Source organism: uncultured Gulosibacter sp., assembly GCF_963509965.1.
Taxonomy (GTDB): domain Bacteria; phylum Actinomycetota; class Actinomycetes; order Actinomycetales; family Microbacteriaceae; genus Gulosibacter.
The window spans coordinates 1-45,584 of record NZ_CAUPDE010000015.1; the positions used below are offsets into that span (position 1 = coordinate 1).

The following is a 45,584-nucleotide window of genomic DNA, read 5'->3' on the forward strand; positions in this document are numbered from 1 at the left end:
GGGGTGCATGATCCGTTTTGGCGGGTTGTGTGCCCCACCATTTTTTTGTTTCCCACAAACACACCACGGGTGTGACCAGCCACATATCGAGTGGAACGGCAAGGGCGAGCTGTGCCGAACACCGCGGCGTGGTCAGGGCTTACCGAAGGCGTCGCGACTAGACTGATTCCAAACTTCACAGCGCACCGATAGCACGGGAAGGACACTTATGAGCAACCAGCGACACGGCGGTGACCGCGGAGGTAAGCGGTATGGCGGTGGTGGCCGTGACCGCAACAACCACCGGGGTGGTTCGCGGCGCGGTAAGGGTGGGCCTTCGAACCCTGGATATCGTGGCGGTGGCCGCAGCGACAGTTATCGGTCGCGCGAACGGTTCGACGAGCGTTCGAGCGAGGCGCGGGGGAAGGACCACTCTCGCGGCAGCGGGAAGTACCGTGACCGTCGGGAGGATCGCGACTATCGCGACCGATGGGACGACCGCAGTAAGCGCGGTTACCGTGATCGCCGGGATGACCGCGGTAGTCGTGACTACCGCGACCAGCGTGATCAGGGCCGAGACGGACGCAGACGTCGATACGATGACGACCGTCGATACAGCACCGACCGTGATAATCGCCCGAAACGAAACCGTGGCGACTGGCAAGAACGCGACAAGCGAAGCGGTGGGGGCGGAGACTACCGCGGCCGATCAGACCGCCCACGAAATGAGCGTGGCGAGCGCCGCTATAACGACCGAAACTTCGACCGTGACCGAAGCGGTGGACGCAGCCACCGGCCAGAGTCGAAACGCGGTGGAGCCGAGCCGCGACGCGACTTCAGCTCGCGTCCACATGAACTGCGCGCCATCCGCGAAACTCATATCGACCCTGAGCTTCCCGACGAGATCACCGAGCGCGACCTGCCGATGCGGGCACGTGTCGAGCTCAAAACCCTCAGCCACGAAAACTATGTGACCGTCGCCCGCCACCTGGTGATGGCATCAATGCTGATCGATACCGACCCCGAACTCGCGCACGAGCATGCCCTCAGCGCATCCCGTCGAGGCGGACGGGTGGCGATGGTACGTGAGACGCTCGCAATCACGGCCTATCAAATCGGCGACTACGCGCTAGCGCTGCGCGAACTGCGCACCTATCGGCGCATCTCGGGCCGCGACGACGAGATCGCCCTAATGGTCGATTGTGAGCGCGGGCTCGGCCGTCCCGATCGGGCAATCGAACTCGGACAGTCGGTTGACCGCTCGAAACTTGATACCCAGCAGCAGGTGCTGCTGGCGATCGCCATGTCGGGCGCTCGGCTCGACCTGGGTGAAATCGAACTTGCTCGAGCTGAACTCGAAATCCCACAGCTTGATCGCACCCGTGCGTTCAGCTACTCGCCGGCACTTTTCCGCGCGTACGCAACAGTGCTCGACGAGCTCGGCGACAGCGAAGCCACACTGTGGGAATCGGCAGCCGATCGGGCCGAGGCCGCGCTGATAGCTGCCCAACACGATGAGTTTGAGACGGTCACGATCATCACTGAACGTCTCGAAACCGAACCCGACAAAGAGCCGGCGACGCCACTTGCCGAAGAATCGGTCGAATCGCAGATTCGCGCAGAATACGATGAACTCATCGCCGAAGTTGAACGCGCGGCAACCGACGCCGCGGCCAGCAACGATGCTCCAAAAGCTGACGCCGCCGAAACTATATCCGTCGGCAACTCGGCCCAGACGCTGGCGAACTGCGACCGTGAAGTTACTGAAGCGCCAGCACCGGCTGCGGCAGCACAGACCGAATCGGAGTCGGTACCACCTGAACCCAAGCCGTCATCAAACAGCAAATCTGATGACGACCAACCATCGCTTTTCGACCTCTAGGGGGACCTGCTATGCGGTTGTTTGGAACCAAATCAGACGACCTGCCGGCACCGGCTTCGGCCGCTGACGCGCTGCTTGTCGACCTCGACGGCGTCGTCTATCGCGGCGCGAACGCCGTACCGCACGCGGTTCAAGCACTCAACGCGGCGAGTAAACGAGGTATGCGTGTCGGTTACATCACCAACAATGCGTCACGCACCGACGCTGATGTGGCCGAACACCTGCGCACACTCGGTCTGCACACCGAAGCACAGGACGTGGTCACGAGTCCTCAGGCGGCAGTACGACTACTCAGCGAGCAGGTACCCACCGGCTCTCTGGTGCTGGTTGTTGGGGGAGCCGGCCTCGTCGACGAGCTCGTTAAAGCCGGATACAGGGTCACGCGCCAGGCAGCTGACGAACCCGATGCGGTGCTGCAGGGGTTTGCTCCCGAAGTGAACTGGTTGCAGCTCGCCGAAGCCTCATACGCGCTGCAGCGCGATATCCCCTGGATCGCCACCAACCAAGACTGGACCATTCCCCGTGAGCAGGGCATCGCGCCGGGTAACGGCACGCTCGTGTCGGCGGTGCACACCGCCACCCAGAAAATGGCGCAGGTGGCTGGCAAACCCGAAACCGCGCTATTCACCGCAGCTCAGGAACGGTTCGGTGCTGAGCATCCGCTCATGATTGGTGACCGCCTCGACACCGATATTCGGGGCGCAAACCGGGCGGGCATCGCATCCGTTCTCGTGCTCACCGGTATCGACCAGGCCAAGCAACTGTTTGCATCCGGCCCCGAAGATCGACCCGACTACATCATTCGCGACCTGCGCGGTCTCACCGAGACCTACCCGAAGGTGGAATTGTCGGTGCAGCCCGAGCTGGTCGAAGCCTGGGTGCGTAAGTCGCGCGTGGTGCTTGACGGCATCAGCCTGAAGGTGCGCAGTGCCGGCAACAATGAGGTCGATCTCTTGCGAGCGGCCTGTGCGGCAATCTGGAACTCTGACAAAATCATTTACGCGCTCGAAATTCCCCCATCGCTGCTCGAAATGGACTTTTCGGTATGAGTGGCGAAACCTCGGCAAACGCAGGCCACGATTTCACCGCAATTGAGCAGCTGCCGCTGCCAGAACGAGCTGCCGCCTATAGGCAGCAGCTCGAACAGCTATCACGCGCGCTCGACGACGTCGATGAGCCACTCGATTTCGACGAGCTCGAACTCGCAGAGGATGCGCGCGAGCATGCCTGAACGACTCGACCACGCACTCGCCAGCCGCAGCCTGTGTCGTAGCCGCACCGCTGCAGCGCGCAGCATTGCGGCCGGTCAGGTGCGCGTCAACGGACGCCTCGCCACCAAACCAGCAATGCCGGTTGTCGAAACCGACCAGATTGAAGTGGTTGCCGGGCCCGGCTACGTGTCGCGGGCGGCGCAGAAACTGCTTGCCGCTGCCGAAGCGTTCGCGCTCGATATTTCGGGGCGTGCGGTGCTCGACCTGGGAGCATCTACGGGCGGGTTCACACAGGTGCTGCTCGAACGCGGGGCGCGGGAAGTGGTGGCACTGGATGTGGGCCACGGGCAGCTCGATGCGCTGCTGCGGGCTGACACTCGAGTTACCGTGGTTGAGGGTGAGAACGCACGCTATCTCACTGAGCCACGCCTCGCCAGTTGCATCGCCGCAGCGCGGGGCGAACGCGAACCGCTCACCGCGCATGAGCTCACGGCAGTGGTGGGTGACCTCTCATTCATTTCGCTGCGGCATATTCTGCCAGCAGCTCGCGCATCACTACCCGCGCTGAACTGGGCGGTGTTGCTGGTGAAACCGCAGTTTGAGGTGGGGCGCAAGTTTGTTCGCGGCGGTATCGTGACCGATGCTGAAATAGCTGCCGACGCGACAGCCGACGTGGTGCGGGATGCGCTTGAGCTCGGCTTTCGGGTGCGGGGGTTTCAGCCCTCACCGATCACCGGAACACACGGCAACCACGAATACTTGCTGTGGCTGCAGCTGCCGAACGAGGCAGACGCGGCGCAATACCCGGTTCGGGGTGCAGTGGCCAGCTTGGCTGCGAGACAATCGCATGATGAGATCGATATCGCGCAGATTCGCGAAACAGTGGTGAAAGGGAACTCATGACCGCAACAACACCGTCGGCCGACACGATGCGGCGGGTTCTGGTGGTCAGCCACTTTGCGCGCGAAGACGCTATCGAATCGGCATTGAACACCATGGAGATGCTCGCAGCCGCCGGAGTCATCCCAGTGATTGAGCGAGAGACTCCCGAAGTGCTCGGCGTCGAAGAACGGTTGCGGCTGCCGAAGTCGGCGCAGCTGCTTGAAGTCGACTGCTCGATCGAGCAGTGCGAGATCGTGATCGTGCTCGGTGGTGACGGTACGATTCTGCTGGCTGTCGAGCTGGCGCGCGCGGCCGATGTGCCGGTGCTCGGCGTGAACCTGGGGCATGTGGGCTTCCTCGCCGAAAGCGAGAAAGACGTGCTCAGCACGGTTGTTGAACGTGTGATCGACCGTGAATATGACGTTGAAGAGCGGCTGACGGTCGAGTTTGTCGCCGAAACCGAAACCGGTGAACGATTTACCGGCTGGGCGCTCAACGAGGTCAGTGTAGAAAAAGGCAACCGTGAGCGGATGCTTGACGCCGTGATTGAAGTGGACGGTCAACCGCTTTCGAGTTTCGGCTGTGATGGCGTCTTGTTCGCCACCCCGACAGGCTCAACCGCCTACTCGTTCTCATCGGGCGGGCCGGTGGTGTGGCCGCAGGTGGAGGCGCTGCTATTGGTACCGGTATCGGCGCACGCACTGTTTGCGCGGCCGCTGGTTACCGCACCCGACTCGACTCTCGGCGTGGAGGTGTACACGCGCGACGGATCTGATGGGGTCATCTGGTGTGACGGGCGCCGCAGTCACACTGTGCCCTCGGGCACACGGATTACCGTGACGCGTTCAGTGCAGCCGGTGCGATTGGCGCGGTTGCATCAGGTGCCGTTCACCACCCGATTGGTGAAAAAGTTCCAGCTGCCGATCGTGGGTTGGCGAGGTCCACGCTAGTGCTTACTGAACTCGAGATCCGCGGCCTCGGCGTTATCGACAGCGCACAGCTGCCGCTATCGGCAGGTTTTACGGCGATTACCGGTGAGACCGGGGCCGGTAAAACTATGGTGGTGACAGCATTGGGGCTGCTGCTCGGTGGCCGCGGCTCGGCGCAGCTGGTGCGGCAGGGTGCCGACCGGGCACGGGTAGAGGGGCGCGTGCTTGTTGCCGCACACGGCGAAATCGCCGCCCAGGTTGACGAGTCGGGTGGCGAACTGGATATTGCGTCGACAACCGAAGGCGCGCATCCCGAAGCAGAGCTGGTATTGGCTCGCCAGGTGCTCGAGAACGGCCGCTCTCGTGCCTGGCTCGGAGGCCAGAGCGTACCGGCCGGAAAGCTCGGCGAAGTGGGTGCTCAGCTGGTTGCCGTGCACGGGCAGTCGGAACAGTTGCGGCTGGCGCAAGAACCGGTGCAGCGTGCCGCACTCGACGCTTTCGGTGGCAGTGAACTACTGGGCGTGCGGGATGTCGTAGCCGAGCGCTTTGATCGGCTGCAGCAGCTGCGTGGTGAATTGCGCGAACTGCAGGATGCAGCCGAAACCCGAGCCGTGCAGCGTGAACAGCTGCAGCTGCTCATCGATGAGTTTGAGCAGGTAGATCCGCAACCGGACGAAGATCGGCAGTTGCTGGCCCGCATCGAGCGGCTGTCGAACCGTGAAGAGTTGCGCGCACTGATGGGCGAGGCGCACGAACTGCTGGCCGGTGAGGAGCATCCGGGCGGTAGCGTGCGCGAGCTCAGCCGCACCATCACCACCCGCATTGAACGGGCGTACCGTTCGGACGGCTCGCTCGACACCACTGTTGAAGCGGCAAACGACCTGGTTTTTGCGGTTGAAGACCTCGCCACGCGCTTGGCTGGCTACCTCGCTGATCTGGATGTGGAGGGAATCGGCGAACTCGCTTCACTCAACGACCGATTGGCGGCGATAGAGTCGCTGAAAACCCGCCATCGAGTCGGCCTCGAAGAGCTGCTAGAACAATATGCTGCCGCCGGTGCGCGGCTTCTGGAACTCGCCGGTGACGACCAGCGCATCCCACAATTGGTGGCACAGGTGAGCGAGCTTGAAAGCGAACTGGCCGATGCTGCCAGTCGGCTGACCGAATTGCGTCGACAGGCGGGTGATGAGCTTGCCGCGCGGGTCACCGAAGAGCTGCACGCCCTGGCGATGCCAAACGCGAAACTCTCGGTGGCGATCACCACCGAGCAGGAGATTCGTCGGCAGGGGCAAGACCGTGTCTCGCTGCTACTGGCACCGCATCCGGGTGCCGCACCGGCACCGCTAGCCACCAGCGCATCCGGTGGTGAACTCAGCCGTGTGATGCTGGCGCTCGAGGTGGTGCTCTCGGCAGCGAACCCGGTGCCGACGCTCGTGTTCGACGAGATCGATGCCGGCGTGGGTGGGGCCGCGGCGCTTGAAATTGGTGCCCGGCTGCAGCGCCTGGCCGCCACCCGACAGGTGATTGTGGTCACCCACCTCGCGCAGGTGGCGGCGTTTGCCGATCAACATCTGCGAATCGAGAAAACCACCGACGGGCAGGTGACCACCTCGTCGATCCGACCGCTCGACAGCGAGGGAAGGGTGGCTGAGATGACGCGATTGCTCTCGGGGCTGCCCGAGTCTGAATCTGGCCGCGAGCATGCAAAAGAACTGCTTCGCCGCGCCGCCGAGACCGCTGCCGCTGACTGAGACGTGCGATAGTATTAAACCCCGTGAATGACTCAGTTGCAGCCCCCGTCACGGGCCACCAGAACGCTGGCACCGAGGCGCTCGCCCCGGTCAAACAGATCTTCGTCACCGGTGGTGTTGTTTCTTCCCTGGGCAAGGGGCTGACCGCGGCCTCGCTCGGTAATCTGTTGACTGCGCGCGGGCTTCGAGTGGTCATGCAAAAGCTTGACCCCTATCTCAATGTCGACCCGGGCACGATGAACCCGTTTCAGCACGGCGAGGTGTTCGTCACGAACGACGGCGCCGAAACCGACCTCGACATTGGCCACTATGAGCGTTTTCTCGACGTGAACCTGAGCGCCGCCGCGAACGTCACCACCGGGCAGGTGTACTCGACGGTCATCGCCCGTGAGCGCCGCGGCGAGTTCCTTGGCGACACCGTGCAGGTCATCCCGCACATCACCGACGAGATCAAGCGCCGGATGCGGCTGCAGGCCAGCGAAACCCCGCGTCCGGACGTGATCATCACCGAGGTTGGCGGCACGATCGGCGATATCGAGTCGCAGCCGTTTATCGAGTCGGCGCGGCAGATTCGGCACGAACTCGGTCGCAACAATGTGTTCTTCGTGCACGTGTCGCTCGTACCGTTCATGGGTGCCTCGGGTGAGCAGAAAACCAAGCCCACGCAGCATTCGGTGGCGGCACTGCGCTCGGCCGGTATTCAGCCCGACGCGCTGGTGCTGCGAAGCGACCGTCCGGTAACCGAGTCGAACCGCGCCAAGATTGCGCTCATGTGTGACGTCGATGAGGATGCGGTGGTCAACACCCCCGATCTCTCATCGATCTATGACATCCCGGCGACGTTGCGCGAGCAGGGGCTGGATGAGGTGATCATCCGTCAGCTCAACCTCCCGGTGCGTGAGTTTGACTACTCCAGCGGTTGGCAGCAGCTGCTGGATGTGGTGCACAACCCCAAACACACCGTCACGATCGCGCTCGTGGGTAAGTACATTGATCTGCCCGATGCCTATCTCTCGGTTGCCGAGGCGCTGCGTGCCGGTGGGTTCGCCAACCAAGCCAAGATCGACCTGCGCTGGGTGGCGGCCGATGACTGCGCCACACCCGAGGGTGCAGCCGCACAGCTTTCGGACGTGGACGGTGTGTGTGTGCCAGGCGGATTCGGTATCCGCGGTATCGAGGGCAAACTTGGTGCGCTGCGCTACTGCCGCGAAAACAAGATTCCGCTACTGGGGCTGTGCCTCGGGTTGCAGACGATGGTGATCGAGTATGCGCGGAATGTCGCCGGCATCGAAGACGCTTCCTCGACCGAGTTTGACCCCGAAACTCCGTCGCCGGTGGTGGCAACGATGGAAGAACAGATCGCGATTCTCGGCGACGGTGACCTCGGCGGCACTATGCGCCTGGGCACCTATCCCGCGGTGCTCACTGAAGGGTCGGTGGCGGCTGAAACATACGGCAGCACCGAGGTGGAAGAGCGTCACCGTCACCGCTACGAGGTGAACAACGCCTACCGCGAGCAGCTCACCGAAGCTGGACTGCGCTTCTCTGGCACTTCGCCTGACGGCAAACTCGTCGAGTTTGTTGAGTTGCCGGCAAACGTGCATCCCTTCTATGTGGCCACCCAGGCACATCCCGAGCTGAAATCGCGACCCAACCGCGCGCATCCACTCTTTGCCGGGCTCGTGGCGGCAGCGCTTGAGCGTCAGCGCGCCAGCCGACTCGTGGAGATCGACGATACCGATATCGAAGACTAGCCATGCAGATCATCGATTCTGGTGCCGTTGCTGACCAGCCGCAGTCGTATCCGGTCACCGCAACCGGGATGCTCCATCACGGCTGGGTGTGGAACGTGGTGTCAGAAACGTTTCGCTATGGCGATGAAGAACTCACCCGCGAGTTCATCGCGCATACCGGTGCGGTGGCGGTGTTGGCACTCGATGAACACGATCGGGCACTGCTTTTGCAGCAATACCGTCACCCGGCTCGCAGCCGCGACTGGGAACTGCCGGCGGGACTGTTGGATGCACCGGGTGAAGATCCACTGGCTGCGGCGAAGCGGGAGCTGGCTGAAGAGGCCGATCTGCAGGCATCCGAGTGGTATTTGCTACTTGATTTTTGGACCTCACCGGGCGGTTCTAACGAATCGATCCGTATCTATTTGGCGCGCGGGTTGCAACCGGCCGCCGAGGCATTTGATCGGCAGGCAGAGGAAGCCGATATTCGTCTCGCCTGGGTTTCGCTCGACGAGGCCATCGAACGTATCTTTGCGGGCCAGTTGCACAACCCCGCAGCGCTGCAGGCGATCTTCGCCGCCAACGAGTCGCGGCGACAGCACTGGGCGACGCTGCGGCCGGCCGACACCCCTTGGGATACGCGCCCGGAAGCACAGGCGGTGCTGCCTCGTGCGATTGCCGGCGGGCGGCGAGCCTGACCGTGCAGCGGCTGACGCTCGACCGTGAAATCGAACAGTATCTGCGTCATGTCACCATCGAACGTGGGCTGTCAAACAACTCGATTGCCGCCTACCGACGCGACCTCACCCGCTACCGCGATTGGCTTGTCGAGCAGCAGATAACCGCACTGGTAGAGGTTGCCCCGGCGCAGGTGCAGCAGTTTATTGCCTGGTTGCGCACACCGGCCGCTGAGGGCGGGCTGACATTGGCTGCGAGTTCGGTGTCACGTATCGCGTCGAGCGTGCGCGGCCTGCATCGCTTCGCGCTCGACGAACAGCTGGTGCAATACGACGCCACCGCAGATATTGTGACGCCGAAGCTGCCGTCGCGGCTACCCAAAGCGCTCACGATCGCACAGGTAGAGCAGCTGCTCGAAGCGAGCGGTGGCGACGAGCCGGTGCAGCTTCGTAATCGTGCCCTGCTTGAGCTGCTCTACGCCACCGGCGCTCGGATTTCGGAGGCCGTGGCACTAGACGTCGACGATGTTATCGATCAAGATCTGATTCGCGTTCGAGGCAAGGGCGATAAGCAACGGATCGTACCACTGGGAAGCTATGCGCGGCAGGCACTCGACGCCTATCTGGTGCGCGCCAGGCCACAGTTCGCCGCGGTGGGCAGATCGGGTGGGGCGCTCTTTTTGGGAGTTCGTGGTAAACGGCTCAGTCGCACCGGTGCATTCAACATCCTGCAACAGGTGGCGCAGCGGGCGCGGCTGAGCGAACATGTGTCGCCGCATGTGCTGCGGCACTCGTTCGCAACCCACCTGATGCAGGGTGGTGCCGATGTGCGGGTGGTGCAAGAACTACTCGGGCACGCGTCGGTATCAACGACCCAGATCTACACCCGGGTAACGGCAGACGCGCTGCGTGATATGTACCTCAGCAGCCATCCGCGGGCGCGCAGCTAATTCACGGCTGTGGCGGCTCGGGGTCGGGGGTGAACTTCGGAGGCGGTGCCGGCACGATCGATTCTTCAAACAGTGCCTCGCTGCCGGAATCGGTGGCGGTCATACTGAGCGAGAAATGCATCTGCGACCTGGTGGCTTCGCGTAGCGAAGCGACGCGATCGCAGAACTGCAGCCACTCGTCGGTCGTAATCTCTCGCTCGGCGTGTAGCGCAAGTCGAGGCCAGGTGCCGTTGGTGGTTTCGTATTCGAGCTGCCCGATGGTGACCCAATCGGGCAGCGGCTGGTCGTGCAGCTGCTCGTAGGAAGCAATCACATCTTGTGATAGTGAGCTGATCTCAAGCTGAAACTGCGCGATGCTGTCGGGACCGAACTGAGCCAACCGCATGCGGGCATATTCGAGCTGGTCAACGCTGTCGATAAGATCGGCCCACTGCTGCGCATCGCGTTGCGCGTGCACCACATCGATGCTCGAAGTGGCGCTGAACTCGAACCGCACAAGCGCCACATCGCAACCATCACTAAATAGCTTGGTGAGCAACTGTCCGAGCTGGGCAGGAGAGTAGTTGGTGGTGAGCGTCACCACCACATGGGTGCCGAGCACCACGGTCGAGGAAGGATCTTCGTGCAACTGGCTGATCGAATAGCCGGCAACACCGGGCGCACCTGCAAGTTCGTGATCGATCTGCACGCGATGCTGCTGGGCGAGCACCCGATCATCTTCAACCTGGATGATATTTGGCGTCCCGTACGCCACGGCGCCCGTGGCAAGCACCGCGACAACCGCGCTGAGCGCGCGTGGTAACACGGGGAGCGACCGAGGCATGGTGACAGGGTAGTCGTTGAAGGGGAAAGTTTCGAAACTGTGCTATGCGGCGACCCGGTAAATGACTGCATGAGACATCCCTGCCAGGATGGCACCCGACTGCGACAGGTTCAACCACAGCTTGAAGCCCAATCGCCGACACCCCTGGGGTGGCAGGTGCAACGATCGTCGTCGGCGATAGCATGCCAGCAGCACTCGAGAGTTTTGCAAACCTCAAGCAATGCCGACGGGGCGGAGAGATAGTCCGGCGAACCCGAGGAATATACAGGAGGGCACCGATGGTGAAACCAGACGCTGATATGCCCGAGCTGCCGGGGCTGGAAGTGTCAGAAGCACTGCTGACAGCGGGAACCGAACGCATCAACTATGCCGAAGGCAGTGAACCCGGCCAGATCCGCTCAGCTGAATCGGTATCGACACGGCTCTACAACAAGTTTTCCGACCCCGAACCGCTCGAATCGCATGGGCCGGCACGAGTGATTGCCATGTGCAACCAAAAAGGCGGCGTCGGTAAAACCACCACCTCAATCAACCTCGCCGCCTCGCTGGCGGGCTACGGGCGGCGCGTGCTGTGCGTCGACTTTGACCCGCAGGGCGCACTCTCGGCAGGGCTCGGCATTTCGACACACAATGTGTCGACCATCTATGACCTGTTGATCGGTCGCGAAAACGATCCGCACAATGCGATCCAGCCGACCGACTTTGAAGGCCTTGACGTCATTCCCGCAAACATCGACCTGTCGGCCGCCGAAGTGCACCTGGTCACCGAGGTGGCTCGCGAACAAATACTGGCGAGCCTGCTGCGGCAGGTGGCAGGCGAATACGACGTCATCATCATCGACTGCCAACCGTCGCTGGGGTTACTCACCGTGAACGCGCTCACAGCCAGTCACGGTGTCATGATCCCGCTCGAATGCGAGTATTTCGCGCTGCGCGGGGTGGCGCTGCTGATCGAGACGATCGAAAAGGTGCGCTCACGGCTCAACCCGGCTCTCGAACTCGACGGCATCCTGCCGACCATGTTTGACGGCCGCACCCTGCACGCCCGCGAAGTGCTCGACCGTGTCTACGAAGTGTTCGGCGACAAGGTCTTCGACACCGTTATCGGCCGCACCGTGAAGTTCCCCGATGCATCCGTTGCCGGTGTGCCGATCGTGGCATTTGCGCCAAATCATCCGGCAGCACAGGCGTACCGTCAGCTCGCCCGCGAACTGGTGGCGCGCGGTGCCGCAGCCTGATGCCACTCCGGTCGCCGACGACGGCTCGCTGACTCAACCGAGCCTCGACAGCCCCGATGCATTCCAGGTTTCGCTCGAAGTATTCGAGGGGCCGTTCGATCTGCTGCTGCAGTTGATCGCGAAACACGAGCTCGATATCACCGAGATTTCGTTGTCGAAGGTGACCGATGAGTTCATCAGCCACGTTGCCAGCCTCGAAACTGCGGGCGAACTCGACCAGGCCAGCGAATTCATCGTCGTGGCTGCGACGCTGCTCGATATGAAACTCGTAAGCCTGCTGCCACAGGGTGACTATGTCGATGCTGAGGATGTGGCCGTGTTAGAGGCGCGCGACGTGCTGTTTGCACGGCTGCTGCAATATCGCGCCTACAAAGAAGCCGCAAAGTGGCTGCAGTCGAGGTTCGATGTCGAAGAACACCGGCACGCCCGCACCGTGCCGCTCGAACCGCAGCTGCGGGAACGCGAACCTGAGCTCGTTTTTCCGCTCAGTCTTACCGATTTTGCCGCACTCGCGGCAATCGTGTTCACACCGAAAGCGATTCCCACGGTGGGGCTCGACCACCTGCACGCGCCGCTGGTGTCGATTCGTGAGCAGGCGACCGTTCTGGTGCGTCGATTGCGCGAAAACGGGCCGGCGCCGTTTACCGAACTGGTGGCCGATGCCGACACTCCGGGTGTGGTTATCGCACGTTTTTTGGCGGTGCTCGAACTGTATCGCCGGGCAGTGGTCGCACTCGAACAAGAACAACCGCTTGGCTCGCTTACTGTGAGCTGGCAGGCCGAGCACTGGAGTGACGAAGAACTTGGAACACTGGGAGCCGACTATGAGGGATGAACCAACAGCGGGTTCGGCGGTCAATACCGCAGCCGAGCCGACCGCACCCCGCAACCCCGAGCACACAGTCGATCTTGACCGGGCACTCGAAGCGATTCTATTCATCAGTGATGAGCCGGTGCCGCTGGTTGCCCTGGCAGCGGCGGTTTCGCATCCGGTCGCCAGGGTGCGTGAAGCGATCGCCCGGCTGCGCGCCGACTACGATGGAGAAGAAGGCGGGACGCCGCGCGGTTTCGAACTGCGTGAGGTGGGTGGCGGCTATCGCATGTATGTGCGCAGCGGCTACGAAGATATCGTGGGTGACTTCGTTGCGGTGCAGCAGCCGGCTCGGCTGTCGCAGGCCGCGCTCGAAACACTCACGGTGATTGCGTATCGCCAACCGGTCACCCGATCACAGGTCGCGCAGGTGCGTGCGGTGAACGTCGACTCGGTGGTGCGCACGCTACTTGCGCGCGGACTCATCACCGAGAGCGGTAATGACGCGCACACCGGTGCGATTCTGTATGAAACCACCGAGCTGCTGCTCGAACTGCTCGGAATCAACTCACTGGATGAACTGCCAAAGATTTCACCATTCTTGGATGATGGAAGGGACGGATTTAGTGACTGAGCGTCGTGACGACACCCAGTATTCGAAGGCCGAACGGTCTGCGCACACCGCAGCGGATGCGGGGGAGCTGGCGCAACTGGCTGCCGCAGTGGCCCGAGCCGAGGCCGAGCGTCCAGCCGGCGGCTATCAGCTCAGCGACTTTGACGACATCCCATTCCCGCCCGATCACCGGCCCGCAAATGCGGCACCGGCGCAACAGCTTCCCGAAGGGGTGCGGCTGCAGAAAGCCCTCGCCCACGCGGGGGTGGCCAGCCGCCGCGTATGTGAACAGCTCATCACCGCGGGGCGAGTGAAAGTGAACGGCTCGGTGGTCACCGAACTCGGCACCCGCATCGATCCCGAACACGACCGCGTGGTCGTCGACGGCACACCCGTTCAGCTCGACCAAACCAAGCGGTATCTCATTTTGAACAAACCCGTGAAAGTGGTCTCGTCGATGCATGACGAGCACGGCCGCCGTGATCTGCGCGAGTTCACCGAACAGTATCCCGAACGGCTCTACAACGTGGGGCGTCTCGACTACGAAACCAGTGGCCTGCTCATCATCACCAATGATGGTGAGCTCGCGCATGTGCTGGCGCACCCCTCATTCGGGGTGTCAAAGACCTATGTGGCCAAGGTCGATGGCCGGATGCCGGCCGCCGCTGTTCAACAGCTGCGTGACGGGGTCGAACTTGAAGACGGGTTTATTCGCGCCGATTCGGCACGGATTCTCGCGGGCGGTTCGTCAGCTAAATTGACGCTCGTTGAGATCACCCTGCACTCGGGCAAAAACCGTATTGTGCGTCGGATGCTCGCGCATGTGGGCCATCCGGTGCGTGAACTCGTGCGTCGCAGCTTCGGGCCGCTGCATCTGGGCACACTGCGCCAGGGCGAGATCCGCGAATTGACGGCGGATGAACTCGGCGAACTACTGCGCCTAGGAAGCGGTGAACCAGACGATAACACCGCCACACAACAACGTAACAATCGCGGCTCCGATGGCGGCCAGCACTATCGCAACAAGAACACCGGTCGCGGTCACGGTTCGCATCCACGCAGCAAAAGCGGCGGCACCCGCGGCGGACACGCTCGCGGCGACCGCAACGGCAAGCCGAAAAGCCGGCGCGGTAACCCGCGCGGTCAACAGCGTCGCGACGGTCATGGCGATGGCCAGCGCAGGGGAGGGAAACGATGAATAGCGTTCGGGCGCAGGCACCGGTGCGCACCGTATCACCGGTGCTCGTAGTTGGTACGGGGCTGCTTGGCACCTCGATCGGGTTGGGGCTGCGGCGACTCGGTGTGGATGTGCTGCTGCGCGATCTGTCACCAACGGCAATGCGGCTCGCCGCCGACTACGGGGCCGGTCGCATCGCCCCAGCTGAAAGTGCAGCCGAGGCAAAGCCCGAAGACATCCCGCGCCTTGTGGTGGTGTGTGTACCACCCGACGCGGTCGGTGCTGTCGTGCTCGAACAGCTGCACAAGTGGCCGAATGCCATCGTCACCGATGTTGCCAGCGTCAAGACGCTGCCGCTCGAAGTGGTGCGTGGCGGCGGAGGGGATGTGAGCCGCTATGTGGGATCGCATCCCATGGCCGGCCGCGAAACCGGCGGGCCGCTCTCGGGCCGTGCCGATCTCTTTCTTGGCCGGCCGTGGGTCATTGCCAGCAACCCCGAAACTACGGTCGAATGCCTGCAAGAGGTTGAGGGGTTGGCGCTCGATTTAGGCGCCAGCGTCGTCAACCTCACGGCGGAAGACCACGACGAGGCGGTGGCGCTCATCTCGCATGTGCCGCAGCTGATGTCGAGTGTGATGGCGGCACAGTTGCTCGGCGACGATCTGGATGCCGCCAGCCTCGCCGGCGGGGGACTGCGCGACGTCACTCGCATTGCGGCTAGCGACCCGACCATGTGGAACCAGATTCTGGCGGCGAACGGTTCGCGAGTGGCTCGTATCCTGCGCAGCGTAGCTCACGATATTGGCACGCTCGCCGACGCACTCGACGATATTGAAGCCGAGGGCGCTCGTCGCGTGGTTGCCGACCAGATGCAGGCCGGTAACGAGGGCGTCTCGCGCATCCCCGGCAAACACGGTTCGCGTCGCACCTACGCCTCGGTGACCGTGATGGTCGACGACCGTCCCGGCCAGCTTGCGCGGCTCTTCAACGAAATTGGCGAGGCCGATATCAACGTTGAAGAGATCATGCTCGAACACTCACCGGGCGCGAACCTCGGCCTGGTCGAAGTGTGGGTGCTGCCCGAGGCACGCCAGCGCCTGGTTGATGAGCTCGACAGTCGCGGCTGGCGCGTGGCACAGTAACCGAACGACCTGACCCCGCCCGGCCCCACAAAGGAGACACGTTGTCAAACCACCTGATTGTCGCGATCGACGGCCCGTCTGGCTCGGGTAAGTCGACGGTTTCGCGCGCCGCGGCACAGCAGCTTGGCTGGCATCTGCTCGACACCGGTTCGGTGTACCGGGCACTCACCTGGTTCGCGCTCGACCGGCAGATAGACCCCGCCGACCAGGAGGCCGTGGTGGCGCTTTTGCCCGAGTTTTTTGCGCAATGGCGGCTCTCACTCGAGCCCGACGAGCGCTGGGTGTGCATCGGTGACACTGACATCACCGAGGCCATTCGCGAAACGCGCATCTCAGAGCTTGTCTCGGCCGTCGCCACCAACTTGCGGGTGCGTGCTGCGGTCAACGAACGATTTCGACAGACTCTGCATGAGGATGAAGCCGGCGGCATTATTGCTGAGGGACGCGACCTCACTACGGTGGTGGTTCCTGACGCGCCGCTGCGCATCCTCATCACCGCCAGCGAAGCCGAACGCATCCGTCGCCGTCAGGCAGAGCGTGCTGCCGACAATGCTGAGCGGGTGGCGGCCACCATTAGCGAACGGGATGCTCGCGACGCCACAGTGGCGAACTTCACCAGCGCCGCCGACGGGGTCGTCGAACTCGATACCACCAACCTGACACTCGAGGCCGCGATTGCGGCCGTGATCGATCTCATCCGAAAGGCACAGCAATGAGCGACCAGCACAACCCAATGGCACCGCTCGGTGACCCCGAGGGCCCGCGCGAACGCACTCCCTACCAGCCCGAGCTGGTTGCCGACGATCGTGACATCGAGGTGCACTACGCCGAAAGTGCCGAAGACTTTGTGGAACGTGTGACAGCCATCGACGACGACCTCGCCGACCAGCGCGCCGAAATGTTGCGGCAGGGGCTGCACGACTATGAACTCGACGACGATGATCTCGCCATGCTCGAGGCCGACGCATCCGGCCAAGACAGCGTCTACTATCTACCGGCGCTGCCCGTGCTGGCGGTGGTGGGGCGCCCGAACGTGGGCAAGTCGGCACTGGTTAACCGTATCCTCGGACGCCGCGAAGCGGTGGTAGAAGACGTTCCGGGCGTCACTCGCGACCGGGTCAGCTATCGCGCCGAATGGGGCGGGCGCGGATTCACCGTTGTCGACACCGGCGGTTGGGAACCGGATGCAAAAGGCATCGACCGCTCGGTTGCCGAACAGGCCGAGATCGCCATCGAACTCGCCGATGCGGTGCTGTTCGTGGTGGATGCGAATGTCGGTGCCACGGCCACCGATGAACAGGTGGTGCGGATGCTGCGCAAAACCGACCGCCCGGTGATTCTCGCCGCGAACAAGATTGACGATGTGGTGCAAGAACCCAACGCTGCACCGCTGTGGAGCCTGGGGCTCGGCGAGCCCTGGCCAACCTCAGCGCTGCACGGACGCGGCGTGGCCGACCTACTCGATGAAGTGATGCGAGTGCTGCCACAAGAATCGCAAGTTGCCGAACGCGAGGTTGGTGGTCCACGCCGGGTGGCCATTGTGGGCCGCCCCAACGTGGGTAAATCAAGCCTGCTCAACAAGGCCGCCGGTGAAGAACGGGTGGTGGTCAACGACCTTGCCGGCACCACCCGCGACCCGGTCGACTCGCTCGTTGAGGTGGGCGGCAGGCTGTGGCGATTTGTCGACACCGCCGGTATCCGCAAACGCGTACACCTGCAGCAGGGCGCCGACTTCTACGCTTCGCTGCGCACCGCCACCGCACTCGACAAAGCCGAAGTGGCGATCGTGGTGTTCGATGTCACCGAGCCGCTCGGTGTGCAAGATGTGCGCATCGTCGAGATGGTGTTGCAATCGGGTCGCGCGCTCGTGCTCGCGTTCAACAAGTGGGATCTCATCGATGACGAGCGCCGCTGGCAGCTCGAACGCGAAATCGAACAAGACCTCGTGCATGTGTCGTGGGCCCCACGCGTAAACATCTCGGCACACACCGGACGCCACCTCGAAAAACTTGTGCCAGCGCTCGAAACCGCGCTCGCCTCGTGGGATACCCGCATCCCCACCGGTAAGCTCAACGCCTTCCTCACCGAACTGGCGCAAGAGTTCCCGCACCCGCTGCGCGGCGGAAAGCAGCCACGCATCCTGTTCGCCACGCAGGCACAGACCCGCCCACCCACATTCGTGCTGTTCACCACCGGCTTCCTCGACCCCGGATACCGTCGCTTCATCCAGCGACGCCTCCGCGAAGTGTTCGGGTTTGTTGGCACGCCAATCGTTGTGAATATGCGCGTGCGCGAACGTCGCCGGAAGAAATAAAACTGGGCCGCTAACCGGGTCGCTTGTGATGGGGAAAGCTGCGCGCATCGTTGACTTGGTTGGGTAAGCTGAAAGCAGGAAAAATCGCCGCTGCGGTGCACTTCGCAGTGCCACGACACCCGATGGAGGGACGATCCGATGACCGATCAGTACACCCATGCTCAAACTGAATGGTTTGAACGCGTTGCGGCCGCCGAGCGGGTGATTCCGCTGGTTTCAAAGCTCTACCGCGAACACAATATTGTGACCTCGATTCACGGCCGTCGCCTCATTAACCGCTCGGCGGTCGACGTGATCAAGGCCCACCGCTACGCACGTCGCGTGCAGGGCGACGTGGTGCCCCTCGACCTCACCATCAAACTGCTCGAAGCGCTCTCAGAAATGAACTTCGACACCGCCTCGGTCGACCTCGGTGAGCTCGCCCGCCTCTACCGCGAACAGGGCGGCGACGGCGACATTGCAGCGTTCCTCGCCGAGCAGCTCGCAGAGGTCAAACCCGCCGACGTGAACGGTCAGGGTAAAGACGTTGTGCTCTACGGTTTCGGCCGTATCGGTCGACTGCTTGCCCGCATCCTTATTGAACAGGCCGCCACCGGCCCCGGTCTGCGCCTGCGCGCCATTGTGGTGCGGAAGAACGGTGACGACGACCTCGACAAACGCGCCGCGCTGCTACGTCGCGACTCGGTGCACGGCCCCTTCAACGGCACCATCCAGGTCGACAACGAGAACAACACGATTCTCGCCAATGGCACGCTGATTCAGGTCATCTACTCGAGCGACCCGGCATCGATCGACTACACCCAGTACGGCATCAACGACGCGATCGTCGTCGACAATACCGGCCGCTGGCGCGACGAAGCGGGCCTGTCGCAACACCTGCAGTCGAAGGGTGTTGGCCGTGTGCTGCTCACCGCCCCCGGTAAGGGCGATCTGCGCAACGTCGTGTTCGGCATCAACCACAACGACATCACCGATGACGAGAAGATTCTCTCGGCCGCATCGTGCACCACCAACGGCATCACCCCGACCCTGCACGCACTCGACAAGAAGTTTGGTGTGGTGCGTGGTCACGTCGAAACCGTGCACTCGTTCACGAACGACCAGAACCTCATCGACAACTACCACAAGGCTGCCCGCCGTGGCCGCGCCGCAACTCTCAACATGGTGCTCACCGAGACCGGTGCCGCCAAGGCTGTTGCGAAAGCGTTGCCCGAGTTCGCTGGCAAGCTCACCGGTAACGCCATTCGTGTTCCCACCCCGGACGTATCGATGGCGGTGCTCAACCTTGAGCTCGGCCGTGAAGTGACCCGTGAAGAGGTCAACGACTACCTGCGCGAAGTTTCGCTGCGTTCGAACCTGCGTCAGCAGATCGACTATGTTGAATCGCCCGACATCGTGTCGACCGACTTTGTTGGCCACGAACGCTGCGGCATCGTTGACGGCCTCGCCACCATCGCGAACGGCACCAGCCTCGTGCTCTACGTGTGGTACGACAACGAGTACGGCTACTCGAAGCAGGTTGTGCGCATCATCGAGCACCTCGGTGGTGTGCACCCGGCAGTGCTCCCGCACCGTCGCGACGTGCTCGAGGTCTAATCGCTACGGTTTAGCATCTGGCGGGCTCGGTCTTCGGATCGAGCCCGCCGGTTTTTGGGGGAGCGGCGCGCAGATGCGTGAGTTCAGCGGAAGATTTCGGGCACAGGATGCGCTGTGGGTCATCCTGTGGCCAAAATCTGCCGAGAACCTCCCTCTGTTTCGGTGGCGGCAGCTTTTTGGGCTGCCCGAATCACCTCGATGAGCCGGCCGCGCAGCAGTTGCGACCGCTCGGCATAGTCGCGCTGCCGCTGCACATACTCAGCTTTGCCCTGCGGAGTTTCGATGGCGATGGCGGCAACCCCGTAGTCGCTGACGTCGTAGGGGGAGGCCTGCATGTCGGTCCAGCGGATTTCGCGGGCGAGTTCAAACGTGTCGAGCAGCAAATCGCCCGGCACCAGCGGGCCGAGTTTCATAGCCCACTTGTAGAGGTCCATATTGGCGTGCAGACAGCCTGCCTGATCGAGATCGCACTGGCTGGCTCGGGTGGGCTGGAGCTGGTTGAGGGGTCGCGCATCCGGGGTGAAGAACCGAAAGGCATCGAAATGGCTGCAGTTAATGTCGTGCGATTCAACCACGGCATCAGTGCCCGCTTGGCCCAGTCGTAACGGAATGGGGTGGCGGTGTTCGGCCTGCCGATACACCATCGCCCACTCGTGCAGCCCGAAACAGCTGAAGCGGGGTTGCCGGCCAACGATCGCCTCGCTGAGTGCTTGTATTTGGCGGGCCACGTGCCCGCGGTCGGCGAGGAATGCGGCCGCATCCACCGTCACCGAGCCATGTTTGTCGGCGCGATACCAGCGTTTGTTGGTGTAGTCTTCGGCGTCGTCGAGCGCGGTACCGATGCCCGGATGCCATTTGCGCAGCACCGAGGGACGGTACGAGTAGTAGGTGAATAAGAAATCGTCGATTGCATGGCGGCGACCCGATGCGCGAGCGCTGCGATAGTCAGCCGTGAGCGCATCGGCTCGGCGCGCGTGGTCTGCTGCGAGCTGCCGCCAAGTGGCCGAGTAGAGTCGCTGCGTCATTGTGGTACCAGTTTAGTTGGGGTGGGTGCGTGCTTGCAGATTTTTGTTTCCTGGCCTCGGATTTTTGTTTCCTGAAATCAGAATTTTGGCTGCAAAACAGGGGATTTAGGGCCGGATGGAGGCGAAACAGCCTGTTTTGCAGCCAGGGAACAAATTTCTGCATCCGGATGCAGTCAGGAAACAATTTTCAGTTTTGGGATGCAGCCAGGAAACAAAAATCTGAGGGGCGGTGCAGCGGGCGCGAGCGGTTGCGGTACGTGCGGTTGCGGTGCGTGCGGTTGCGGTGCGCGCGCTGTCGCGGTGCGCGACTACGCAGCAGGTGCATGCTGGGCCTTCGTGAGGGCAAGTTCAGCTTGCAGCCGGGCAGCTTCTCGGGAAATGGCAGCGGGGTTGAGGCACTCGTCGTGCCAGCGCAGAGCGCTGCTGAGCGGGCCATCAAGGCTCGCCTCCAGGCGTTGCAGCGGCGTGAGCAGACTGTCAAATACGCGCACTTCGCTGCTGCCGGTCCATACCTTGTATTTCGCGCGCGTAATCGGCAATAGGTAATTGTGACGCTGGTCGAGCACTTCCCACAGTTGCGTTTGCAGTTGCGCCTGGCGCTCGTACATCGCCATTTCATGCGGGAGGCAATCGCACTGAACGGGTTGGTTCGCGTTCTCGGTGTCGCTGGTTGCAAACCTCGACGGCGAAACTGCAATGTTGCGCTCGTGAGCCCAGCTGATGAGCGAGAAGTTCAACAGCTCGCTGCCAGTATGAACATCAATACTGCGAAGCGGCACCGGGTTTGCCCGTACGAGTCGATTGAGCGCGGGAAAGAGCACGCGCGGGGATGTGCTTGGGGTGGCCACACGCATCCGCCAACCGGTGAGCTTGTCGTGCAAACCGAGCGAAATGATGTGGCTGCAGCTGCCGTTTGCGACGGGGTTAGCTGCGGCACACAACCGAAACCTGCCGGCCTCACCGACCGTCTCGTGCTCGGCCAAGCGCTGCTGCAGGCACGCGTCGGTGTCAGACAGCGTGGGTGTGCAGCGCTCACGAGCTGCCCGCAAATATCGGTCGATCGAAGCCGAACTCATTGTGAGAAGTTCGGTGCGCACTTCGGCAGTGGACAGCGCTTCACACAATTCACCGTGCTGGTCGAGGCGGCTCAATAGCTTCGGCATCATTGCCTGCAGCCGCCGGCCACTCGGCTGCCCGACCAGGTGCCACACCTGCTCGAGTGCCTCGGCGGCGCTGGTGGAATATTTGCGGCTGCCAGCCGGACGACCGGGTGTTGCCGTGGCTGTGGGATTTGCTGTCTTGCGAAGGCTTCGTCGGCAGTGGTCACGAGACCATCCGGTATCGGCCTGCATCCGTTCGAGGATGGCGCTCTTTTCAGCTCGAGAGGCGCGCTGGTAGTCGCGAGCAAGCTGGATCAACTGTGATTGATTTTGCGACATTGCACCTACAACTCCTCTGGGTCGTCATTGACCGGTTGTGCCATCTGCGATAGCCCGTAGTGGCGACTCTATTTCTCTGCCGTGCCGAGAACTACTGTCGCGGTGAGACATCAGTGGGAATGAAATTTCACACTCTGTGAAATCTCGATAGTGTGGTGAAGAACGACACCCACAACGGAGTGAGCATGTTGACGAATCCCGCAGCGGCTGCGGCCACCGCAAAAGCTGAACTGACCACCGAATATCGACTCGCCGAGATAGAACAACTTGATGAGCTCTCGCTAGCGATGCAGCAGCGAATCTTGCACGGGGAAGGGATGCGAGAAATGCTCGCAGAGCTTGCCGAGGCGACCGCCAAGCCGGCACTGTTCGATGACTTCACACAGCAACTCGTGGCCTATGCTCCAGGGCGGCACCTCACCGATGCGCAACTGCTCGAGCGCTGGGAACATCACGTTCAGCAGCCGCACGGCGCGAAGGGCGGAAGCGACTGCGTTTTTGCGCCGGTGCAGCTGCGTGACGAACAGTGGGGCACAGTGCACCTGCTGATGGGAGACGAGGTGTCCACCGATTTCGAACAGAAAGCGGTGGAGCGGGCGGCGCTCAACCTCACACTGTGGATGCTGACGCGCCGTGAATCAACCTCACTGATCGACACCGCGCGCAGCGAGTTCATTGCCGATCTGTGGCGTGGCCGCCGCTGGAGTCACGACATGCTGCTGCAGCGCTCGCGGAGTGTGGGTGCCGATCTCGAACGCCCCGTGCTTTTGGGGCTGGCGATTCGACTCGGCGGTACAACTGCGGGCGAGCGGGTGCTGCTGCAAACCGCGCTTGAACGGTTGCGCAAAAACGCTGACCATCACGATCTGAGCTGTATGGCAGCGGTAGTTGAATCAACCTGTCTCGGTATTGTGGGCATGTCACGGCAGCAGGCTGAGGCGCAGGCGGGTGAGCAGCTCGCAACCACTGTGCTCACCGCCCTCGGTGATCGCTTTGGCGACGTCACCATCTCGATCGGGCTCAGCCGTGAAGGCTCGGTTGGTCGGTTGCGCAAGCTCCTCACCGAGGCGGTAGACGCCGGTCGACACGGTGCCGAAGTGGTGCGCGCTTCTGGGCTGTATCGAAGCTCAGACCTGGGGCTATTGAGCCTGTTGGGTAACCTCGCTGAAGGCCCAGAACTTCAGCGCTATGTCGAGGATGAACTCGGTGCCGTGCTCGGGTTAAGCCCTGTTCAGCGAACACCGCTGCTAGAAACACTGCGGGCTTTTCTCGACAGTGGCGGCAACAAGACTGTCGCGGCAAAGCAGCTTCATATTGAACGGCGAACTCTCTATTACCGCATTGAGCGGCTTGAAACCCTGCTCGACAACAGCTTGGATGCTGCCGCCACACGACTACGACTACAAGTGGCGTTGCAGGGCCTCGAAGTGCTGCGGCAAATTGGTGTGCAACAGCAACGTGCGTGACCGGTCAATTCATGCTCGTAATGGGGCTGCCGAGCAGCCACGCCCGCTGCAGCATCCAGGCCTGTTCGATCTGAGCGACGCTGACCTCTTCATAATCAGTGTGCGCGAGACTCGGCACTCCCGGGCCAAAGTTGATTGAGGGGATATCCAAGCTCGATAGCCGCGCGACATCGGTCCATCCGAGCTTGGCTCGCACTGGCAGCCCCAGTTTTTCAATGAGCGCAGCAACCGCGGGTGAGTATCTGTTCGGGTGAGAGGCGGCGGCTACATCAAGCACCTCAAAATCGTCAGCGTCGAAGCAGATATTGCGCAGCAGTTGTTCGGCCTCTTGCACCGACCGACTGGGTGCGAAACGGAAGTTGATATCGACCTCGGTAAGGTCTGGCACCACATTCGCGGCCACTCCACCACTGCAGCGCACCGCCTGCATTCCTTCACGAAACTCAAGGCCATCAACGGCGGGACGATCGGGTTCGTATTCGTGCAAGAACTGCAGCAGCCGTCCGGCCCGATGGATCGAGTTGACTCCTTTCCACGCGCGCGCGGTGTGCGAACGGCGTCCCCGGTAGGTGGCGCGAACGGTAATCGTGCCGTTGCAGCCAAGCTCAATGCATCCGTTTGACGGCTCGCCGAGCACGGCGAGGTCGGCGTTGAACAGGTCGCGATGGTTACGCACCAATCGCCCGAGGCCATTTCGCTGTTCTTCCACCTCTTCGTGGTCGTACCAAACCCAGGTGATGTCAAACACTGGCGCAACTAGGTTGAGGGCGAGAGCGAGCTGTACCGCTACTCCCGATTTCATATCGACGGTGCCGCGTCCGCGCAGCATTGCCTCGCCCGTTTGGTCATGCGCCGCATCGACCACTGGCAGCAGCCCGTTGATTGGCACGGTGTCGAGATGGCCGGCGATCAGTACGCGCGTGTCGCGACCGAGTTCGGTGCGCGCAATAATCGCGTCGCCATCGCGCAGCACTGTGAGATGCGGGGCACGTCGCGCCAACAACTGCTCAATGGCGTTGGCGAGGCGCGTTTCTTGCCCAGATTCGGACGGAATATTGCACAGCTGGCGGGCAAGTTCGACCGGGCCGTTGTCGGGAGTTAGCAGGTCGATCACATCGCTCGGCTGCCCAGCGGATGCGGTTACCGAGCTAGTCATTGACGATCTCAATTCGGGGGTTGTCACCCTCGGCGATCAGCCGGGCCCGCACCCCCAGCGGGACGGGCTGAACCTGTTTACCATGGCCAAATGGAAGCCCCGCGACGATGGGAACACCGAGCGGTTTCAAATAGTCTTCGAGCACGAACATCACCTGCTCGGGGTCGCCACACTTCTCCCAGGTGCCGAGACCGATGCCTGCAACTCCGTCAAAGTATCCCGAACGAACCAGGGTCAGCAGCTGACCATCCAGCCGCCACGGCTCTTCACTGACGTCTTCGAGCAGAACAATTTTGCCGTCAGCATTTTGTGTTTCGGGCGGGAAGATGTTCATGCCGCGTGCCTGTCGAATGAGGCTCAGGGTGCCGCCGGTGAGGGTGCCCTCAGCGGTGCCTTCCTGGACGGTCACCGCATCGGGCGAGGTGAGTGAAGCGCTGTGGTAGTCACCGAAAACTGCTTCGTGGAGCTTTTCGACATTGTGGGTTGAGCGCAGCAGATCAAACGTCGCGAACATCGGAGCAAACCAGGTGGGCACCCGCAGGTGCTGCTCCCAATATTCGTGCACAGCCGTGAGGTCGCTCGAACCGATCAGCGGCTTTGGCTTGGCTGTTCGCAGCAGATCGGGGTCGAGGTGGTCAACCATGCGAAGGGTGCCATAGCCTCCGCGCAAACAAAAGATCGCGTCGATCGAGCTGTCTAGCCAGGCTTCGGTGAGGTCTTGCGCCCGATCTTGGTCGAGACCAGCGAGGTAGGCGGCGCGTGGATGCCGGTCGAGTGCGTGCTTACCGAGAACGGGCTCAAGCCCCCACGCATCCAGAATTGCCAGTGACTCGTCGACGAGATCTGGAGTGGGAGGAATTGAGGTGCTGATGAGGGCAACTCGGTCGCCACGCTGCAGCGGGCGAAGTGCAGGGTGCGAGGTCATTAGATTCCTTCCCGTTCTGCGGTGATGTCGGTTGATTTGCTGGTGGGGACAACCGAGAGGAGCTTGCGCGTGTAAGGGTGTTGCGGGTCGAGGAGCACTTCGTCGACAGGGCCGTGCTCAACGATTTCACCGCGGTACATCACTGCGACACGGTCGGCGATGTTCCACGCCAGTCCGAGGTCGTGCGTGATGATGAGCGCTCCGAGCCCTCGTTCGCTGCGTAACCGCAAAAAGAGTGCGAGTACACCGGCGCGTACGGACGCATCCAAGCTCGCAACTGGCTCATCGGCGATGATGAACTCGGGGTCGAGCGCGAGCGCGCCCGCGATGACCACTCGCTGCCGCTGGCCACCAGAGAGCTCAAACGGATATGAGTTAAAGAACTCTTCGGGCGGGTCGAGTTCGGCGGCGGCCAAGGCCCGGGCAACAAGTTCGCGTTCATCGCCCTTAATTCCCTGTACTCGGATGCCCTCGGCAACCTGCTCATATACGGTGTGCCGACTGTTGAGCGCTGCCATTGGGTCTTGCAACACATATTGCACTTTGCGCCGATATTCCTTGAGGTGGCGCTGCCTGGTTGGTAGGGGTTCGCCGCGATACATCACTTCGCCATTGGTGAGTTGCTGGAGACCGAGCAGGGTGCGGGCGAGGGTGGTTTTACCCGAACCCGATTGACCCACCAACGCAATTATCTCGCCGGGACGGCAGGTGAGGTTCACCTTGTTGACCGCGATATTGTGGGTGCTGCCGCGTCCAAACTCGACCGATAGATCGCGTGCAGCGAGCGTGACCTGGTCGAGCGAGATGCTCTGGGTCGACAGGTCGGCAAACGATTCGATCTGCCGAACCGCCTCGGTGAGCTTCACATTGGGGCCGGCGGTTGGGGCATCCGGAGCCGTGTAGCTAGGCAGCGAAAGCCTCGATTTGGGGTCGCCAATCAACGGAAACGCTGCGGCAAGTTTCGCGGTATGGGGATGCTGTGGGTTCGTCAACACTTCATCACTGGGGCCGTGCTCGATGAGCTCGCCCTTGTACATGACACCGATTTCGTCACACACCGTTGCCAGGACGGTGAGGTCGTGGCTGATCATGAGCAGTGTGAGGTTGCGTTCGGCCGCTTTGGCTTTGAGTAGGTCGAGCACCTGCGCCTGGACGATGACATCGAGCGCGGTGGTGGGTTCATCGGCGATGATCACGTTCGGTTCGCAAGCCAGCGCCATTGCAATCATCACGCGCTGTTTTTGCCCGCCAGAAAGCTGGTGGGGGAATGACCTGCCCTTGGCAGGGGTAAGGTCAACCTGGCGCAGCAGCTCGTTCACTCGCTCGGCGCGACGCTTCGGATCTTTCAGCTGCGCGAGTTCGTCAACGGCGTGCAGTTCAATCGCTTCTGCGATCTGCTCGTTGACTCGCTTCACCGGGTTGAGCGCGTGCATTGCGCCTTGGAACACCACCGCGGCCTCGGTCCAGCGTACAACGCGCAGCCGACCCCAACTCATGTCGGCAACTGGCTCGCCGTTGAGTAGAATTTCGCCTTCGATTTTGGCGTTCTTGGGTAGTAGCCGCAGCACGCTCATTGCGAGGGTTGACTTGCCACTACCCGATTCGCCGGCCAGCCCGAGCGCACCGCCCTCTTTCACTGCCAGTGAGACGTTTTTGACGGCAGCTATCGCACGGCGATTCGAGCCGGCCCGCTGTTCGTAGCGGATCGTGACGTTGTTGAACTCGAGCTTGTTCACTTTGCACCGCCTCTCAACGCGGGGTTAAAGACTGATTCCATTGATCGACCCACCAGTGTGAACGCCAATACCGCGATCACGATGGCGATACCGGGCGAAAGTACAACCCACCAATAGCCTGCGGTTGCTGCCCCCGCATCCATAGCGCCTTTCAGCATTGAGCCCCACGAGACGGTGCTGGGGTCGCCCAGCCCGAGGAACGAGAGGGTCGATTCGGCAATTACCGCAAGGGCCACAGTAAGCGTGGTGTTGGCAAGCACAAGCGGCATAACACCGGGGAGCACATGACGCATGAGGATGTGCGGGCTACCGGCACCGAGTGCTCGAGCACGCTCGATATACGCCTGCGTCTCGATTTGCATGGTTTGCGACCGCACCACACGGGCAGTGCTTGCCCACCCGGTTACCCCGATAGCAATGATGATGGTGGTGAGCCCCGACCCGATGACTGCCGAAAGGGTAATCGCCAGCACGAGCGAGGGGATCACTAGGAAGAAATCAATGATGCGCATGAGCACAGCCTGGGTGAACCCCTGGAAATGGCCGGCCGCCATTCCAAAAATGGTGCCGACGACCATCGAGATTGCGGTTGCGGCGAAGCCGACAAGCAGTGAAGCGCGCGCACCCCAGATAAGCTGGGCGAGCACATCGATCCCGCGATTGTCGGTGCCGAGGAGGAACTCACCGCTCGGCGGCAGGTTCGGCGGGTTGTTCGTTCTGGCGACGCTGAGCGAGTCGGCGGGAAAGAGCAGGGGAGCTGCGAGTGCTGCGGTAACGCACAGCACAATCAGCACGAGCCCGACAATGCCCGAAGCCTGACCAACATACTCTTTCCAAAAGCCCTGAAGGCGAGACAGATTCCGCTGGAGCGCCCCATTACGCACCGGCGCGGATTGCAGGGTAGTCATGACGTTCTCAACCTCGGATCAATAATGCGATAGGCGATGTCTGCCAAGAAATTCATCAGGATGACCACGCCCGAAAACACCACGAAGGTGCCCTGCAAGAGTGGGAAATCGGATGAGTTCAAGGCTTGGAAGGTGAGGTACCCAAGCCCCGGCCACGAAAACACGGTCTCAACGGTCACCGCGCCACCAATGAGGCCGCCGATCGTCATGAAAATGACGGTGATGGTTGGTAGCAGTGCGTTGGGTACGGCGTGACGCTGACGTACCAGGTCTTCACGCAGACCTTTGGCACGAGCGGTCAGGAGGTAGTCTTTCGGCAGTTCTTCCAGCAGCGACGCGCGCATGACCAGCAGGTAGTGGGCGTATGACACCGCCCCCATGGCGAGCGCGGGGAGCACCAGGTGGCGCGCCACATCAATCGCATGGTCGATTCCGGTGAGACGGGAACCGGGCGAGGTCATCCCGCCAGTGGGGAGCCATCCGAGCATCCCGCCGAACACCATGATCAGAATGAGGCCCAGCCAGAAGGTGGGTACCGACCAGAGTGTGAGCGCGATGCCCATGTTGACATTGTCGAAGGCGGTGCCGCGTCGCCACGCCGCCCGCTGCCCAATAGCAAGCCCAACCACGACAGCGATGAGCGAGGCCGTGCCGGTGAGCAGGATGGTTGGCCAAAAACGCTCGCCGATCAGCTGCGTGACGTCTTGCTGATACACCAGCGATGAACCGAGGTCGCCTGTGGCGAGGCCCTTCACATATCGGATGAACTGTTCAAACAGTGGCGCATCCAGCCCGTGCTCGGCTCGCAGGGCCGCGAGCTGCTCGGGCGTGGTGCGGCGGTCTTGCGCGAGCATCCGCACGGGGTCGCCGGGCAGGATGCGGAACGCGAAGAACCCCACCACGACCACCATCACCATTGAGATGGCTGCGCCACCCGCTCTGGCGAGAATGAACCGCGGCCAAGAGCTGCGTGATTTGGGTTCGTCAATGTCCACCTGGGAACCGTCGGGCAGGTCGACCTGCTCCGACGGTTCCGGCTGGACACGGTTTGTGTCACTCATGAGTTACCTTCACCGCGATTATTCGCGTTCTTCTGCCGACGCCTTCTTGCGGCGCGAGTTCAAGAACAGCAGCCCTGCGATGACTGCTACAGCGGCACCGGCACCGATCCAAATACCTGTCGAGTTTCCACCCGCAGCACCACCGTCGCCGCCACCCACAGGCTTTGCCGCGGCTAGGCTCCAGGCCCCGTTTTGCATGAGGATTGCGCCACCTTCGGCGGGCTGGGGCACGACGTTCTCAAGCTTGTCGCTGCGGTAGGCCTGGAAAGTGTCGGGGTAGAAGAACACCGGGAAGATCGCGGCCTGTTCGATATTGAGCTGCATCTGCTTCATCAGCTCGGCTCGGGCATCCGGATCGGTTTCAGATGCCTGCTGTGCATAGAGCTTGTCGAACTCTTCGTTGCAGTAGCCCGCGAGGCTGGTGGCTCCTGAACCATCGGCGGCCGGGCGTGAGTCGCACGTGTTCATACCGAACAGGTAGTCGGGGTTGGGGCGCACCGTCCAGCCACTGACGTAGATGTCGTAGTTACCCATCACGGTGTCGTCGTTGTACTGCCCCATCGAGGTGACGTTCAGTTCGGTTTTGATGCCGATCTCGTCGAACCCACCAGCAATCAGGTCGATCGTCTGCTGCGCTGAAGCGTGCTCGTAGGAGTACACGCGAAGCTTGATGGGGTTGCCATCGTGGTCGGTGCGAACCCCATCGGCACCGCGCTGATAACCGGCCTCATCAAGCAGCTGGTTGGCCTTGTCGAGATCAAACTCCAGCAGCCCCGAAGTTCCGGGCTCCACGTAGAAGTTCGGGTACAGCGGCGGGATCAAACCGGTTCCGGTCGTGCCGTAACCTTTGAGCACTCGCTCGTTGAGCGAATCGCGGTCGATCGCGTGCACGAGCGCCTGACGGAATTTGACGTCGTGGAGCACCTCGTGGCCGTCTCCCATCGGATTGCCGTTGATGTCGGTGGCGCCGGGGTTGATTTGTACACCGCGGAATCCGCGACCTGATGCCGCGACAACTTCAATCTTCTCGTCTTTCTGCAGCGCCTCGTACTGGGCAGTGGTGAGGCCGCTGATCATGTCGATCTCACCGGCTTTCAATGCCTGCACCGCGGCATCGGTGTTTTTATAGGGCACGAAGTTTATGCCGCCAAACGCGGGCTCGCCGCCGCGGTAGTGCGGGTTGGCAGTCATTTGGATGCCGCTTGAAACCGAGTAGCTGGTGACCTGGAAGGGGCCCGAACCAACAACATCCTTGTCGTTGGGGTGAGCTGCCGGATCGTCAATCGTCGACCAGACATGCTCGGGAACAATCGGAATATCGGTGCCGGGGTTTGCCGACTGTGGTTCGGAAAGGTGTATTTCAACCGTGTAGTCATCGACTGCAGCAACGTTTTCAACGTTGCTGGCGTAGGCGCCGAACGCTGAACTCAGCGACTCATTTTCGAGAATTGCGTTGTAGGTCCACTCGACATCTTCAGAAGTGATCGTCTCACCATCCGACCACTTTGCGCCCTCTTCGAGCTTGTAGGTCCAGGTGGTGCCATCGTCATTCGATTGCCACTCTTGCGCAAGGGCCGGGTGCTCGGCGTTGTCTTCAGGACCCCATGCCACCAGCGGCTCATATTGGATGCGATGGATGTGCATGGCGTCAGCAAGCACGCCGATAAAGGGGTTGACCGAGTCAACGTCAGAGGTGAGTGCGATATTGATCACCTGGTCAGTGCTGGTGCTAGCGGCGGCAGCTGTCGCGCTGACACCAAATCCACCCACTGCCAAGGCAGCGCCGGCCACACCGGCTAGGAGGCGATTCGATTGACGTCGAATCGGGTTCGGCCGAGGACTGTGTTTTTCCATGAGACGCCTTCGTTTCGGTTGCCGTGCGGCGACGTTGCCCACACGGGGATGGAAGTTGAGGGACTGAGCTTCGAAGCCCATTGGTTGAATGTTGCTTGAGGCTACCGCGCAGTTATGGCGGCCATCAATGCGTCACCCGAGCATCAGAATTGATGTCCGCGAACTCGCGGTCAGGGTTATTGATGCTCGGGCGAAGTTTCGTCAACTATGGTGCAGCGGTAACAGCAACTGACTATGATCGCCGCGAGCCACGGGCTCAGCCGCATTTCGTTTCTATGCGACTCACTCAAAGAGGAGTGGTCGCGGTGTGATGCGGCAGCAGGCACGACACGATGCGCATCGGCGATGCTCACAGGAGGATTTGGGAGGACAACACAATGAATGAGCTGCTGAGAACCCGAGCTACACGACGAATTGTTTCGGCCCTGTGCGTCGGGGCGCTTTTGGCGACCCCCGCTGTTACTGCCATGGCAGCGGCCGCTGAGAGCGATCACCTACCGGTAAGTTTCATCGGCAGCGGCCCCGCGCAGCCCGAATCGACCCTCGTTGAAGGCACCTTCAACGAGTACACCGGCGAAAACGGCCGGATGCTGCAGTACCACTATTTCGAAAACGGTGACAACGGAACTGTCTTCTACTTCGATGGTGATCAGACCACCAACTTCCATTACCCGCACGTTGCTGCATCAGTCGTTCACGAGCCCGGTGTCGGCAACGGTCATGTGCAGCGCATCAATGAGGAAGCCGCCGCGCGGGGGATGGATCTCGTATTTCTTGAGCATCCGCACGGTGAAGACGTTCCGCTCGGCGGGCCGAAACGTGTGACCGGCACCAGCTGGTGGGACTACATGGACGACTCACCGGGTGGCGAAGTCGACGAATACGCCGAAGTGGTGCGCGAGATCATCGCCGCTTCGGGAGCACAGAACGTGCAGCTGGTTGGCTACTCGGGCGGGGCAGAGTTCATGGCCCGCCATCTGCTTGTAGGTGGCAATGGCTGGCTGCCCCGCAACACCGCCGCCACTTTCATCGGTGGCGGTGGTGCGATCACCGGCCCGTATGAACCCGCGCGCCCAGACTCCGGCAGAGAAAACATGTCATACGTTTACGTTGTGGGTCTGCTTGACGGCACTGACCCCAATGGTTGGTCGGCCCTCGAAGCGAGCCGTAAAGCGGTGGCGCAGTGGCAATCGCGCGGTTATTCCGGTGCTGAAATCATCGAACTGCCAGACACAACCCACTACAACTACAACTATCGAGGTATTGTCGCCGAACGACTCGACCTGCTGCTCGCCAACGCATCCGATGGTTCGAAGCAGATCAGCACCGAAGTGACCGGTCGTTATGAACTCACGATCGAAGCCACCGGTTTTGTGCCTGGCGAAAAGGTGAAAGTGACTGCCACCCGCGCGGGCAGAGTGTTCGAATTCACGCCCGAATCTGGTGCCACAGTGGGGTACGACGGATCGTTCATGGGATCGATCAAGATTGATGACCACCGCTCGCGGCTCATTGCCCCCGGTCGCTACCGGGTGAGCATCACGGTGGGAGACGTCACTACCGAACCGATGAACGTCATCGTCAAACGGAAACCCTAGCTGCACTAACCAGCACCCCATCAGGAGCGTTCATGCACACTCCCGATCCATACCTGGCCGGCCACGGCGACACGCGCTATCGCGTCACGCACTACGACCTCGAACTGCAGTACCGGCTTGCAACCAACCGGTTAGATGAGCGGGCGCGGCTGCACATCACCGTCAGCGAACCCACCAGCCAAATTGATATCGACCTGCATGGCCTGCACACCACCGAAGTGCTGGTTGACGGTCGGCCCGCACAACATCTCGTCAACCCCACCCGAGTGTCGATAGAGATCGGCCAGCGGCAGGCCGGTGACTCGCTGATGCTCGAAATGCTGGTCTCGGGAAACCCCCGACCGGTTCCGGGCGTGCACGGCGCAGCCGGATGGGAAGAACTTACCGACGGCGCAATGGTGGGTGCGCAGCCGCAGGGCGCACCGAGCTGGTTCCCCTGTAACAACGATGCGGCGAACAAAGCGACCTATCGCATCCAGGTCACCACCGCATCGGCATACCACGTGGTTGCCAACGGTTCACTTGTTGAACGGGCCGATGTTGGCGACAACACGCGCTGGGTCTACGAAATGAATCGCCCGATGTCGCCATATTTGGCGACCGTGCAAATCGGGCGCTATCGGGAAGAGTTGCGACAGGCCGCGGTGCCGGTGTCGATCGTGTGCTCGCCACACGCTCGAGTTGGGGCAGAGACGGCTTTTGCGCATCAGGCCGAGATGGTCGACTTCTTCAGCGAGCTTTACGGCCCGTATCCGTTTGCCGAGTATCGCGCGGTCATTATTGACGACGAGATGGAAATCCCGCTCGAAGCGCAGGGCCTCAGCTCGTTCGGGCGCGACTTCATCCCGCCCACCTGGCGCAATGAGCGGCTCGTGGCACACGAGCTGTCACACCAATGGTTTGGCAATTGCGTTACGGGGCGCCAGCTGCGCGATATCTGGCTGCACGAGGGGTTTGCCTGCTATTCCGAGTGGCTGTGGTCAGAACACAAACGTAATTGGTGCGAGAGCCCCACCGCGCAAGAACGAGCGGCCGAGCGTTACGCATCGCTCGAACCGGTGCCTGCGGGGTCGACACTCGCGCGCCCCGGTATGGCACACATGTTTGACGACTGGGTGTACAAGCGCGGCGCGCTCACCCTGCACGCGCTGCGCGCACTGGTTGGCGACACCGTGTTTTTTGATCTGCTGCGGGGCTGGGTTCGGGAAAACGCTTTCGGGCTTGTCACCAGCGAACAGTTCATCGAACACTGCCGCCGCTATGGCGGTGTTGGCGCGAACGAAATAGACGAACTTTTTGCAGCATGGCTGTTCCGCGCCGAACTGCCGGCCCTGCCGGTATTGCAGTAGTCAGCGTGTGCTCTGGGTAGCTGCTGGGCTGCTCGCTGTGGGTGCGCGCCCGCGGATTTTTGTTTCCTGGCTTCGGATTTTTGTTTCCTGAAATCAGAATTTTGGCTGCAAAACAGGGGATTTAGGGTCGGATGGAGGCGAAACAGCCTGTTTTGCAGCCAGGAAACAAATTTCTGCATCCGGATGCAGTCAGGAAACAATTTTCAGTTTCGGTATGCAGTCAGGAAACAAAAATCTGTACCGGGATGCAGTCAGGAAACAAAAATCTGAGGGGCTGCTATGCGGCGGTTGCGCGCGGGCGTGCGGATCGCGGTGCGTGCGCGAGGGCAAGCTACCCGCGAGGACTAACGAAGTCGATGAGCTCGGCACCACCAACTTCAAGCTGTGCCCAGCTGCCGGTGAACCGCAGCACCGATATGGCGCTGGTGGGATACTTCTCTGCCAGCTGCCCCATAGCGGGATGATCGCTGCCTTCGGCAAGACCCTGCACGAGCAGCGCTACACCGGGGTAGTGTCCCACCACAAGCGCGCAGCCGACACGGTCATCGAGATTCTGCACCAGGTGCAGAATCTCACCCGGATGCGACTCATAAATCTCGTCGTGATACGTCACCGCGGTGGCGCCGGCACCACCGCGTTCGGCTCCCTCCCATGTTTGTCGGGTGCGCAACGCGCTCGAACACAGCACTCGGTCAATCGGTGTTCCGAGTTGCGACAGCACCCTGCCCGCCGCTGGGGCATCACGCAGCCCGCGCTCGTTCAGCGGACGAGCGTGGTCGGCAGCGCCGGTATGCCACGCCGACTTTGCGTGCCGCATCACAACGAGCGTGTGCTGGTGGTCATCGCCGGGAACATTCCGATCATCCATAGTTCGAGGGTATTCCGGGCCCGCTGACGAAGTGCGGGACAATGGCCTCATGGCCGCTGCATCCTGGAAAACGATCACCCCGACCGCGCTCACCGCCGCCGGGTTCGCGCCAAAACTTGTGGCAATCGATATGGATGGCACGCTGCTGCGCAACGACTACAGCATCCCCGACGAGTTCTGGCCGGTGGCCCGACAGCTGCACGAACTCGGTGTGGCGGTAGTGCCGGCCAGCGGACGTCAGTACGCCACGTTGCTCGACCATTTCGCTGCCCTCGACTGGCCATTAACGGTGATCGCCGACAACGGCAATTGGGTTGCCCACGCCGGCAACGTGGTGGGCGCCACCCGCCTCGACCGGGCACTGGTCACCGGGGTGATCGCCTCCGCGCGCCAAGCTGCCAGCGGGCACGATCTCGGGGTGGTGGTGTGCGGTTACCGCACCGCCTACATTGAACGCACCGACGACGCGTTTATCGAGCAGGTTGCGCGCTACTACATCGACTACGAAGTGGTTGACGATCTGGCGACGATCGACGATGAGGTGCTCAAGATCGCGGTATACAGCTTTGAAAGCGCCGAGGCAGTGGCGCCACTGTTTGCCGCTCACGAACAGCAGCTGCGCGTCGTAGTGTCGTCGCTGCACTGGATTGATCTGATGGACGCGGCGGTGAACAAGGGTACCGCGCTGCGGGAGCTACAGCGGCAGCTGGGCATTACACCGGCCCAGACCGTGGCGTTCGGTGACTGGCTCAACGACCGCGAGCTAATTGGAGCCGCCGGTTGGTCGTTTGCGATGGCGAATGCCCACCCAGAAATCGCTGCGAGCGCGCGCTTCCTGGCACCGACCAACGAAGAGGCTGGGGTTGTGCAGGTGCTGAACCACCTGCTCGGTGGGCAGTGGGCGCGCGCTCGTGGCGCTGGCTAACGAACTCGCCAGAGTGAACTCGCTAGACAAATGAACTAGCAGGGCAAGGGGAGCGGTGCGCGGGCGCGACCGGGAGTGATCGCACCCGCACCGGCTACGCTTTGGCGTGTGCTTCGGGGTTGTGGATGTACCCCTCACCACCGCAGGTGGGGCACTCGATCAGGTTCGCGTCGGAGAGCTGGTTTGGCTCGGGCTGCGGCTTCGGGTCGACGCGGCCATTCTGCTTCGGAATGGTGGTGACGATCGACACGATAGTCAGCAGCAGGAACACGAGGCTCACGCCGAGGGCAACCAGTGCCGCCATACGGATCGACACGTTGTCGGTGCGACCTTCGAACGAGATACCGAGGTGTGGCACCGTGGTGTCGCGCAGGCCGTAGTAAACGGCGAGCGAGATGGCGGTACCGATGGCGCCGCCGAGCGACGATGCCATCTTGTAGATACCCGAACCGGCACCCACCTGGTCGGAGGGTAGGTTCGAGAGGGCTGCATCCGTCGACGGAGTGGCGTAGAACGCGAGGCCGAGACCGAACAGACAGTAGGCGATGATCGCGAGGATCACGTACTGGCCGATCAGCAGGTGGGTCATCATCAGCAACAAGCAGGCGACGATGGTGATCATGGTGCCCCAGAGCATCGGCTTGCGGGGGCCGAACTTCTGCAGCAGCTTCTCACCCACACGGATGAACGCGATGATCACCACGCCGTAGCCGAGCGAGAGCAGACCAGCTTCGAAGGCGGTCCAGTTTTGCCCGTCGGGGCAGGTGGCGCCGGGGGCGACCTCGACCTTACAGCCGGCCATCTGGATGACCTGCTGGCTAATAATGAGCATACCGATGGTGCCGTTCACCAGGAAGTTCGAGATCGTCGCACCGGTGAAGGTGGAGTTCTTGAACAGCGCGAAGTCGATGAACGGGTTCGACTTGCGGCGCTCCCAGAACGCGAACGCCACGTAGGCGACGATGGCAACCACCGCGAGCAGGATCACCGTGAGGCTGGCCCAGCCGAGGGCCGAACCAAACAGCAGCACGATCATCATCGCCAGCGTGCCGATCACGAACAGGATTAGGCCGACGAAGTCGAAGGCCTTGCGCGGCTTGTTCGGGTCGACGGCGACCTTGCTTTCGGGGGTGCCGAGAATCATCAGGAAGGCGACGGCAGCAATCGCGGCCGAGGCGATGAAGATACCCTGCCAGCCGACGAAACGGACCATGGTGCCACCGAAGATAGCGGCCAGCCCCGAACCACCCCACGAACCGATCGACCACATCGACACGGCACGCTGACGCGCGGGGCCCTCCCAGTACTCCTTTACCAGCGCCATTGAGGCGGGCATGATGCAGGCGGCAGCCAGACCCTGTAGCGAACGGCCCACCAGCAGCAGTGGCAGCGCGAGCCCACCGGCGGCGAACACGAGCAGCAGCGAGCCGACGATGTTGAGGACGATACCGATCAGGGTGATCTTCACGCGGCCGACGCGGTCGGCAAGACCACCGGCAAATACGATGAATAGACCCGACATTAGACCGGTGATCGACACGGCCAGGTTGAGCGCGGCGGGGTCGACGAACATCTGGCCGCCGGCGTTAATGCTCTTGTCGATCTCGGGGGCGACGGTGGCGGCCGAGCCGGCGAACAGCCAGAAGGTCACCACCGCGAGGACGATACCCCAGAGCAGTTTCTCGGTGCCCTGGTAACCGGATTTCTCTTGAACGGTTGCGGTTGTCATGAGTGCCTCACTTTGCGAGGTAGGAGAGGACAGCGACGGTTGCGGCCTCGGTGCCGGTGCGCAGCGTGGGCTGCATGGCCGGACCGAATGCGGGGTTGTGGTTGGGGAACACCTGCTGGTCGGGAGTGAAGCCACCGAAGCCCCAGTAGGTGTAGGGCACACCGAAGGCGGTGGGCACGATGCTGAAGTCTTCCGAAGCGGTGACTGGATCGAGCTTCTCTACGCGGTCGGCGCCGAGGTACTTGATCATCGCGGCGGTTACCCGCTCGTTCACCTCGGGGTCGTTGTTAGTTAGCGGGTATTCGTCGAACACCTCGATCTTCGCCGGGGCGGTGGCGTTGGATGCTTCGCACTCGGCGTTGACGACGCGTTTGATGGCGGCGATGATCTGGTCGCGCACCTGTTCGCTATAGGCGCGGATGTTCAGCTGCAGCTCGGCCTCGGCGGGGATGATGTTCGCCTTGGTGCCCGAGTGGATGCTGCCGACAGTGACCACCGCCATCTCGAACGGGTTCACCTCGCGCGAGATGATCGGCTGCAGGCGCAGCACAATTGAAGACGCGAGCACGATCGGGTCGATGCCCAGGTGTGGCATCGACCCGTGTGAGCCCTTGCCGTAGACGGTGATGCGCATGCTAGCGGCAGTCGACAAAACGGGGCCGGCGGTGGTGCCCACCTTGCCCGCTTCGGGCTTGGTGAGCACGTGCTGGCTGAGCGCCACATCGGGCTTGGGGATGCGGTCGACCAGGCCATCATTGACCATCGAGCGGGCGCCCTCGGCGGTTTCTTCGGCGGGCTGGAAGAGCGCGATGTAGGTGCCCGACCATTCGTCGCACGAGTCGGCGAGCAGGGCAGCGGCGCCGAGGCCGGCGACAATGTGCAGGTCGTGGCCGCAGGCGTGCATCACGGGCACCTCGTTGCCCTGGCGGTCGATCATCGTTTTGGTCGACGCGTAGGGCAAGCCGGTGGCCTCCTTCACCGGCAGCGCGTCGATATCGGCGCGGTAGAGCACCGTCGGGCCCTCGCCGTTGCGCAGTACACCAACTACGCCGCCGCCGATTTGCTCGACCTCGTAGCCGAACTGCTGAAGACGCTTGGTGATGGTGGCGGCAGTTTCGGTTTCCTGCATTGACAGTTCAGGATTCTGGTGGAGCTCAATGTAGAGCTCCTCCTGCCAATCCTCGATATCGTTGATCTTGTTGAGAACGGTTTCGATTGACATATTGCCTCGATTCTTGGCTGCGATGAAGATTGCTTCATGCACGTTCAATTCTTTCAAACTGGTGAATCTTCGGCAAGAGTCTCTAGTTCGAAAAATCGCTGGTCGCGCCCAGATTATCTCGAGGTCGAGAGGGTTTTGCTGGTGTATCAGCGCGGGGTGTATTCACGCTGGGTATTGCATTAGTATTCGCGGCGTTTGCGATTCCAGTTCCCGCGTCCGCCAAATTCGCGCCCGCCACCGTGGCCGCGATCGTCACGGCGACGGTTGTCACGGTAACCGCGGTGCTGCCCGTCTCGTTTCCCGCCGCGGCGGTCATCCCGGTAGCCACCCCGGTGCTGTCCATCACGGTCGCTGCGGTGCCCATCCCAGTCGCGTCGGACACGTGAGCTGCGGTCGCCGTCGCGGAAACCACGGCGGTCGCCATCGCGGCGCGGGCCATCATCGAGCTTCAACTCGAGGGGGCGGTGCGCCACCTCAGTGTCTTGCAGGCGGGCAATGATTGCAGGGTCGAGATCTGCTGGCAGCTCAACCAGCGAGAAGTACTGCATGATGCGAATATGGCCGATATCGTCGCGGCTAATACCGCCCTCGTTCGCAATCGCACCCACAATCCACCCCGGTTGGACGCGGTCGCGACGGCCCACCTCGATGCGGTACTGCACGAGCCCCTCACGTTTGGGAGCGCGGTCGTGGTGGTCGCGCTCGCGGCGAGGCTTGTTGAAGTTGGCGAGATCGTCTTCTTCTGGGTCGAGCAGCAGGGGAGTGTCTCCCTGGGCGACAACCGCCAGTGCTGCCGCCACATCATCGCTCGGAACGTCGTGGTGACGCACATAGTGGTCGATGATGTCGCGAAAGGCCTCGATACGGTCGGTCTGTTCGAGCGCCGCGGTAATTGCGTCGTCGAAGCGGCTCAGTCGCGACTCGTTGATGTCGGCGGCGGTGGGCAGCTGCAGCTGCTCCACCGGCTGGCGAGTATTGCGTTCGATGATGCTCAGCAGTCGACGCTCACGAGGAGTTACAAAACTGATCGCGGTGCCCTTGCGGCCGGCGCGGCCGGTGCGGCCGATGCGGTGCACATACGATTCTGGGTCGGTGGGGATGTCGAAGTTGACGACGTGGCTGAGACGGTCGACGTCGAGGCCGCGGGCTGCCACATCGGTTGCCACGAGCACATCCACCTTGCTGCCCTTGAGGTCGTCGATGATGCGTTCACGGGCCGCCTGGGCGAGATCACCGTTAATGGCGGCGGCAGCCAGGCCGCGGGCGCGCAGCCGCTCGGCGAGCTGTTCGGTTTCGCTCTTGGTGCGCACGAACACGATCATGCCGTCGAACTCTTCAACCTCGAGGATGCGGGTGAGGGCATCCACTTTGCGCTGGTGCGCGATGACGAGGTAGCGCTGGGTGACATTCGCTGAAGTTTGCGTCTGCGATTTGACGGTGATTTCGGCGGCATCGGTGAGGTATTGCTCGGCGATGCGGCGAATCTGCTTCGGCATGGTGGCTGAGAACAGCGCCACCTGTTTCGAATCGGGGGTGTCGGCGAGGATCGTCTCGACGTCTTCGGCAAAGCCCATCTTGAGCATCTCATCGGCCTCGTCGAGCACGAGATATTTCAGCTCGGTGAGATCGAGGGTGCCGCGCCGCAGGTGGTCGATAACACGGCCGGGCGTGCCTACCACGATGTCAACACCGCGGCGCAGTGCCGACAACTGCACTCCGTACGACTGGCCACCGTAAACCGGTAGCAGGCGCAGATCGGGCATTTCGGTGGCAAAACTTTCGAAGGCTTCGGCTACCTGGATCGCAAGTTCGCGGGTGGGTGAGAGTACGAGCGCCTGCGGCACCGAGGCACCGGGCTGGATACGGCTGAGGATCGGTAGCGCGAACGCTGCGGTCTTGCCAGTGCCGGTTTGGGCGAGCCCGACCACATCGCGCCCCTCCAGCAGGGTGGGGATGGTGGCGGCCTGGATGGGGCTGGGGTGTTCGAAGCCGATGCTTGCGATTGCGTTGAGCACGGGTTCGCTGAGCCCGAGTTCGCTGAACGTGGGTTCGTTCTGGGCGTTCTCGGCCTCGGGGTTGTTGGGCTGTGTTGACTGCGTCATCGCGGAAGCGACCTTTCTGTGCTGTGTCCGTGGGCATAGCGGTTACGGCAACGGTTGTTGCGCTGGTGATCATCGGGATGCGAATGGGACGATCACCGGCACGGTCAAGCACTTTCGTCGCGGACGCATCCGGCCCCTGAGGGCCCGGTATTGAGTTTTGGTGGCAGCAGGCCACCACACGGTTGGTCTGTGGGTCTGCTGCGCGCCTCGTTGAGGAGCTCGGTCTCGAGAGTGACTGTCGGGGCTGAGCTGCACTAGTGCCACCGGTCCGGTGGCAGCGGAACTGATGCGAGTTCACACAGGCGACGTGGATTGCTCGCCCGGCGCATCAACCTTGCAAGCCTAGCGCAGCCGCTACGAGAGTGAAAGCAGCGCGCGATCTTCTTGAATCGAGTTGCCACCGTCAACAACGATCACCTGCCCGGTGATGTATGAAGCTGCGGGCGAGGCGAGAAACGCGATCGCGGCAGCTACCTCGTCGGGTGTGCCCGAGCGACGCATCGGCACCTGTTGGCCGAGCTCAATTTCTTCGGCAGTGGCCGATCCGGTGTGAATCCACCCCGGGGCCACGGCGTTTGCGGTGAGTCCTTCGGCGGCGAGTGCGCGGGTGAAACCGACGAGCCCTGATTTTGCAGCGTGGTAGCCAACATCGCCGCGGAATGCGAGCACCGGCCCCGACACTGAGGCGACGTTCACGACGCGCGCGTGTGGTGAGCGTAGCAAATACGGGAGTGCCGCGCGGGTGACGAGGAATGCGGTGGTGAGGTTGCGGGTGAGCGAGTGTTCCCATCCGGTGCGGTCGAGATCGAGCAGTGTGGCGGCTTCGTGATCGCTGAGTGGGTCGTGCTGTGAGGTCATGCCGGCGTTGTTCACGAGCGCGTCTATGCGCCCGAACTCTGCGACGGCCTGCGAGATGAGGTCGGTGGCGGTGGTTTCGCTGGTGAGGTCGCCGATGAAGCTGGCGGATGCATCGGGATGAATTTGGGCGAGTTCGGCGGCCCGCTCGCGGATGCGGTCGGTGGTCGCGGCAACCATGACGCGAAAGCCGGATTCGACCAGCTGCCGGGCTGCGGCGAACCCGATGCCGTCGGCGGCTCCGGCCCCGGTGACGATCGCGACGGGAGAGTCGTTGGTGCTCATGTGGGGAGTCTACGGGCCGCTGCGGCGGGGCGTGTCGGGTTGGCGCGCAGCGCCACAAAATGCGCTAAGCTGTCGGAGTTGCCCGATGCAGATCGGCCAACGGGATGTGGCGCAGCTTGGTAGCGCACTTGACTGGGGGTCAAGGGGTCGCAGGTTCAAATCCTGTCATCCCGACCAAAAGCCCTGGTGGGGTGATTGCTCTCACCAGGGCTTCGTGGTTTCCGGTTGCTAATTGTAGTTCCTATGGACGTTGTGAACGGTTCGTAGATAGGTGAAGACCTCCGGCAGGATGTGGGTTACCACACTCACCATCCACCGGAGGTCTTCAATGTCCCACGCTAACGCCCCACTCACCCCTGTTGGAAGAGCCCGCCTGGTATCCCTGATCATTGACCAGGGCTGGACAATCCGCCGCGCCGCGGAACGTTTCCAAGTCGCACCAGCAACCGCCTCGAAATGGGTGCGCCGTTACCTTGCCGGCGAACCTCTCACCGACCGCTCCAGCAGGCCACAACACACCCCGACCCGAACCCCACAACGCACCGAACGCCGCATCATCGCGCTACGTTTCACCCGCCGCTGGGGCCCGCACCGCATCGCGTTTCACCTCCACCTGTCTCGCTCCACCGTCGAACGCGTGCTGCACCGTTACCGGATGCCGCTACTGGCACACACCGACCACGCAACCGGTCTGCCCGTGCGTGTCCCAAAACCCGCCCGTTATGAACACCCCCAGCCCGGGGGCCTTGTCCACCTCGACACCAAAAAACTCGGTCGTATCCCGAACGGTGGCGGTCACCGGGTCCATGGACGGGGCATCGGAAACCGGAACAACAACAAACACGGCCGCGGCTACGCCTACCTCCACCACGCAGTCGATGACCACTCTCGGCTGGTGTACTCCGAAATCCTCGAAGACGAATGCGCTGTCACTGCGGCCGGGTTCTGGCGCCGTGCTTGTGCTTGGTTCCAGCGCCAGGGCATTGAGGTGCGGCGGGTGCTCACCGATAACGGGTCGTGCTACCGGTCAGCGCTGTTCAACACGGCACTGCAGGGAGTCAAACATTCCTACACCCGTCCTTACCGGCCACAAACCAACGGCAAGGTCGAACGCTTTAACCGCACCCTGCTAGCGGAATGGGCTTATGAGCGTGCCTATGACACGGACGAAGCCAGAAACGCGACCTACACGGCGTGGCTGCATCACTACAATCATCACGACCCCACACCGGTATCGGCGGCCAAGTCCCCGCAGACCGTGTTCACAACCTCACGAGGAACTACAGCTAGATGAATCATCGATGCTGTCAACTACAGTGAGTTTTACCGGGTGCTTTTGCATCCGAGCAGTGCCCTGTATGTCGCTGTTGATGTGTCGCCCCGCGGGGGCAAACTGATTGGAGCTCACTTGGCTAGAAAGCGTACCCAGATGAGAAGCGTCGTGGCTTACTCGATTCACGGACGAGATGCTTCTGGAGTAATTGATTACCAAGAGTTTTTCGATCTGGTCGCAGAACTTGCTTCCACGCGCGAGAGCCGAAAGGTTGTGCTCGGGCAGGTTGTCGCAGTGACGCGGGCCAGAAGTATCAGCGACGATGTCACGGCGCTGAGGTTCATTTCTGGTAGTGAGGATCAGGTGCCGGTGTTCTATAACGAACGGACTGGCTCTGAAGAGTCCGTCGAGCGAAATGAAGGTGTTTTTGCGGTCGCAGTCTGGGCGATTCTCAACACGACTTCGCGCCTAGTTGCGATTGAACGTAAACGGCCAGGCGTCTCTACTGCAATCATCGAACGATACCTGCAGGCTCTTGGACGAGACGCCGGTTATGACGGGCTGGTGATTGACCTCAATCAAGTCACGTCCGAGGAGTTCGATAGGGCAGTCCGAGAACTTGAGGTAGTCAAGAAGGTAACCGTTGCCGTTAACCAACCCAACTTGGATTGGTCGGACGATAGTAATGAGATTCATAGGTATGCTGAAGAGTCCAGCGCAGCAAGTGCTCGCGTTGAGCTCGTCGCACCAAGAGGTGAGGGGCTTTCAAAGCGGACGGGTATTGTTCCGGACATTTTGGGTCTTGCTCGTATAATGATTTCGTCATTAAAAAACGTGATCGTTGTCGGCCAAGCTCCTGGTGGAGCGGGGCAGAAGACGATCAACCTTAAGAGATATGCAAGGAAGGTTCAAATTCCGGTTGAGCGAGGAGCTACCGCGGATGAGGAACTCGACGCGATCATGGAGCTTTCTATGGAAATCATCACAGAAGATGGAGGAGCAACTGCTTAGACACTTCCGTTGCTCATTGCAAAACCGAGGAGGTGGGGTGTGGGAAATGAGCGGACGTTGGGGTTCTGGAGTGGAGAAGTCTGGGGAAGGCGTGCACAACTCCTGAGGGATCGCGCGCTGTGGGTCTCTCTGTTTTTAGCATGCATTACGACTCTCATAGCGCCGTGTATTCCGCTTGGCGATCTGTATATTGAGGAGCTCGCGGAATATGCACTCCTCTACGCTGCGCTGAGTTGTGGAGCTGCGATTGCTGGAACCGGTATCGCGTTAGCTGTTCCTGGTGATGAACGTGTTCGCAGATGGTCGAAAATCATCCCTCAAGGGGCCAGATACTCCTCTTTTCAGAACTTGCTTTTCGCCTTCGCCTGGTCGGCAATAATCCAGATCGCCTTGGTCTTGGTTTCTTTTATGGCTATAGCTTTCGGAACGGGGTTCAAAGTGATTCCGCCTGGGGTGGCGTTTTCTGATGCCTGGTTGCACTATCTCTTAGTTTGGCTCGCTTTTTGGCTTTGGTGGTATGCGCTGTGCGAGCTCTACGATGTAGTGAAAATATTCATGCAGGTCGCTGGCGCGATCGTAAAGGAGAACGTGATGAATGTTGATGAGGACGATGAAGAATAGTTGGTGGTAGGTGGGAGATTGAGGCGGAGAGTACTCGCATCTTGCCGCATGATTAGTGTGAGGTTTCGGACAAGGATTGCTAGTCTCTAGTGTTCGTGGTTGTGATTGTCGCGACTCATGCTCTATGAGCGCATCTGCCCAATACGCGGGCCCCGGCGATGTTTTATAAACCCTGCCGAAGGTGTAGGGGTCAACCAATAGCAGGAGCTTGGCTGGGATCTGGTGCATGCAAATCAAGACGTGAAATGGGGCTGTCTACGGTGTAGAGACACCTGGAGAACCAATGAGCTGGGCTAAACCGCCTACCCGGGGGTCAAGGGGTCGCAGGTTCAAATCCTGTCATCCCGACCAAAAGCCCTGGTGGAGTGATTACTCTCACCAGGGCTTCGTGGTTTCCGGTTGCTAGCGTGGTGTTGGGCTGACCCCGTTTCGTAGGTCCGGTGGTTCTGAGAGTCGTCCTGTCGCCCG

Annotated in this window: 36 protein-coding genes, 1 tRNA gene and 2 pseudogenes; 25 read left to right on the top strand and 14 right to left on the bottom strand. The window is 61.6% G+C overall.

The genetic code is table 11. From position 1 onward, the window contains the following. Positions 1–208 precede the first annotated feature (208 nt). The 9 genes from RQ865_RS08900 (at position 209) to xerD (ending at position 9,994) form a co-directional block, all read left to right on the top strand. Complete coding sequence (locus RQ865_RS08900) at positions 209–1,861, top strand: hypothetical protein (protein ID WP_311478938.1); 1,653 nt, start codon at positions 209–211, stop codon at positions 1,859–1,861. A gap of 11 nt (positions 1,862–1,872) precedes the next feature. Further along, a complete protein-coding gene (locus RQ865_RS08905) occupies positions 1,873–2,910 on the top strand; it encodes an HAD-IIA family hydrolase (protein WP_311478939.1) in 1,038 nt (345 codons plus the stop codon). Then, entirely contained in the window at positions 2,907–3,092 is a 186-nt protein-coding gene (locus RQ865_RS08910) for a hypothetical protein (RefSeq protein WP_311478941.1), read from the top strand. Before RQ865_RS08905 ends, RQ865_RS08910 begins: the two co-directional genes overlap by 4 nt. Continuing rightward, a complete protein-coding gene (locus tag RQ865_RS08915; RefSeq protein WP_311478943.1) occupies positions 3,085–3,975 on the top strand; it encodes a TlyA family RNA methyltransferase in 891 nt (296 codons plus the stop codon). The genes RQ865_RS08910 and RQ865_RS08915 overlap by 8 nt, the downstream gene beginning before the upstream one ends. Continuing rightward, positions 3,972–4,904, top strand: coding sequence for an NAD kinase (locus tag RQ865_RS08920; RefSeq protein ID WP_311478945.1), 933 nt, complete (start codon positions 3,972–3,974; stop codon positions 4,902–4,904). Before RQ865_RS08915 ends, RQ865_RS08920 begins: the two co-directional genes overlap by 4 nt. Then, on the top strand, positions 4,904–6,634 hold the full coding sequence (gene recN, locus RQ865_RS08925; RefSeq protein WP_311478947.1) for a DNA repair protein RecN: 1,731 nt from the start codon (positions 4,904–4,906) through the stop codon (positions 6,632–6,634). Before RQ865_RS08920 ends, recN begins: the two co-directional genes overlap by 1 nt. A gap of 98 nt (positions 6,635–6,732) precedes the next feature. Next, the gene (locus RQ865_RS08930) at positions 6,733–8,388 is read left to right on the top strand and encodes a CTP synthase (RefSeq protein ID WP_311478988.1); all 1,656 of its coding nucleotides are present in this window, start codon (positions 6,733–6,735) and stop codon (positions 8,386–8,388) included. A gap of 2 nt (positions 8,389–8,390) precedes the next feature. Continuing rightward, positions 8,391–9,065, top strand: coding sequence for an NUDIX hydrolase (locus RQ865_RS08935; RefSeq protein WP_311478948.1), 675 nt, complete (start codon positions 8,391–8,393; stop codon positions 9,063–9,065). 11 nt (positions 9,066–9,076) lie between these two features. Further along, positions 9,077–9,994 carry a site-specific tyrosine recombinase XerD gene (gene xerD, locus RQ865_RS08940; protein ID WP_311478990.1) on the top strand — a complete coding sequence of 306 codons (918 nt, stop codon included), beginning with the start codon at positions 9,077–9,079 and terminating at the stop codon, positions 9,992–9,994. Between the two features lies 1 nt (position 9,995). Here xerD and RQ865_RS08945 read toward each other — a convergent pair whose 3' ends face one another. Then, entirely contained in the window at positions 9,996–10,817 is an 822-nt protein-coding gene (locus RQ865_RS08945; protein ID WP_311478950.1) for a hypothetical protein, read from the bottom strand. Between the two features lie 278 nt (positions 10,818–11,095). Between RQ865_RS08945 and RQ865_RS08950 the strand changes: the two genes are divergently transcribed. The 8 genes and pseudogenes from RQ865_RS08950 to RQ865_RS08985 all read left to right on the top strand — a co-directional run bounded on the left by RQ865_RS08950 (position 11,096) and on the right by RQ865_RS08985 (position 19,708). Further along, the gene (locus tag RQ865_RS08950; protein ID WP_311478952.1) at positions 11,096–12,055 is read left to right on the top strand and encodes an AAA family ATPase; all 960 of its coding nucleotides are present in this window, start codon (positions 11,096–11,098) and stop codon (positions 12,053–12,055) included. After that, positions 12,042–12,890 (top strand): segregation and condensation protein A, encoded by an 849-nt coding sequence (locus RQ865_RS08955; RefSeq protein WP_399521826.1) that lies wholly within the window; start codon positions 12,042–12,044, stop codon positions 12,888–12,890. The genes RQ865_RS08950 and RQ865_RS08955 overlap by 14 nt, the downstream gene beginning before the upstream one ends. Further along, a complete protein-coding gene (gene scpB / locus RQ865_RS08960; protein ID WP_311478953.1) occupies positions 12,880–13,500 on the top strand; it encodes an SMC-Scp complex subunit ScpB in 621 nt (206 codons plus the stop codon). Before RQ865_RS08955 ends, scpB begins: the two co-directional genes overlap by 11 nt. 211 nt (positions 13,501–13,711) lie before the next feature. Further along, positions 13,712–14,426: pseudogene (locus RQ865_RS08965) on the top strand (pseudouridine synthase); the annotation flags it as partial. Positions 14,427–14,673: 247 nt separating this feature from the next. Beyond that, on the top strand, positions 14,674–15,798 hold the full coding sequence (locus RQ865_RS08970; RefSeq protein ID WP_311478956.1) for a prephenate dehydrogenase: 1,125 nt from the start codon (positions 14,674–14,676) through the stop codon (positions 15,796–15,798). 41 nt (positions 15,799–15,839) lie between these two features. Then, the gene (gene cmk, locus RQ865_RS08975; protein WP_311478958.1) at positions 15,840–16,514 is read left to right on the top strand and encodes a (d)CMP kinase; all 675 of its coding nucleotides are present in this window, start codon (positions 15,840–15,842) and stop codon (positions 16,512–16,514) included. Beyond that, complete coding sequence (gene der, locus RQ865_RS08980; protein WP_311478960.1) at positions 16,511–18,112, top strand: ribosome biogenesis GTPase Der; 1,602 nt, start codon at positions 16,511–16,513, stop codon at positions 18,110–18,112. Before cmk ends, der begins: the two co-directional genes overlap by 4 nt. A gap of 138 nt (positions 18,113–18,250) precedes the next feature. After that, a complete protein-coding gene (locus RQ865_RS08985; RefSeq protein WP_311478962.1) occupies positions 18,251–19,708 on the top strand; it encodes a glyceraldehyde-3-phosphate dehydrogenase in 1,458 nt (485 codons plus the stop codon). A gap of 119 nt (positions 19,709–19,827) precedes the next feature. Here RQ865_RS08985 and RQ865_RS08990 read toward each other — a convergent pair whose 3' ends face one another. Both RQ865_RS08990 and RQ865_RS08995 read right to left on the bottom strand, forming a co-directional pair. Continuing rightward, the gene (locus tag RQ865_RS08990; RefSeq protein ID WP_311478964.1) at positions 19,828–20,733 is read right to left on the bottom strand and encodes a 3-methyladenine DNA glycosylase; all 906 of its coding nucleotides are present in this window, start codon (positions 20,731–20,733) and stop codon (positions 19,828–19,830) included. 308 nt (positions 20,734–21,041) lie between these two features. Next, the gene (locus RQ865_RS08995) at positions 21,042–22,172 is read right to left on the bottom strand and encodes a hypothetical protein (protein WP_311478965.1); all 1,131 of its coding nucleotides are present in this window, start codon (positions 22,170–22,172) and stop codon (positions 21,042–21,044) included. Positions 22,173–22,357: 185 nt separating this feature from the next. On the opposite strand from RQ865_RS08995, the gene RQ865_RS09000 reads away from it, so the two are divergent. Next, positions 22,358–23,638: a helix-turn-helix domain-containing protein gene (locus RQ865_RS09000; RefSeq protein ID WP_311478966.1), complete on the top strand. Its 1,281-nt coding sequence runs from the start codon at positions 22,358–22,360 to the stop codon at positions 23,636–23,638. Between the two features lie 4 nt (positions 23,639–23,642). On the opposite strand, the gene dapE is transcribed toward RQ865_RS09000, so the two are convergent. From dapE to RQ865_RS09030, 6 genes are read right to left on the bottom strand one after another with little or no spacing between them, the layout of a single operon-like run. Continuing rightward, positions 23,643–24,794: a succinyl-diaminopimelate desuccinylase gene (gene dapE / locus RQ865_RS09005; RefSeq protein ID WP_311478967.1), complete on the bottom strand. Its 1,152-nt coding sequence runs from the start codon at positions 24,792–24,794 to the stop codon at positions 23,643–23,645. After that, positions 24,787–25,719 (bottom strand): LD-carboxypeptidase, encoded by a 933-nt coding sequence (locus RQ865_RS09010; protein ID WP_311478969.1) that lies wholly within the window; start codon positions 25,717–25,719, stop codon positions 24,787–24,789. The genes dapE and RQ865_RS09010 overlap by 8 nt, the downstream gene beginning before the upstream one ends. Then, entirely contained in the window at positions 25,719–27,455 is a 1,737-nt protein-coding gene (locus RQ865_RS09015) for an ABC transporter ATP-binding protein (RefSeq protein ID WP_311478970.1), read from the bottom strand. Before RQ865_RS09015 ends, RQ865_RS09010 begins: the two co-directional genes overlap by 1 nt. Next, complete coding sequence (locus RQ865_RS09020; protein WP_311478972.1) at positions 27,452–28,363, bottom strand: ABC transporter permease; 912 nt, start codon at positions 28,361–28,363, stop codon at positions 27,452–27,454. The genes RQ865_RS09015 and RQ865_RS09020 overlap by 4 nt, the downstream gene beginning before the upstream one ends. Continuing rightward, the gene (locus tag RQ865_RS09025; RefSeq protein ID WP_311478974.1) at positions 28,360–29,424 is read right to left on the bottom strand and encodes an ABC transporter permease; all 1,065 of its coding nucleotides are present in this window, start codon (positions 29,422–29,424) and stop codon (positions 28,360–28,362) included. Before RQ865_RS09025 ends, RQ865_RS09020 begins: the two co-directional genes overlap by 4 nt. Before the next feature lie 18 nt (positions 29,425–29,442). Further along, positions 29,443–31,278 (bottom strand): ABC transporter substrate-binding protein, encoded by a 1,836-nt coding sequence (locus tag RQ865_RS09030; RefSeq protein WP_311478975.1) that lies wholly within the window; start codon positions 31,276–31,278, stop codon positions 29,443–29,445. 443 nt (positions 31,279–31,721) lie between these two features. Between RQ865_RS09030 and RQ865_RS09035 the strand changes: the two genes are divergently transcribed. Both RQ865_RS09035 and RQ865_RS09040 read left to right on the top strand, forming a co-directional pair. Next, complete coding sequence (locus tag RQ865_RS09035) at positions 31,722–32,876, top strand: hypothetical protein (RefSeq protein WP_311478976.1); 1,155 nt, start codon at positions 31,722–31,724, stop codon at positions 32,874–32,876. Between the two features lie 32 nt (positions 32,877–32,908). After that, complete coding sequence (locus RQ865_RS09040; protein WP_311478978.1) at positions 32,909–34,225, top strand: M1 family metallopeptidase; 1,317 nt, start codon at positions 32,909–32,911, stop codon at positions 34,223–34,225. A 331-nt stretch (positions 34,226–34,556) separates the two neighbouring features. Here the strand turns inward: RQ865_RS09040 and RQ865_RS09045 are convergent, their stop codons facing one another. Continuing rightward, entirely contained in the window at positions 34,557–35,093 is a 537-nt protein-coding gene (locus tag RQ865_RS09045) for a histidine phosphatase family protein (protein WP_311478980.1), read from the bottom strand. A 49-nt stretch (positions 35,094–35,142) separates the two neighbouring features. On the opposite strand from RQ865_RS09045, the gene RQ865_RS09050 reads away from it, so the two are divergent. Then, positions 35,143–36,018 (top strand): HAD family hydrolase, encoded by an 876-nt coding sequence (locus RQ865_RS09050; RefSeq protein ID WP_311478981.1) that lies wholly within the window; start codon positions 35,143–35,145, stop codon positions 36,016–36,018. 94 nt (positions 36,019–36,112) lie between these two features. Here the strand turns inward: RQ865_RS09050 and RQ865_RS09055 are convergent, their stop codons facing one another. From RQ865_RS09055 to RQ865_RS09070, 4 genes are all read right to left on the bottom strand, one after another. Continuing rightward, positions 36,113–37,747: an MFS transporter gene (locus RQ865_RS09055; RefSeq protein ID WP_311478982.1), complete on the bottom strand. Its 1,635-nt coding sequence runs from the start codon at positions 37,745–37,747 to the stop codon at positions 36,113–36,115. A 7-nt stretch (positions 37,748–37,754) separates the two neighbouring features. Then, positions 37,755–39,011 (bottom strand): amidohydrolase, encoded by a 1,257-nt coding sequence (locus RQ865_RS09060; RefSeq protein WP_311478983.1) that lies wholly within the window; start codon positions 39,009–39,011, stop codon positions 37,755–37,757. A 137-nt stretch (positions 39,012–39,148) separates the two neighbouring features. Then, the gene (locus RQ865_RS09065) at positions 39,149–41,071 is read right to left on the bottom strand and encodes a DEAD/DEAH box helicase (RefSeq protein ID WP_311478984.1); all 1,923 of its coding nucleotides are present in this window, start codon (positions 41,069–41,071) and stop codon (positions 39,149–39,151) included. Between the two features lie 354 nt (positions 41,072–41,425). Then, entirely contained in the window at positions 41,426–42,211 is a 786-nt protein-coding gene (locus RQ865_RS09070) for an SDR family NAD(P)-dependent oxidoreductase (protein WP_311478985.1), read from the bottom strand. A 100-nt stretch (positions 42,212–42,311) separates the two neighbouring features. Between RQ865_RS09070 and RQ865_RS09075 the strand changes: the two genes are divergently transcribed. The 4 genes and pseudogenes from RQ865_RS09075 (at position 42,312) to RQ865_RS09090 (ending at position 45,116) form a co-directional block, all read left to right on the top strand. Then, positions 42,312–42,388, top strand: a tRNA-Pro gene (locus RQ865_RS09075). A gap of 151 nt (positions 42,389–42,539) precedes the next feature. Beyond that, positions 42,540–43,501: pseudogene (locus tag RQ865_RS09080) on the top strand (IS481 family transposase). A gap of 151 nt (positions 43,502–43,652) precedes the next feature. After that, on the top strand, positions 43,653–44,495 hold the full coding sequence (locus tag RQ865_RS09085) for a hypothetical protein (protein WP_311478986.1): 843 nt from the start codon (positions 43,653–43,655) through the stop codon (positions 44,493–44,495). Positions 44,496–44,534: 39 nt separating this feature from the next. After that, positions 44,535–45,116 carry a hypothetical protein gene (locus tag RQ865_RS09090; RefSeq protein ID WP_311478987.1) on the top strand — a complete coding sequence of 194 codons (582 nt, stop codon included), beginning with the start codon at positions 44,535–44,537 and terminating at the stop codon, positions 45,114–45,116. Positions 45,117–45,584: the final 468 nt, after the last annotated feature.

Coding starts and splice junctions, on each gene's coding strand:
- RQ865_RS09065 (WP_311478984.1), bottom strand. CDS start 41,071: ATGACGCAGTCAACACAGCCCAACAACCCCGAGGCCGAGAACGCCCAG.
- RQ865_RS09070 (WP_311478985.1), bottom strand. CDS start 42,211: ATGAGCACCAACGACTCTCCCGTCGCGATCGTCACCGGGGCCGGAGCC.
- RQ865_RS09055 (WP_311478982.1), bottom strand. CDS start 37,747: ATGACAACCGCAACCGTTCAAGAGAAATCCGGTTACCAGGGCACCGAG.
- dapE (WP_311478967.1), bottom strand. CDS start 24,794: ATGACTAGCTCGGTAACCGCATCCGCTGGGCAGCCGAGCGATGTGATC.
- RQ865_RS08935 (WP_311478948.1), top strand. CDS start 8,391: ATGCAGATCATCGATTCTGGTGCCGTTGCTGACCAGCCGCAGTCGTAT.
- RQ865_RS08910 (WP_311478941.1), top strand. CDS start 2,907: ATGAGTGGCGAAACCTCGGCAAACGCAGGCCACGATTTCACCGCAATT.
- RQ865_RS08920 (WP_311478945.1), top strand. CDS start 3,972: ATGACCGCAACAACACCGTCGGCCGACACGATGCGGCGGGTTCTGGTG.
- RQ865_RS09025 (WP_311478974.1), bottom strand. CDS start 29,424: ATGAGTGACACAAACCGTGTCCAGCCGGAACCGTCGGAGCAGGTCGAC.
- RQ865_RS08990 (WP_311478964.1), bottom strand. CDS start 20,733: ATGACGCAGCGACTCTACTCGGCCACTTGGCGGCAGCTCGCAGCAGAC.
- RQ865_RS09045 (WP_311478980.1), bottom strand. CDS start 35,093: ATGGATGATCGGAATGTTCCCGGCGATGACCACCAGCACACGCTCGTT.
- RQ865_RS08915 (WP_311478943.1), top strand. CDS start 3,085: ATGCCTGAACGACTCGACCACGCACTCGCCAGCCGCAGCCTGTGTCGT.
- RQ865_RS08945 (WP_311478950.1), bottom strand. CDS start 10,817: ATGCCTCGGTCGCTCCCCGTGTTACCACGCGCGCTCAGCGCGGTTGTC.
- RQ865_RS08905 (WP_311478939.1), top strand. CDS start 1,873: ATGCGGTTGTTTGGAACCAAATCAGACGACCTGCCGGCACCGGCTTCG.
- RQ865_RS08995 (WP_311478965.1), bottom strand. CDS start 22,172: ATGTCGCAAAATCAATCACAGTTGATCCAGCTTGCTCGCGACTACCAG.
- scpB (WP_311478953.1), top strand. CDS start 12,880: ATGAGGGATGAACCAACAGCGGGTTCGGCGGTCAATACCGCAGCCGAG.
- RQ865_RS08985 (WP_311478962.1), top strand. CDS start 18,251: ATGACCGATCAGTACACCCATGCTCAAACTGAATGGTTTGAACGCGTT.
- RQ865_RS08900 (WP_311478938.1), top strand. CDS start 209: ATGAGCAACCAGCGACACGGCGGTGACCGCGGAGGTAAGCGGTATGGC.
- RQ865_RS09020 (WP_311478972.1), bottom strand. CDS start 28,363: ATGACTACCCTGCAATCCGCGCCGGTGCGTAATGGGGCGCTCCAGCGG.
- der (WP_311478960.1), top strand. CDS start 16,511: ATGAGCGACCAGCACAACCCAATGGCACCGCTCGGTGACCCCGAGGGC.
- RQ865_RS08950 (WP_311478952.1), top strand. CDS start 11,096: ATGGTGAAACCAGACGCTGATATGCCCGAGCTGCCGGGGCTGGAAGTG.
- RQ865_RS09050 (WP_311478981.1), top strand. CDS start 35,143: ATGGCCGCTGCATCCTGGAAAACGATCACCCCGACCGCGCTCACCGCC.
- RQ865_RS09000 (WP_311478966.1), top strand. CDS start 22,358: ATGTTGACGAATCCCGCAGCGGCTGCGGCCACCGCAAAAGCTGAACTG.
- RQ865_RS08970 (WP_311478956.1), top strand. CDS start 14,674: ATGAATAGCGTTCGGGCGCAGGCACCGGTGCGCACCGTATCACCGGTG.
- RQ865_RS09010 (WP_311478969.1), bottom strand. CDS start 25,719: ATGACCTCGCACCCTGCACTTCGCCCGCTGCAGCGTGGCGACCGAGTT.
- RQ865_RS09030 (WP_311478975.1), bottom strand. CDS start 31,278: ATGGAAAAACACAGTCCTCGGCCGAACCCGATTCGACGTCAATCGAAT.
- RQ865_RS09040 (WP_311478978.1), top strand. CDS start 32,909: ATGCACACTCCCGATCCATACCTGGCCGGCCACGGCGACACGCGCTAT.